The following is a 57,256-nucleotide window of genomic DNA, read 5'->3' as shown; positions in this document are numbered from 1 at the left end:
CAGATAGCGGTCGCGGACCTCCGGCCCGGCCACCACCGTGAAGTGCAGCCACACGTCACCGACCTTGGTGGCGATGATCAGCAGCGATCCCAGCGCCGCCGCGTGCAGGGCGTTGCGTTTGGGCACACCCTCCCAGCCGAGCCAGGCGATCAGCACCACCGCGGTGAGGGCGATGACCGCACCGTTGCCGATGGTCAGCGGGCCGCCGAGAGACACCCGGATCGACGCACAGACGGCATCGACGATCACCGCCACGCCCACGGTGATGAACCGCCACCGCCACGACAACCCGACCAGCGCCAGCGCCAGCCCCGCCCACGGCACGGAGACCGATTTGGGTGTCCCGGCGAAATCCTCCCAGAGGCTGTGCAGCGGGCCCTCGAAGTTGTTGCGCACGGCCACAATCTGCAACACGACCAGCAGCGCCGGCACCGCGGTGACCAGCACCCAGGCCGCGTGGTGCGGCGACAGGTTCCGGAACCGTCCACGGCGAGCGTCACCGAAGCCGGAACGCGGATCATCGAGCAGCACCCGATCATCGTAAACAGGCGATGAACGCCGCCCCTCGCACAGCGGAAACGTCGGCGACGGATGTGATCTTCGCCATTGTCGCGACGGGCCCGGCCGCGACAACCTTTCCGTAAGCGATCACCAGGGGCGCGCTGCCAGAGTTCGAGCCATGTTCACTTGGTATGTCGCACTGCTCGCGATCAGTGGGATCGTCATGATCGCCATGGCGTCGGTGAAGCAGGGGCAGAGCAGCGCGTCACGATCCTTCAACGGCATCTTCGGCGGCATCTTCCTCGGCTACGCCTTCTACCTCGCCTTTCTCTTCGACGGCGGCTCGTACCTGATCTTCTTTCACGCCTTCATCGTTCCGGTGACGATGGTGGTGAACTTCTTCCGCAACCGCACGCCCCGCCCGAAGCTCACCGACACCCAGAAGGCCTGGCGCGAATTCCACCGCTGACCGAAATCGGGCCAGACTGCACGCATGGGTGAATACATCGACGCGGGCGGGTTGCGGACCTACTACGAGGTGCACGGGGACGGTGAGCCGGTGGTGTTGTTGCACGGTGGGCTCGGGACGGCCGAATCGTGGGGACAGCAGGTGGACGAGCTGGCTCGGCACTATCGGGTGTACGTGCCGGAGCGGCGCGGACACGGCAGGACCGCCGATGTGCCCGGGCCGATCACCTATGCGGCGATGGCCGAGGATACGGCCGCCTGGCTGGACGCCATGGCGCTACGCGGTGCCCATCTGATCGGGTGGAGCGACGGGGGCGCGGTGGCGGCGCTGGTTGCCATCGCGCGGCCGGAGCTGGTCGGCAAATTGGTGGTGATCGGCCAGTATTTGTCGCTGGACGGCGAGTGGCCGTCGTCGCGGGCGGCACTGGACGATCTTGCCGAGGATGCCGGCACCCGTGCCATGTTCGAAGGATTGCACGCACCGCTGTCGCCGGACGGCCCGGACCACTTCCCCGTCGTCTACGACAAGATCATGCGAATGTGGCGCGAGGAGCCGGAGATTCCCCTCGGCGACATCGCCCGCATCACCGCACCGACACTCTTCCTGCAGGGTGACGGCGATTGGGTGCGAGTCGAGCACAGCGCACTGCTCGCCCGCACCGTCGCCGATGCGCAGCTGGCCGTCGTTCCCGGCACGTCGCACGCGCTACCGCTGGAAAAGCCCGAGCTGGTGAACCGGTTGCTGCTCGACTTTCTCGCCGACGAGCAGGTCGCCCGCTTCCTGCCGGTCGGACACGAATAGCTGCTGTCCCGAAAGGTGCTGTCGAGGAAGCGATTCGAGGCCACTGGTTGGTCAGCGTCGGGCGGATACCAGGTCGGGAGCGAACGAATTCAGCCCCATCCCTTTGTATTTCGAGACCAGCTTGCGATAGCGGCGCCGGTTGCGCGCCAAGGCGGTATCGGTCACCGCGGCCGGCAGCGCGTGGTAGGCCAGGCGCAGTACCGTTGCGAGGGCGCGGAATTCGCGCTCCTGCCGCGGAGTCCACGGGTACGGCATGAGCTCGCGCACCTGGGGATGCATGATCCCGCAACCCAGCACGATGATCACGTGCCGGATGAACGGCGCGACCATCCGCCACAGCGGCTCGGCGAGCGGCGGCAGGAAGTCCGGCCGCGGCGCCGCGTCGATCGCGCCGGTGGCCGCGGTCAGCGTGGGAGTGCGCCGCAATTGCTCGGCGACCACGCGGTTGTAGTGCTCGACCATCTCGCGGTAGTCGGCGATCGGCACGGACCGGCCGGGAAGGTGCAGCGGCGCGGTGCTCGCCCGGAAAGCGTCCCAGATCGCCTGGTCGTCGGCGGCCGTCGGCCGATCGCCGGTGACCGTCCGATACGCGTGGTACTGAACGAAGAAGGCGGAGTAGAGGATCCAGTTCCACGATTCCGGCGCCAGCGCCGAATACCGCACGCCGTCGGCGCCGACTCCCTTCACATCGCGATGCAGTCGCAAGAGCCGGTCGGCCTCGGCCAGCCGGTCGGCCTCCTCCGCCTGGTACAGGATCTGATCGGCCGCCGCGGTACGCCGCGCCCGCCCCCACGGCTCGTCGCGAACCCGGCCGGTGACCTCCAGCGCGGCCGAGACGGCGGGCAGCATGGTCTGGTCGTACAGGCCGACACCGAAGAGTCCGAGGAAAACCGACCCGGCCACCCGCTCGAACCGCCGCACCGCGGCCGCCGACGCATCGGCGTGTGCGCGAGTCGTCGCGGCATCACCGGCCGAGCGCGCCGGCTCCCGCGTCGGCGCCTCATGAGACACGGGGCAGGACATCACAGAACTCCCTTGTTCCGATTAGTGTGGTGCCACGCGGCACCACAAATGGTTCTGGTGTCAGAGTGCACCAAAAGAGGGCGGTGGTCAAGATCATGAATGCGGATGCGGAGTCCCGAGGTCGCGCCGTGCGCGCCTACGGCGGGATCAGCGCGGCCGAACGCCGGGAACGGCGGCGCACCGCCCTGCTCGACGCGGCATTGGACCTGCTCGCAGAGGGCGGCGCGAATGCGGTGACCAAGCGCGCGGTCTGCGCCCGTGCCCGCCTGAACGACCGGTACTTCTACGAACATTTCGCCGATCGCGACGTCCTGGTCCAGGCCCTGGCCGGGCAGCTCACCGCCGACGGCATCGCGGCCGTGATCTCGGCCACGCTGGCCGCGGGACCGGATCTGCACGAACAGGTCCGTGCCGCCGCCGACGCCGCGCTCGGATTCCTCGCCGCGGACCCGCGACGCCAAGCGCTGGTGCTGGCATCCCATTCCGATGCCGCATTGCAGAGCGGCCGGCTCAGCACTCAGCGCGATATCGCGGCCGCCATGGCCGCGGTGGTGCGGGAACTACGCCCGCCCGACCCGGCCGCCGCCCCGCTCGACCTGGATATGACCGCCTATGCCGTCGTCAGCGGCACGCTGGAACTGGTAGCGGCGTGGATTCGTGGCGAATTCCGCGCCACCCGTACCCATCTCACCGAATTGATCGCCGCCCTGCTGCTGGCCGGCACCGCCATCACCCCGGCCGCGCCGGAGGACCGCTGACTCAGCTGTTCAATTCCTTGACCAGCGCGTCCACCACCGCGACCAGATCGCCCTGCGCGGCCGCCGCCACTCGTCGCTGCCGCTGATACGACGCCCCGCGTTCGACGATATCGGGCACCCGCGCGAGCTCGTTCTCGCACTGCAGCAGTTTCGCGGTGGGCTGCAACCGATCCAGCAGATCCATCAGATCGTCGGTGACCAGCCGCTCGTTGCTGTCGGAGTCGGTGATGATGATCGCGTCCAGGCCGTACCGCGCTGCGCGCCACTTGTTCTCCTGCACATGCCACGGCGGCAGGGTGGGCATGGTCTCCCCCGCCTCCACCCTGCGATCCAGATCCACGATCAGGCAGTGGATCAGGGCGACGAGCGCGGAAAGTTCGAAGCGACTGGGGATGCCGTCGCAGACGCGGACCTCGATGGTCCCCCATTTCGGCGCGGGGCGGATATCCCAGTGCATCCCGCCGAGTTGTTCGAACACACCGGTTTTCATCTGGTCGTGCACGAAAGACTCGAACTGCGACCAGTTCTCGAACTGGAACGGCAAGCCGGCGGTCGGCAGCTGCTGGAACATCAGCGCGCGATTGCTCGCGTACCCGGTATCGATGCCGGCCCACATCGGTGAGGACGCCGACAGCGCCAGCAGATGCGGATACGAGAGCAGCAGCGTGTTGAGAATCGGAAAGACCTTCTCCGGGTGCGAGACTCCCACGTGCACGTGCACGCCCCAGATCAGCATCTGGCGGCCCCACCACTGGGTGCGGCTGATCAGCTCGTCGTAATGCTCGGAGCGAGTCAGCTGTTGCGTCGACCACTGGGCGAACGGATGGGTGCCCGCGCAGAACAGGTCCACACCGACGCGGTCGGCGGCCGCGCGCACGGTGTCCATCGTGGCGTGCATCTCGTCGACCACCTCGCCGACGGTGTCGTGGACACCGCTGACGAGTTCGACCGTATTCTTCAGCAGTTCCTTGGTGACATGCGGCGGGCCGTTGGGCGCCCGCAGATCACCGACCTGATCGAAGACCGCGGCGGCCGTATTGGAGAGATTGCGCGTCTGCTTGTCGACGAGCGCGATCTCCCATTCGACGCCCAGCGTCGGGCGGGGCGAGCCGTTCCAGGGAACCGTTCGAGAGCCAGCCCCACCCATGACGAATCCGCTCTTACCCGATGACGCCGCAGGCGACCCGGCCGCCCGCGTCGCCGGTTGCCAGAGTCTCGGCATCGGGTCCGGGCGCGCCACCGTTGGCCTGCAGGTAGCGGTTCGGGATGTTGCCGAAGTTGTCGGCGCCGGCGTGGATCATCAGCGCCTTGCCCTTGACCTGGTCCAGCGTCACGGAGTCGGTGGTGGTCACCAGCTTCGCGGTGCCGTCCTTACCGACCTCGAGCGAGGTCAGATCGCCGCTGGAGGGACGGGCGTTCGACTCGCCCACCTGGAGGTGGCCACCGGCGGAGAGGAAGTTGCCCGGCGCGCCGCCGGACGGGGCGGTGGAGTTCGGCTCGCACTTGCCGTTCTGGTGGATGTGCAGGCCGTGGAAGCCCGGCTGCAGGCCGTGCGCGTCGACGGTGATCTGCAGCTTGTCGCCGGACTTGGCGATGGTGGCGGTGCCGACCTGCGCGCCGGAGGGGTCCTTCAACTGCACCGAGACCGAATCGCCGGAGGGCGGGTTCTGCTCGGCGCCGGTGCCGGAGTTCTCCGCCGGACCGGCGCTACCGGTCCATACCGGCGGGGTGGTCCCCTTGACGTCGCTCGACTCCTGGCTGTTGCTGCACGCGACCAGGCCGAAAGCCGCGATCGCCAGCATCGGGGTCACAGTCCGCCAGGAGGGGCGACGGGTTGCGGAGGGGGCCATCGGAGAACTCCTTTACGAGTACCGAGTTTACGAGTAGTGCTGGTTGAACAGATTCCTTACCGGACAAGATCTTGCCAGAGCCGTTATGCACCGCACTGGTGGGGCTCGGTTGGGTTCTAGTTACCGGTGACGATGACGATGACGCCCGGCGGCGAGTCCGCGATTCCGGCGAAACGCGGCTCGGCCGATACTCCCAGTTCATTCGCGATCGCCTGGGCGGTTTCCCGCTCGTGCGGGGAATTTCCGTAATAGACAGTTGTTTTCGCGATCACACCGCCGGGATAGTTGCCGGTCTCGGTGACGTCGAAGCCCGCCGCGGTGAGCTGGCTCCCAGTGCGGGAGGCCAGGCCGGCGACGGTGCTGTTGTTCAGCACCCGGACCGGGACGGTCTTGTCCACACCGGCCGTCGTGCTGGTCGCCGCCGCGGTGGTCGTGGTGAGCGTGCTCGTCGGCGCCGCGGTGGTCGTGGCCGCCGTCGTGGTGGCGGCGGCGCGGGTGGTGGTGACCGGCGCGGCCGTCGTTTCGGTGTCCGACGAGGTCTCCGCGGCAGCGGAATCGGAACTCGAGTTCGACAGCGCCATCGCGCCGAGGCCCGCGAAGACGATGGCCAGCGCGATCAGCACCATCGCGAGTGCTCGCAGCGGCGGTCCACCGGAGGGCGGATTCGGGTTGCTCACGGTGTCGACCCTAGTCGCAGGGATGAGCGTGCGCGCGCATCGGACATCGGCCGATCAGACCTGAAAGCCCAGCCGCCGCGCCGCCCGCGATTTCTGCCGGCTGGCCCGCAACCGGCGCAGCCGTTTCACCAGCATGGGATCGGCGGCCAGCGCCTCGGGCTTGTCGACGACGGCGTTGAGGACCTGGTAGTAACGGGTGGCGGACATGGCGAACAGCTCCCGGATGGCTTCTTCCTTGGCACCGGCGTACTTCCACCACTTGCGCTCGAAATCGAGGATGTCGAGTTCGCGACGGGTGAGACCGTCGACCGCCGCCCCCTCGGGGGCGCCCTCGACCGCCGCGCCGGAGGCGCCTTCGACCACTGCCACGATCTCTTCGCTCGCGGAGCTGTCCTCGCTTGCGGATAGATTCCGGGCCGCTGCGCTGTCCATATCGCTCCCTCGCCGAATCAACAACGGACGACAGTCGTCGTCATTCAACCACGCGGCACACCCGTTCACCGAGGCGTCGTACGGCGTGTCGGGCCGTACACGCGGCGCCGCGTAAAGTGTGCCACCATGGCGATTCTCCCGATCCGCATCGTCGGCGATCCGGTGCTGCACAACCCGACCCGGCAGGTGTCGCAGTCGCCGGACGAGCTCGCCGGCCTGATCGCGGACATGTACGAAACCCTCGATGCCGCCAACGGAGTCGGGCTGGCCGCCAATCAGGTCGGTGAATCGCTGCGCCTGTTCGTCTACGACTGCCCCGACGTGCAGCCCGACGGTTCGGTGCAGCGGCGGCGCGGCGCGGTGATCAACCCGGTGCTGGAAACCTCCGAGATCCCCGAAACCATGCCCGATCCCGACGACGACGAGGAGGGCTGCCTCTCCGTTCCGGGTGAGCAGTTCCCCACCGGCCGCGCCGACTGGGCGCGGGTCACCGGCACCGACGAACACGGCGAGCCGGTCACCATCGAGGGCAAGGGTTTCTTCGCCCGCATGCTCCAGCACGAGGTCGGCCACCTCGACGGCTTCCTCTATGTGGATGTGCTGATCGGCCGCAACGCCCGCGCCGCGAAGAAGGCGATCAAGCGCAACGGCTGGGGCACACCGGGTCTGAGCTGGGTGCCGGGCGAGGTGCCGGATCCGTTCGGGCATGACGACTGACCGTCCCGATATCCCGCTCGGGCGCCGCGTGGTGGTGCGGTACCGCCTGCCCGAGGGTTATCCGCAGCAGTTCACGGATGTGATCGGCGAACTCGTCGCACCGGATCCGGTGCAGGTCCGCACCGCCGACGGCACCACGGTAACCATCGCACCCGATCGGGTGGTGGCGATGAAAGCATTGGGGCCGCGCCCGATCCGGATCGGTGAGATCCGCGCGCTGGAAGCGGCGGCGATCGACGGGTGGCCCGGACTCGAGCGGGCCTGGTTCGACGGCTGGTTGTGCAGTGCCGGCAACGGATACAGCCATCGCGCGAATTCCGCTGTGCCACTGGGCGAATCCGGTCGCAACGCCGCCCTCGACATGCGCACGCTGCAACGCATCGGCGAGTGGTACACCGAACACGGTCTGCCGCTGCAGCTTCGGCTCCCCGACCGCCTGGCGCCGGTGCCGCCGGGCTGGCGCACCTGGGGCGAGACGAGGGTGCTCGGCATCGATATCGCCACTTTCGTACTGCCGCAGGGTCCGTCGATGGTCCGCATCGACGAGCGGCCGCACCCGGCCTGGCTGGAACTGCACCGGCACCGCGGGGAGGACACCGTCGACGTGGCCGCGCCGCTGCCCGATACCGACGTGCTCACCGCGGTTTGCGACGGTGAACTCGGTTTCGCCGCGCTGGGCCTGCCGACTCCGCTGGCGATCGGCCGCGGCGCCCTGACCACCGCCCCCGACGGCCGACACTGGATCGGCCTGAGTTGTCTCGCGGTCGCCGCACCCCACCGCCGCCACGGCCTGGGCACCCTCGTCTGCGCCGAACTGATCAACTGGGGCTACAAACGCGGCGCCACCCACGCCTACGTCCAGGTGGAGGTGAACAACGACGCCGCCCTCGCGATGTACCGGGAGATGGGCTTCGTCGACCATCACACCTACCGCTACGCCGCTCCGGACCCCGAGGCGGGCCGCCACCGCCGCGAGTGAACCCGCCGACTAACCTCGTTTCATGCGGTTGGCCACCTGGAATGTGAATTCGATTCGATCCCGAGTGGATCGGGTCGTGTCGTGGCTGGACCGCGCCGATATCGATGTGCTGGCCATCCAGGAAACCAAATGCCGCGACGACCAGTTCCCGGCCGAGCGGTTCGAAGAGGCCGGCTACGAGGTCGTGCACACCGGCTTCAGTCAGTGGAACGGGGTGGCGATCGCCTCCCGGGTGGGCATCGACGAGGTCGAGGTCACCTTCCCCGGCCAGCCCGGATTCGACAAGGACGCCGGGGCCTCGCTGATCAGCGCGCCGGTGGTGGAGGCACGGGCGATCGGCGCCACCTGCGGTGGCGTCCGGGTGTGGAGTTTGTACGTACCCAACGGGCGCACACTGACCGATCCGCACTACACCTACAAGCTGGAATGGCTTGCGGCCCTGCGTGATTCCGGCGCGGCCTGGTTGGGGGCCGACCCGTCGGCGCAGATCGCGCTGTGCGGCGACTGGAATATCGCACCCACCGACGACGACGTGTGGTCGCCGGAATTCTTCGCGCACAAGACGCACACCTCGGCGCCGGAGCGAGCCGCGTTCGACGCCGTCGTGGCGGCGGGATTCACCGATGTGATGCGCCCGTTCGCCCCCGGTCCGGGTGTCTACACCTACTGGGACTACACCCAGCTGCGCTTTCCGCGCAAGGAGGGCATGCGCATCGATTTCGTCCTCGCCTCACCCGCGCTGAGCGCCCGCGCCGTCGATGCCGGGGTCGATCGCGAGGAACGAAAGGGTAAGGGCGCCAGCGATCATGCGCCCGTGGTGGTCGAATTCTCGGACTCTCCGGCGCTTTCGGAGCGGCCGGGACCGGAGGTCAGCTCTGCCGGGTCTTGATGGCGTCGTGGGAGATGTAGACGTCGTAACTGCCGGGCATCGCGATCACCGCGTTGCCGTAGGCCGAGCGGATGAACGGTTCGGTGTACCAGCTGTGCTCGCGCATATCGGTGAAGAAGTCTCCGTCGCCGCCATTGAGCATGGTCTGGTGCTGACTCACCGCGGCACCGTCGAGCCGCTGACCGTAGAGCCGGGTCACCTTGTAGCCGGAATGGAATCCGAGCGCGTTGACCCACGGCTCCAATTCCACGATATCGGCCTGTAGCACCCACAGATCACCCTCGATCCGATAGGTCTGATGCGTCTCGTCGTGATGGCCGTCGCCGTAGAGGGTGAGCTCGATATCGAGGGTATGCTCTTTGCCCGCAACGCTTTTCGCGACGACGTGCGCGGCCTTCACCTCACCGGTCAGCCCGAGGTAGGTCTGCAGCAGGGTCACCGCCCACAGCAGGACGACCGCCACCAGCAGCACCACCAGCCCACTCGCGCCGCGCCCGATATGGCTGCGCCAGCCCGCCTTCCGGGCGCGCAGGACGGCCGTGACCAGCATCGCGATCGCGACGACGAAGAGCACCGCCAGCAATGCCTGGATCCAGCCGAAGGCCATCGGGAACACCATGCCGACAGTTGTACCCGCATTCGGGTACCGCACGCGGGCGAGTCGGACACGAATACGCCACGGCCGGCCGGGAAATCCCGGCCGGCCGTGTGCGCGGTGTGGGCTTCGAGCCTAGAAGGCGCCCTCCTCCAGCTGCATGATGTCGGTATCGAGGTTTTCCACCACGGCCCGCACACCACTCAGCAGCGGCAGCTGGTTCTTGGCGAACCACGATGCGACGCCGACCTTTCCGGCGTAGAACAGCCGATCCTTCTCCGCCGGCTGTCCCGCCAGCGCGGCCTGCGCGACCTGCGCCTGGGCCAGCAGCCGCCAGCCGATGACGAGATCGCCCACGGCGTGCAGGAAGCGCACGGAACCGAGTCCGACCTTGTAGATCTCCTCCGGCGTCTGCGCCGCGGCCACCAGATAGCCGGTGAGCGCGGTCGCCATCGCCTGCACATCCGCGAGCGCGGCGCCCAGCAGCGTCTTCTCCGCCTTCAGGGTGTCGGGCTCGCTCTCGACGAACTGCTGCACCAGTCCGGCGACATGGGCGAGCGCCACGCCCTTGTCGCGAACGATCTTGCGGAAGAAGAAGTCCTGCGCCTGGATCGCGGTCGTACCCTCGTACAGCGAGTCGATCTTCACGTCGCGGATGTACTGCTCGATCGGGTAGTCCTGCAGATATCCCGAGCCACCGAAGGTCTGCAGCGACTCGGTGAGGGTTTCGTACGCCCGTTCCGAGGCGACGCCCTTGACGATCGGCAGCAGCAGGTCGTTGACCCGCGCCGCGGTATCGGGGTCGGCGCCGAAATTCGCCTGTGCCACATCGTCGTTCTGATACGACGCGCAATACAGATACAGCGCCCGCAGGCCCTCGGCATAGGACTTCTGCAGCGCCAGGCTGCGCCGGACGTCCGGGTGGTGGGTGATGGTGACGCGCGGAGCGGTCTTGTCGGCCATCTGGGTCAGATCGGCGCCCTGCACGCGAGACTTCGCGTACTCCAGCGCGTTCAGGTATCCGGTGGACAGGGTTCCCGCCGACAGCACGCCGACCATCATGCGAGCGTTCTCGATGACCTTGAACATCTGGGCGATGCCGTTGTGCACGTCGCCGACCAGGTAACCGATCGCGGGCTTGTCGCCACCGTAGGTCAGCTCACAGGTCGGCGAGGACTTGATGCCCATCTTGTGTTCGAGGTTGGTCACCAGCACGCCGTTGCGCTCGCCCAATTCCATTGTCTGCGAATCGAACAGGTACTTCGGCACCACGAACAGCGACAGGCCCTTGGTACCCGGGCCGGCGCCCTCGGGCCGCGCCAGGGTGAGGTGGAAGATGTTGTCGGCGGTGTCGCCGACGTCACCACCGGAGATGAAGCGCTTCACCCCTTCGATGTGCCAGGTCCCGTCGGGCTGCGAAACGGCCTTGGTGCGGCCCATGCCGACATCGGATCCGGCGTCGGGTTCGGTGAGGACCATCGTTCCGCCCCAGCGGTTTTCCCAGGCGTGCTCGGCCCACCGCCGCTGTTCCTCGGTGCCCTCGCGGTACAGCACCTGGTGCATGAGCGGGCCCATATTGAAGAAGCTGGCCGAATTGTTCGCCGCCACAAGCATTTCCTGGATGGCCCAGATCAGCGGCGACGGGGCGTCGACACCGCCCATGTCCTCGGGCATACCCAGTCCGGACCAGCCGGCCTCGTTGACCGCCGCGACCGTCTTGCGCAGCGGGTCCGGCACTATGACCTCGTGCTCGGCCGCGTCGAACGAGATCGGATTGCGATCGGCGTCGACGAACGACTCGGCTACCGGCCCCTCCGCCAACCGCTGCACCTCGGTGAGCATTCCGCGTGCGGTTTCGGTATCCAGATCGCCGTACGCGCCGGCCTCCAGCAGCGCACCGATTCCCAACACCTCGAACAAGTTGAACTCGATATCCCGAAGGTTCGCCTTGTAGTGCGACACGCTCAGGGCCTCCTCGCCATCGTCGATTGTTCTCCGTCGGAGGTTGCCGTACCCGCGTTCACTTACGCAACCGTAACCGGCCGAGACTAGAGAATTCGGGGTAACTTATGCGGGCGGACCAGTCCATCCGCGATTCACTTTTCCCAATCGCGCCCCGCCTCGCGGCAATTTGCTCGGAATGTGCTCGCATTCGATATCTCGATCGGCATCCCCGATCGGCGGAGACCCGCCCGCGCGGCTGCCCTCCGCCGGTGCGATGCGACCGGCATAACCGCCCTCTACCACTGCTATCTTGTTCGCCATGGCTTCGGAATCCGCGGTACGACCGCGTCAACGGGCCCAGCATCTCGGCCCCGAACGCCGCCGCCCGCAGGTTCTGGATGCGGCGCTGCGCATCGCGGCGGACGAGGGGATCGCGGCCGTCACCATCGCCGCCGTGGCCGAACGCCTGACCGTGACCCGGCCGGTGGTCTACGCCTGCTTCGCCGATCGCGTCGAACTCATCAACGCCCTCATCCAGCGTGAGGAGGGGCTGCTGCTGGCCGGCATCATGGACGCCCTGCCGCCGCGCCGGGTGGAGGCCGACGAAGAGGTCTTCGTCGAGGGGTTCCGCGCCCTGCTGGAGACGGTCTCCAAACGCCCCGACACCTGGAAACTGCTGCACGGCAATCCCGATCCGGCGGTGGCGAGTTCGTTCGGACGTGGGCGCAGCTTCGCGGTCGAGCGCTGCGCCCGCCGGTTGCGGCCCACGCTGGAGGCGTGGGGAACCGTCGACGCGGAACGCAAACTGCCCGCACTGGTCGAGTTGTGGGTTTCGGCCGGTGAGGGCGCGGTGCGAACGCTGGTGACCGAGGGCGACAAGTGGACCCCGCAGGATCTGGGCGCCTTCGTGGGCGCGGCGGTCTACCGGGCGCTGCGCTCGGCCTGAGAGCTGTCGCGAAACCGCCGCTCGACTGGTATTTCTGCCGGCCGAAGTTCGCACTCTCCGGCAATCGGTCTAGCTAAAATGGAAATCGGCGTCCATTCGACCAGCGACCCGGCGGGAGAGCGGTATGGCGTTCTATCGGCAACTGGGATTCCTACCGGCGAAGCGGCACACCCAGCATCGTGACGAACGGGGGCAGCTGCTCTACGAGGAGCTGATGGGCGAGGAAGGCTTCTCCGGCGACTCGTCGCTGCTGTATCACCGCGGCCTGCCGCCGGCGATCGTCGACTCCTCGGTCTGGCGGCCGCCGAATCCCCGGACCGTGCCGAACCATCCGCTGCGGCACCGGCACCTGCGGCTGCACGAACTGTTCCCCGAGTCCGTACTCGCGCAGACCGACGTCGTGACGGGCCGCCGCCTGATCCTCGGCAACGACGACGTGCGCATCTCCTATGTGGCGGCGCTGCGCGAATCCCCCTTGTACCGCAACGCGATCGGTGACGAGCTGGTCTACGTCGAATCCGGATCGGGCGTGGTGGATACCGTTTTCGGGCGGCTGCCGGTGCACGCCGGCGATCACGTGCTGCTGCCGCGGGCGACCACGCATCGCTGGCGGCCGCAGGGCCCGGAACCGCTGCGCGGCTACATCATCGAGGCGACCGGACATATCACCGCACCGAAGCGGTATCTGTCCGCAAGCGGCCAGTTCCTGGAGAATTCGCCGTACTGCGAGCGGGATCTGCACGGTCCCGCCGAGCCGCTCCAGGAGTCCGGCACCGAGGTCGAGGTGCTGGTGAAACATCGGCCCGGCGCCGAAATACTCGGCACCCGAATGGTGTACGCCCATCATCCGTTCGACGTGGTGGGGTGGGACGGCTGCCTGTACCCGTACACCTTCGATATCGCCGATTTCGAGCCGATCACCGGCCGGATTCATCAGCCGCCACCGGTGCACCAGGCCTTCGCGGGGACGAACTTCGTGATCTGCGATTTCGTACCCCGCAAGGTCGACTACCACCCGCTGTCGATTCCGGTGCCCTACTACCACTCCAACGTCGACTCCGACGAGATCCTGTTCTACTGCGGCGGAAACTACGAGGCGCGGCGCGGTTCCGGTATCGGACCGGGATCGGTCTCGGTGCATCCGGGCGGATATGCGCACGGTCCGCAGCCGGGCGCCTACGAGCGCAGTATCGGCGTGGACTATTTCGACGAGCTGGCGGTGATGGTCGACACCTTCCGCCCGCTGGGGCTCGGCGAGGGCGCCCTGGCCTGCGAGGACCCGGATTACGCGTGGACCTGGTCGGGCCGCGGGCCGAGTTCGGAGCGGGCGTGAACGCCACGGTCCGGCTGGAGGTGTCCGACGATGCCCCGTTCGGGCCGGACAACCTGCCCTACGGGGTGTTCGCGCCGCCCGGCGGCGATTTCCGAGTCGGCGCCCGGATCGGCTCGGATGTCGTGGATCTTTCTGTGTTGCTGGATGATTCGACGTTCGCGCGACCCGATCTGAACGCTTTCCTGGCCCAGGGGCCACGGCGTTGGCACACGGTGCGCGAACGGCTGCGGGAGGCGGTGCGCGGGCCACTGCCCGCGGCGGTGATCCATCCGCTCGCGTCGGTGCGATCGAAGCTCCCGATCGCGATCGGCGACTATGTGGACTTCTACGCGAGTATCGACCACGCCACCCGGCTCGGGCGGTTCCTGCGTCCCGGCGGCGAACCGCTGCTGCCGAATTGGCGACACCTGCCGGTGGGTTATCACGGGCGCGCGGGCAGCGTGGTGGTCTCGGGCACCCCGGTGGTCCGGCCCTGCGGACAGGGCCGGACCAGCTCGGGCGCAACGGAATTCGCGCCGTCCGCACGGCTGGACATCGAGGCGGAACTCGGCTTCGTCGTCGGCGCCGGTTCCGAGCTCGGGACATCGATCGCGGTGGACGCGTTCCCCGATCATGTTTTCGGCGTGGCGCTGGTCAACGACTGGTCGGCCCGCGACATACAGGCCTGGGAGGGACAGCCGCTCGGCCCGTTCCTCGGCAAATCGTTCGCCACCTCGCTGGCGGCGTGGATCACGCCGCTCGCCGCGCTGGAATCCGCCCGGATCGCGCTGCCGGAACAAACCCCGGAACCCCTTCCCTACCTACGGGGACAACAGGATTGGGGGTTCGACATCGACGTGCGCGTGCACTGGAACGGCGTCCCGGTGAGTGCGCCGCCGTATCGGGCGATGTACTGGTCGGGGGCGCAGATGCTGGCCCATCTGACGGCCAACGGCGCCGGCACCCGGCCCGGCGACCTGTTCGCCTCCGGCACCATCTCGGGTCCCCGCCGGGATCAGAGCGGATCGTTCATCGAACTCTCCGGCAACGGCGCCGAACCCGTCGACGTCGGCGGCTCCGAGCGGACCTTCCTCGCCGACGGGGATACGGTCCTGCTGACCGCGACGGCCCCTGGCCCCGGCGGCTCACCTATGGCGTTGGGTGAGGTCAGCGGCCGGATCCTGCCCTCTCGCCGCTGATCGGCGGGGTGTCACCCTCCTGGCAGACACAACCGATAATTGTGCAGCGCGACTACAATGTGAGAGACGTCACAGCACGGAGCGCGTCTTCCCCAACCGTTCGGTGCGGTGAACACCATCGGCAGCGTGGCTTACGAGGAGCAGCTATGCGCGAATACAGCCTGCCGGCCCTACAGGAAGTTCCCCCCGGCGCCACCCTCGGCGACCTTGTTCACCGCAACGCCGAAAAGTATCCCGACGTCGCGGTCATCGCTCGAAAACGCGACTCCCGATGGGAGGATCTGACCGCGGTCGAATTCCTCGCCGAGGTGCGAGCGGCGGCCAAGGGCCTGATCGCCAGTGGTATCGAGCCGGGCGATCGGGTGGCGATCATGTCCCGCACCCGGTACGAGTGGACACTGCTCGATTTCGCCCTCTGGTGCGCCGCGGCCGTCACCGTTCCGGTATACGAGACGTCCTCCGCCGAACAGGTGCAATGGATACTCTCCGATTCCGGAGCCGTCGCGGTGATCACGGAAACCGCCGCGCATACGGCCGTCGTGGGCAAGGTGCAGGAACAGGTGCCCGATCTCGCGCACATCTGGGAGATCGAGGCGGACGCGGTCGCCACCCTCGTGCGAACCGGCGCCGATGTCACCGACGCCGCGCTGGACGAACGGCGCTCCGCGATCGCCGGGGACTCTCTCGCGACCATCGTCTACACCTCCGGCACCACCGGCCGGCCCAAGGGATGCCGGATCACCCACGGCAACTTCCTGGGCGAACTGAGCAACGCGACCGCCCGCCTGCCGCAGTTGTTCCGCACGGGCGAGTCGTCGGTCCTGCTGTTTCTGCCGCTGGCCCATGTGTTCGGGCGGATCGTCGAGGTGGCCGCCGCGCTCGTGCCGATCAAGATCGGTCATGTCGGCGACGTCAAGAACGTCACCGACGAGCTGGGCACCTTCCGGCCGACGCTGATTCTCGGCGTACCGCGGGTGTTCGAGAAGGTCTTCAACACGGCGCGCACGCAGGCGCAGTTGACGCATCGGGGCCGGATCTTCGACATCGCCGCGGATACGGCGATCGCCTACAGCCGCGCCTTGGATGCCGACCACGTCCCGCTGGGGCTGCGATTACGCCATCAGCTGTTCGACCGTTTGGTGTATCGCAAGCTGCGAGCCGCGCTCGGTGGCCGGGCCACGCACGCCCTCTCCGGCGGTGCTCCACTCGGCGAACGCCTGGGGCACTTCTTCCGCGGCGTCGGCTTCACGGTGCTGGAGGGTTACGGGCTCACCGAAACCTCCGGAATCGCCACCTTCAACCCGGACGACCGGCCGAAGATCGGAACCGTCGGCCAGCCGGTGCCGGGCACGACGGTTCGCATCGATGAAGACGGCGAGATCCTGCTGCGAGGTCCCCAGATGTTCCCCGGCTACTGGAACAACCCCGTGGCCACCGCGAACACCTTCCGCGACGACTGGTTCGCCACCGGCGACATCGGCTCACTCGACGACGAGGGCTACCTGGCCATCACCGGCCGCAAGAAAGAACTCATCGTGACGGCCGGCGGCAAGAACGTCGCCCCGGCGGTGATCGAAGACCGCATTCGAGCCCACGCCATCGTCGGCGAAGTCGTGGTCGTCGGCGACGCCAAACCTTTCGTCACCTGTCTGGTCACCGTCGACAGCGAGCACTTCCCGATCTGGAAGCAGCTGCACGGCAAACCCTCCGAGGCCACCCTCGAAGACCTCGATTCCGACCCGGAGCTGCTGAGCGCGATCCAGGCCGCCGTCGACGACGGCAACGCGGCCGTATCCCGAGCCGAGGCGGTCCGGAAGTTCAGGCTGCTGCGCACCGAATTCACCGAGGCCAACGGCTATCTCACCCCGTCCCTCAAACTCAAGCGCAACGTGGTCCTGCGCGACTTCGCCGAGGAAATCGAGGCACTGTATTCGACGTAGCAGGGCCGGTTCGACTACCGAGTCCGATTCAGGGGCCGATCGCGGGGGCAGTGACGCGCCCCACGGTCGCGCGGTACCCTCGGCCGGGTACCACATCGTGCCAACGGGGGCTCGCACCAGCGGGCTGAGAGGACGGCTAGCCCATTCGGGCGGATCGAGGGCCGTCGACCGTACGAACCTGACCGGGTAATGCCGGCGTAGGGAGGATTGAGCTCACATGTCGTCGAACCATGTCACCACCGGCCCCATTGCGGGCAGCGCAAAGCACTACGAGCAGATCGACGCCGACGGGACGACGTTGCGCATCCCGGTCCGCCGGATCAATTTGACCAACGGCGAACACTTCGACGTCTACGACACCTCCGGGCCGTACACCGACGATTCGGCGACGATCGACCTGGAGGCCGGACTTCCGAAGCTCCGCGCCGGCTGGACCGAACCGGAGGTGCCGGGCCCGCGCACCCAGCTGGCCTGGGCCAGAGCCGGCGCGATCACCGCCGAGATGCGGTATATCGCTGCGCGCGAAGGTGTTTCGCCGGAATTGGTTCGCGACGAGGTGGCCGCCGGCCGGGCCGTGATCCCCGCCAACCACAACCATCCCGAATGCGAGCCGATGATCATCGGCAAGAAGTTCGCGGTGAAGATCAACGCCAACATCGGCAACTCCGCGGTCACCTCCTCGATCGCCGAAGAGGTGGAGAAGATGGTGTGGGCCACCCGCTGGGGCGCCGACACCATCATGGACCTGTCCACCGGTAAGAACATCCACGAGACCCGCGAGTGGATCCTGCGGAATTCGCCGGTACCGGTCGGCACCGTGCCGATCTACCAGGCTCTGGAGAAGGTGAACGGCGATCCGACCGAGCTGACCTGGGAAATCTATCGCGACACCGTGATCGAGCAGGCCGAGCAGGGCGTGGACTACATGACCGTGCACGCCGGGGTGCTGCTGCGGTACGTACCGCTGACCGCCAAGCGCGTCACCGGCATCGTCTCGCGCGGCGGTTCGATCATGGCGGCGTGGTGTCTGGCCCACCACCAGGAATCGTTCCTGTACACGAACTTCGCGGAGCTGTGCGAGATCCTCGCGAAATACGACATCACCTTCTCGCTCGGCGACGGACTGCGGCCCGGTTCCATCGCGGATGCCAACGACGAGGCGCAGTTCGCCGAACTGCGCACCCTCGGCGAGCTGACCAAGATCGCGAAATCCCATGGCGTGCAGGTGATGATCGAGGGCCCGGGCCACGTCCCGATGCACAAGATCGTGGAGAACGTGCGGCTCGAGGAGGAGCTGTGCGAGGAGGCGCCGTTCTACACCCTGGGCCCGCTCGCCACCGACATCGCACCGGCCTACGACCACATCACCTCGGCGATCGGCGCGGCGATCATCGCCCAGGCCGGCACCGCGATGCTCTGCTACGTCACCCCGAAGGAACATCTGGGGCTGCCCAACCGCGACGATGTGAAGACCGGCGTGATCACCTACAAGATCGCCGCGCATTCCGCCGATCTCGCCAAGGGGCATCCGCGGGCGCAGGAACGCGACGACGCATTGTCCAAGGCGCGCTTCGAATTCCGCTGGCACGACCAGTTCGCGCTCTCGCTGGACCCCGACACCGCGCGGGAGTACCACGACGAAACGCTGCCCGCCGAACCCGCCAAGACCGCTCACTTCTGCTCGATGTGCGGCCCGAAGTTCTGCTCGATGCGGATCTCCGCCGATGTGCGCGAGTACGCGGAGAAGCAGGGACTCACCGACGTGGAGGCGATCGAGGCCGGTATGGCCGAGAAGTCGGCCGAATTCGCCGAGGCCGGTGGAAAGGTCTATCTGCCGGTCGTGTCCTGACAGCGAAAGCTGTTGTGCCGTAACGGTCCGGCCGTTACGCTGCGCGCGCCGACGCCCGCTCGCCGCCAGGGCGTGCGTCGGCGCCGCAGATGTGCCGCACGCCCGCGACTCATCACTCGATGTTCGCGAGCGTCCGGATTCCGGTGAGGATCACGCGGACGCCGTGGTCGAATTCGTCGTTCGGATCGATCGAGGACAGCGTGGTGACCAGGTGGGCCGTACGCGGATAGCGATCGGGGTCCACCGCCCGGTCGAGGTGGGCGTAGGGATTGTCGGCACCGTAGTCCGCGCCCGTACGCGCCTGCTCCTCGATCACGAAGCCGACCGTGTAATGCAGGACGATCGGGAAGACCCACCCGGCCTGATCGGCGGAGAAGCCCGCGTCCTCCAGTGTGCGTAGCGTCAATTCCATTGTGCGCCACATCGATTCGTCGCTGACGTAGGTACCGGCGAGCAGTCTGCCGCCATCGCGGTGGCGCAGCATCGAACGCCGCAGCCGCCCGGCCAGTTCGGCGATCCAGTCCTGCCAGCTCTCGCCCCGGCGCGGCCCCTCCACGCGGTCGACCGCGGCGGTGAAGACCGCGCGCGCCATCACATCGAGCAGTTCCTGCTTGTTCTTGACATGCCAGTACAGCGCCGGCGCCTGCACGTTCAGCGCCGACGCCACCTTGCGCATGGTCAGCCCGTCGAGCCCGGTCTCGTCCAGCAGCTCCAGCGCGGCCGCGCCGATGACGTTGGCGTCGAGTTTCATCGCACCTCCCAGTCGATTGCTTGACAGCTTAACAACGTTCTGGTCTCCTTAACGACGTTAAGGCTTTAACAACGTTAAGGAGCGGGTCGTGCACACAACCGAGGTGGTCGTCGCAGGTGGCGGGCCTACCGGCCTGATGCTGGCGTACGAATTGCGGCTGGCCGGGGTCGAAGTGGAACTGCTGGACGCGCTGCCGGCCCGCACCGGCGAATCCCGGGCCGGAGGTATTCACGCGCGCACCATGGAGATCCTCGATCAGCGCGGCCTGCTCGACGAGCTGCTGCGTCAGGGACGCACTCTGCCGCGGGGGCATTTCGGCGGACTTCCGCTCGACTTCAGCGACTTCCACACCCGCTTCCCGTACACGCTCGCGGTGTTGCAGTCGGTGATCGAGCGCGAGTTGGACCGTCACGCGACGGCGGCCGGCGCGCCCGTTCAGTGGGATTCGCCGGTCACGGGATTTCGTCAGGACGATTCCGAGGTGGAGGTCGAGGTCGGCGGGACCCACCCCCGCCGTATCCGCGCCGCTTACCTGGTCGGCTGCGACGGCGGGCGCAGTGCGGTGCGCAAGCTCGCGGGCATCGGCTTCGACGGTACCGACGCGACGGTGACGGGAATGATCGCCGATGTCGAACTCGCCGCTCCCCCTGCCGAGTTGTTCTTCGGCGCCCGGGGCGCTACCGGCGACTATTCCGTGATCCAGTTCGAGCCAGGGTGGTACCGGCTGATCGCCCAGTGCCACGACCGGGTGCGCGAGCGGGGCAGCGAGTTGATCTTCGACGAATTTCTCGGCGCATTCACCGAACTCGCCGGCACCGATTTCGGTATGCACAGCCCGCGGTGGGTCACCCACTACGGCGATGCCGCCCGGCAGGCCGATCGCTACCGCGTCGGCCGGGTGTTCCTGGCCGGCGATGCCGCGCACATCCATTTCCCGGCCGGTGGCCAAGGCCAGAATCTGGGTCTGCAGGATGCGGCCAACCTGGGCTGGAAGCTGGCCGCCGTCCTGCGCGGCAATGCCTCCGACGCGCTGCTGGACACCTACGAGTCCGAACGCCGGCCGATCGCCGCACGGGTACTGCAGAACACACGCGCCCAGACGGCGCTGTCACGACCTGGCGCACACGTGGACGCGTTGCGCGACAGCATGTCCGACCTCCTCGCGATCGACGAGGTCCGTCATCGCCTCGGACTCATGATCACCGCGCTCGACATCCGCTACGACTGCGATGACCACCATCCGCTGTGCGGCCGGCGTGTTCCGGATTCCGACATCGTGACTGCCGACGGCCCCGCCCGCGTCCATGAACTGCTGCGCCCGGGGCGGCCGATCGTGTTGGTGCGCAACGCAGCCGAGGTGCCCGATATCAGCGACTGGAAGGATCGGGTGGACATCGTGTGCGCACAGGATCGGGGCGCCGAATGGACCGTTCCGGGCCTCGGGCCCGTTCCGGCACCCACGCATACCCTCATCCGCCCGGACGGCTATATCGCCTGGGCCGCAGTCGATTCCAGCACCGAGGGGTTGGACGCGGCGCTCACCACCTGGGTCGGCGCGAATACCGCAGTGCGGTGAATTCGACGGCTACTTCCGGGGCTGCCAGCGCGCGGTGAAATCCTCGGGTTGCGGTGCGGGGCCGGGGAGTTCGCCCGGGGTGCGCAGACCGTCGAGCAGCAGGGCGAGCATGCGATGACGCAGTTGCGTGGTCCGGGTGGGATCGGGGAGGACGATCGCCGCGCACGCCTCCAGCACCAGGCTCAGGTCGGCGACCGTCACCCCGTCGCGCACGGCGCCGGAAACCGTTGCCCGGCGCAGTATCTCCTCGTTCAATGCTGCCGAGCGCCGCACCTGAGGGGCGAAGGATTCGTCCGGCGTGAAGGTCCCGGCCAGTCGCACGGTCAGCGAATGCACATCGGCGTCGACCACCCGGCGCAGGAATTCCGCCAGCACGTCCGCATCCGCCGGCAACTCCAGCGCGGCCGCACCCTCGGCGTTGTAACGGCACAGCCCCTGGTAGCAGAGCGTGCGCAGCAGCGCCTCCTTACTCGGATAGCGGCGATACAGCGCGCTGATCCCCACCCCGGCCCGTTCGGCGACGGCCGAGATCGGCGCGGTCGCATCGGCGAGGAAGACCGCGCGGGCGGCGTCGAGGATGATCCCGTCGTTGCGCGCGGCCTGCGCCTTGCGGCCGGGAAGCGCCTGGTGAGCTGGGGCGTCGGCTGATTTCGGCATGATCGCAGCGTAGCACTTGAAACGGAATGATCCGTTCTGATACGGTCTGAACAGAACGAAACATTCCGTTCCAGAGGGAGACGATCATGACCATCCGCCCGTTCCACATCGACATCCCGCAGGACCGCCTCGACGACCTCGCCGATCGGCTGCGCCGGGCGCTGTGGCCGAACGAACTGCCCGGTGTCGGTGACGCCTACGGTGTGCCGGGCTATCGGGTGCGCGCGCTCGCCGAGTACTGGCTGAACGAATTCGACTGGCGCGCAACGGAAGCCCGGCTGAACGCCTATCCCCAGTTCCGCGCGGAGATCGACGGCGCGGACATCCACTTCCTGCATGTCCGCTCGTCGCGGCCGGATGCCCTGCCGGTGATCCTCACCCACGGCTGGCCCGGTTCGGTACTGGAGTACCTGGACGTGATCGAGGCGCTCACCGAACCGGAATCGCCCGACCATCCGGCCTTCCACGTGGTCGTGCCGTCGCTGCCGGGTTTCGGCTTCTCCGGCCCGACCCGCAGCACCGGCTGGGACACCCAGCGCACCGCCCGGGCCTGGGTGGAGCTGATGGATCGGCTCGGCTACCAGCGCTTCGGCGCGATCGGCAACGACGGCGGGTCGATGATCTCCCCGGAGATCGGCCGGCTGGCCGGTGATCGCGTGGTGGGGGTGCACGTGACGCAGTTGTTCTCCTTCCCCTCCGGCGATCCGGCGGAATTCGAGGGCTTGTCCGAAGAGGACCTGGGGGCGCTGGCGCACCTGCAGTGGTTCCATGACAACAAGATGGCGTTCAACATCCTGTGCAGCCAGCAACCGCAGACACTGGCCTACGCGCTCAGCGACTCCCCGCTGGGGCTCTTGGGCTGGAACGCACAGCTTTTCGGTGAAAGCCTCGATCCGGAATTCGTGATCGGCAATATCGCGCTGTACTGGCTCACCGGCACCGCGGCCTCCTCGATCCGGTTCTACTACGAGAACGCCCACGCCACCGCGCATCCGGACGGGCCGACCACCACCCCGACCGCGCTGGCCATGTTCGCCGGCGATTTCCGCTCGATCCGCCGCTTCGCCGAGCGCGACCACAAGAACATCGTGAGCTGGAATTCCTACGACGTGGGATCGGTGACCGGCGGACCCAACGACGCGGCCGGACACTACGCCGCGCACGAGGCACCGGAGGTGCTGGTCGGCGACATCCGGACGTTCTTCGCCCGGGTCCGGTGAATCCCCGCGGCTGAGCAGTCGGTACGACTGCTCAGCCGGGGCGCCCTACCGCTGCTTCTTCCCCGCGACCGTCGTCTCGACACCCGATGAGGTGACGCCCTTGGCCTTCTTCTCCGCTCGCTTCTCCTTCAGCGACTTGCCGGACTTCTTGGACATGGTGCTGCGCGGAGATTTATCGGACATGAGGGTCCTTTGTTTGGCAGGATTCGAATGATCCTGTTGGCTCGACCGTACGCGCCGGACTCCCGCATCGGCGTAATGCGCCATCAGCACGGCCGCGTGGATGACCACGCTGCGGTCGCGTGCCGGCGCGTCGTAGGGTCTGTCTCGTGAAACTGCTGCCGTTGCCGGAACCGGGTGCTACGCCGGTCCGGGTGCTGACGATCGCCGGAACCGACTCCGGGGGCGGGGCCGGAATTCAGGCCGATTCGCGGACCATGGCGCTGCTGGGGGTGCACGCCTGCGTGGCGGTGGCCGCGGTGACGGTGCAGAACTCGGTGGGGGTCAGTGGCTTCCACGAGATCCCGCCGCAGACCGTCGCCGATCAGGTGCGGGTGGTGACGGGCGATATCGGGGTCGCGGCCGCCAAGACCGGCATGCTGGCCTCGACCGCCATCATCGAGGCGGTGGCGCAGGTCTGCGACGAGGTCGGTATCGGACGCGACGGCACGGTGCCGCTGGTGGTCGATCCGGTGGCGGCCTCGATGCACGGCGACCCACTGCTGCATGCGGAAGCCCTGGACGCACTGCGCTTGGTTCTCATTCCGCGCGCCACGCTGGTGACCCCGAATCTGGACGAGGTGCGGCTGCTCACCGGCATCGCCGTCACCGACGACCGCACCGCCCGCAAGGCCGCCGAGGCGCTGATCGCACTCGGCCCGCGCTGGGCCGTCGTCAAGGGCGGCCACCTGCGCTCCTCCGAATTCAGCACCGATCTGCTGTTCGACGGCGAGCGCTTCCACGAGCTCACCGCGCCCCGCATCACGACCGGTAACGATCACGGCGGCGGCGACACCCTGGCCGCCGCCTCCGCCTGCGCCCTGGCACACGGCTACCGGGTGCCGGAGGCGGTGGCCTTCGCCAAGGAGTGGACCACGCGCTGCCTGAAGGACGCCTACGACCTCGGCGCCGGCCACGGTCCGGTGTCGCCGCTGTGGCGGCTGCGCGAGAACTGAATTCGCCTCACGACCAGGCCGGACGAACCGGCGCGCTCCCAGGAAGCTCACAGGTCGGACGCAGCGCTGCCCAAGGCTGATCGCCGAGATTGGGATCATGACCGAGACAGCGATGGCGTTCCAGGCGGCCACCACCCCCGACTCGACGCGCACACCGGTGCTCGAGGTCGTGATCCCGGTGTACAACGAAGAGCGCGATCTCGCCGGTTGTGTCCGCCGGCTGCACGCTTTCCTGCGTGACGGATTTCCGTTCTCGACCCGAATCACGGTGGCAGACAATGCCTCCACCGATTCCACGCTCGCCGTGGCGCGCGCACTCGCCGAGGAGCTGCCCGAGGTCGAGGTCGTCCACCTCGACCGCAAGGGCCGCGGGCGCGCGCTGCGTGCGGTGTGGGAGGCCTCGAAGGCACAGGTCGTCGCATATATGGACGTCGACCTGTCCACCGACCTCAACGCCCTGCTGCCGCTGGTGGCCCCGCTGGTCTCCGGACATTCCGATCTGGCGATCGGCACCCGGCTGGCGAAATCCTCGCGGGTGGTGCGCGGCCCCAAACGTGAGATCATCTCCCGCTGCTACAACCTGATTCTGCGAGCCTCGCTGCAGGCCCGGTTCTCCGACGCCCAGTGCGGATTCAAGGCGATGCGCACCGATGTGGCGCGCCGGATCCTGCCGCTGGTCGAGGACGGGGAATGGTTCTTCGACACCGAACTGCTGGTGATCGCCGAACGCGCCGGGCTGCGCATCCACGAGGTGCCGGTGGACTGGATCGACGATCCGGACAGCCGCGTGGACATCGTCGACACCGCCCGCAAGGATCTGCTCGGCGTGTGGCGGGTGGGCCGCGGCCTGGCCACCGGCGCGCTGCCGATCAACGAGCTGCGCGCCGCCATCGGGCGGGAACCGCTGGTGGACGGGGTGCCGCTGGGCATGGTCGGGCAGCTGGTGCGCTTCGGCATCATCGGTGTGCTCTCCACCCTGGCCTACATGCTCCTGTACGTGATGTTGCAGGCCGTGGTGGGCGCCCAGCCCGCGAACTTCGCCGCCCTGCTGATCACCGCGGTCGCCAACACCGCGGCGAACCGCGCCTTCACCTTCGGCGTGCGCGGCTCGGGCAATGCGGTCTCCCATCACTTCCAGGGCCTGCTGATCTTCACCTTCGCCTGGGTGCTGACCAGTGGTTCGCTGTTCGCCCTGCACCGGTGGGCGCCGGACGCGTCCGTGCACGTGGAACTGCTGGTACTGGTGGTCGCGAACCTGGTGGCGACGCTGACCCGATTCGTGGGACTGCGCTGGGTTTTCCGCAACGCGGTCGCCGGCAGCGCCGTCGAGGACATCGCGGTCGAGGACATCGCGGTCGAGGACATCGCGGTCGAGGACGTCGCGACGGCACAGGCCTCGACGGAACCGCGGTGACCACCACCCTCATCCGGCCGATGTCCCCGGACGCGTCGGCCGCCCCGCCGTCGCCGGCTACGGACCGGCCACGGTGGGAGCGGCCGGCGCTGACCGCGCTCCTGCTCACGACAGCCGTCGCCTACCTGTGCAACCTGAGTGCCAACGGGTGGGCGAATTCCTTCTATGCGGCTGCGGCACAAGCGGGTTCGGTGTCGTGGAAGGCGTTCCTCTTCGGTTCCTCGGATGCCGCGAACGCGATCACCGTGGACAAGACCCCGGCCGCCCTGTGGCCGATGGATCTGGCGGTGCGGGCGTTCGGGCTGTCCAGTTGGAGCCTGCTGGCGCCGCAGGTGCTGATGGGCGTGGGCGCGGTCGCGATGCTGTGGGCGACGGTGCGCCGGCCGTTCGGGCCGGTGGCCGGTCTGCTCGCGGGCGCGGTGCTCGCCGTGACACCGGTGGCGGCGCTGATGTTCCGGTTCGACAATCCGGATGCGCTGCTGGTCCTGCTGATGGTGGCGGCATGCTGGGCCATGACACGCGGGCTCGAGGACGGGCGGCTGCGGTGGCTGGTGCTGTGCGGCGCCTTCATCGGATTCGGCTTCCTGGCAAAGCAATTGCAGGTGTTGCTGGTGGTCCCCGCCCTCGCGATCACCTACCTGATCGCCGGCCCGCCACGTCTGGGCAAGCGGATCGCGCATCTGGGCGCCGCGGCGGCGGCCATGGTCGCCGCCGCCGGCTGGTGGATTCTGCTCGCCGAGCTGTGGCCGGCCGATTCCCGGCCGTATTTCGGTGGTTCCCAACACAATTCGGTGCTGGAGCTGACCTTCGGATACAACGGCCTGGGCCGGCTCGACGGCGACGAGGTCGGCAGCCTCGGCTCGCACGGCGGCGGATTCTGGGGCGAGAGCGGGCTGACCCGGCTGTTCCAGCCCGCCCAGGGCGGTCAGATCGCCTGGCTGCTTCCGGCCGCGCTGATCCTGCTCGTCGCGGCGATCGTTCTGCGCGGCAGAGCATCCCGCACCGACCATCAGCGCGCCGCGCTCGTGATGTGGGGCGGCTGGCTGCTCGTGACCGCCCTGGTGTTCAGCTTCATGCGGGGCATCTTCCACCAGTACTACACGGTGGCGCTGGCCCCGGCGATCGCGGCACTCGTCGGTGCGGGGACGACGCTGCTGTGGCGGCGCCGGGAACGGCCGTGGGTCCGAGCGGTCGCCGCGGCGACGATGGCGACGACGACCGCCACCGCGTGGATGTTGTTGTCGCGCAACATCGAATTCGTACCGTGGCTGCGATGGCTGGTGCTGGTCGGCGGGATCGCGGTCACCGTCGCGCTGCTGTCGCCTGCGCCGCGGCGGATCGCTGCCGCGCTGGCGATCGCCGCGGGCCTGGTCGGCGCCGCAGGTCCGCTCGCCTATACCGTCGACACCCTCGCGACCGCGCGTACCGGGCCGATTCCCAGTGCCGGGCCCCGGATGCCGATGCACGTTCGTGCGGGTACGCGGATGCCGTGGGGGCAGAACTCCGGCGCCGAGGGTTTCGGACCGGGTACGCACGGTGGCCGGGCGGGCGGGCCCGCCGCGGGCCCCTGGGGACGCGACAACCCGGGCGGCAACGCGATGCAGGTCAGCACACCGAGCGAGAAGTTGACCGCCCTGCTGGACCGCGACGGCGAGGCCTACGAATGGGTCGCGGCCACGGTGAGCTCGAACCGGGCGGCCGGATACCAGCTCGCCACCGAACTGCCGGTCATGGCGATCGGCGGATTCAACGGCAGCGATCCCGCCCCGACCCTGGACCAGTTCCGCGACCACGTGGCGGCGCTGGATATCCACTACTTCGTCGCCGGTGCGGATCGCGGGCCGGGCGACGGTGCGGCGGATTCGACGGCGGCGCGGATCACCGCCTGGGTGCGGCACCATTTCACCGCACAGAACGTGGACGGGGTGACGATCTACGACCTGACCGTGCCGCGATGAGCGAGCCGACCCGCGAACGAAATGTGCTCCCGGAAACGACATGTGCTCCCGGAAACGACAATGCCCGCCCTCGAAAGAGGGCGGGCATCGCGTTGTTGTAGCCCCGACGGGATTTGAACCCGCGCTACCGCCTTGAGAGGGCGGCGTCCTAGGCCGCTAGACGACGGGGCCGAGAACTTCGCTCCGGGAACCGGAGCCCGGTCAGCTTATCGGTCCCGGGCGGCGGCACCAAATCCGGTGTTCACATACCGTCGATCTCAGAACGGCTTGCCCTGGATGAGCCCGAAGATTCCGGCGATGAAGAACAACGGGATGAACAGCGCGGTCGCCACCGGGTCGCCGTTGAGATATCCCTGCCGAATACCTTCCAGAGCTGCCGCAGAACCCGAATCCATGATCGATTCCCCTCGCTCGATATCCGATGAATTTGTCCGGCTACGGTAGCGTGGCGCGGCGCTGTTCCCACCGGCGGGCATGGGTCAGTGCGGGGTGTGCAACCCCATGTGCAGGGTCGCCGCCCATTGATGCACGATCTGTTTGCGCCGGACCGAGTCATCGGTCAGAACGTCGGCCAGGCCGAGGCCGCGCGCCATGTCGAGGGTGGCCTGCACGAGGTGGTGGGCGACCGGGTCGGAATCGTCGACGCCGAGGGCCTCGACGGCCAGGCGATGCGAGATGCGGCCGAAGTGGGCCTCCAGCGGCACGATGCGTTCGCGCAACACCGGATCCGCCGCGGCGTGGGTCCACACCTGCAGCGCCGCCTTGAACAGCGGAGTCGTATAGGACTCGACCAGCTGCGCCACCACCGCCTCGGTGCGGCCGACGCCCTGCGCCACCTCGGTCACGGCCGCCGCCTCGGCCTTGGACTGCGCCATCCGGGTGTCGAACATGTACTCGAGGGCAGCGGTGATCAAATCCTCCCGGGTGGGGAAATGATGTTGGGCCGCCCCGCGCGAGACCCCGGCCCGTTCGGCGACCACCGCGACAGTGGCCGCCGCCCAGCCCATTTCGGCCAGACAGTCGATGGTCGCCTCGAGCAATCGCTGACGGGTGGCCCGGCTGCGGTCCTGCTTGGGTTCGTGCGATGCGGTCATGATCGGTTCATTCTGCCCAGCTGGGTGGGCGACGCTGGAAGAAGGCCGTCATCCCCTCGATCACCTCGGGTGTGCCGAAGAAACTGCCGGAACGTTTGGCCAGCTCATCGGCGGTGCGATCGAATTCCGCGACGATGGACGCATTCACCAGCCGCTTACTTTCGGCCAACCCCTGCGGGGACCCCTTGCGCAGTTCGCCGCACAGGCGGGCCACCTCGGCAGCGGCATCGGCGGCCGCGACGGTGATCAATCCGATCCGCTCGGCCTCGGCCGCGTCGAAGGTCTCTCCCGTCTGGTAGTAGCGGGCGGCGGCCCGGGAGGTCAGCCGCGGCAGCAGTGTGAGCGAGATCATGAACGGCGCCAGGCCCAGCCGCGCCTCGGTGAGCGCGAAACTGCTCGACGGTCCGGCGACGGCGATATCGCAGGCGCCGACGATGCCCATCCCACCCGCACGCACATTGCCGTCGACCTGCGCGACCACCGGTTTGTGCAGTTCGACGATGCCGCGCAGCACGTCGATCATCCATCCGGTGCGGATATCGGCGGCCGCGGCCGGATCGGCGTCGAGCGCCTCCTTGAGATCCGCGCCGGCGCAGAACGTATTACCGGTGTGGGTGAGGATCACCCCGCGGGCCCGCTCGTCGGCGCCGGCCTTGCGCAGTCCGTCGAGCAGCTCCCGAACCAGCTTCGAGGACAACGCATTCCGATTGTGCGGTGAATCCAGCGTGACCACCGCGAAGCCGTCGCGCACCTCGTATCGCACGAAAGGCGTTTCGGTGCCGCCGGTTTCGGTGATCTCGGTGCCGGTTTCGGTGCCGGGGGTTTCGCTCACGTGCATTCCTCCTCGTCCGGTTCGGGTGGGTGTGCTCGGCCGGGCCGCGCAGGGGCGGCCCGGCCGGGTCACCGCTCAGTACGACTTCGGCAGACCCAGCGAATGCTGGGAGACGAAGTTCAGGATCATTTCCCGGCTCACCGGTGCCACCCGCGCGATCCGGGCCGCGCCGAGCATGCCCGCGAGACCGATATCCGCGGTCAGGCCCGAACCACCGTGCGTCTGGATGGACTGATCCAGGGCCTTGATACTCGCCTCCGCCGCAGCGTATTTCGCCATGTTGGCAGCCTCCGCGGCACCGAAGTCGTCGCCGGAATCGTAGAGGACCGCGGCCTTCTGCATCATCAGCTTGGCCAGTTCGAGTTCGATCTTCACTTGGGCCAGCGGATGCGAAATGCCCTGGTGCGCCGCGATCGGCGTCTTCCAGACCTGCCGCTCCCGGGCGTATTCGACGGCTCGGTCGATGGCGTAGCGGCCCATGCCGACCGCCATCGCCGCACCCATGATGCGCTCGGGATTCAGACCGGCGAACAGCTGCGCGATGGCGGCGTCCTCCTGGCCCACCAGCGCGCTGCCGGGCAGCCGCACATCGTCGAGGAACAATGTGAACTGGTTGTCCGGCTCGATGATGTCCATCTCCTGGCGGTTCTTCTGGAAGCCGGGAGTATCGGTCGGGACGATGAACAGGGCCGGCTTCAACTTGCCGGTCTTGGAATCCTCGGTGCGCGAGACGATCAGCACCGCCTCGGCCTGATCCACACCGGAGATGAAGATCTTGCGGCCGTTCAGGATCCAGTCGCCGCCGTCGCGCCGCGCGGTGGTGGTGATGTTGTGCGAGTTGGAGCCGGCATCGGGTTCGGTGATGCCGAACACCATCTTCGACGAGCCGTCGGCCAGCTTGGTCAGCCAGTACTGCTTCTGCTCCTCGGTGCCGTACTTGGTGATGATGGTGCCGCAGATCGCGGGCGAGACCACCATCAGCAGCAGGCCGGCGCCCTGGGCGGCCAGTTCCTCCATCACCAGCGCCAGCTCGTAGATTCCGGCGCCACCGCCGCCGTACTCCTCCGGCAGGTTCACGCCGAGGAAGCCGAGTTTGCCGGCCTCGTCCCACAATTCGTCCAGCGGTTCGTTGCGGCGCGCCTTCGCGGAGACGTAGTCGCGGTAGTTGTACTTCGCGGCGAGCTTGGCGACGGCCGCCCGCAACTGCTTCTGTTCGTCGGTTTCGATGAAACTCATGGAAATTCTCCTGTTGTGGGCGGCTATCCGGCGGTGACTTCGGCCGGTGCGGAGGTGGTTTCGGCGTGGACGACCGCCAGCACGGCGCCGACGTCGACCTGTTGTCCGGCAACTACATTCAGTTCGGTGAGCACACCGGCCGCCGGGGCGGCGATGGTGTGTTCCATCTTCATGGCCTCGAGCCAGAGAATCGGCTGTCCCTTCTCGACGGCGGCGCCGACCTCGGCACCCAGCCGGATCACCGAACCCGGCATCGGCGCCAGCAACGACCCCTCGGCGACCTGGTCGGCCGGGTCCGAGAAGCGCGGGAGCCGGCGCACCGCGACCGGGCCGAGCGGCGAATCGACGGCCACCAGGTCGCCGTAGCGAGCGACCTCGAACCGCCGCCGCACCGAGCCACGCTCGCCGGGCACACCCAGGACCACGACATCCGGTGTGGCCTCGATCAGTTCGAGTCCCGCATGGCCCTCGACCTCGAGCCCGGAGCGGGCCAAGCGGTACCGCACCTCGTGTGTCCCCGACACCCGGCTCTCGTAGGACTTGCTCTGCGCCTGCGAGGGCAGATTGCGCCATCCGCTCGGCAGCGCCGCGCCGACGCGCGCTCGCGCCCGGTTGGCGGCCGCGTCCGCCAGCGCCGCCGCGACGATGGACAGCGCCTCGTCGTCCGCCGAAACCAGCGGCGCGGCGAGATTTTCCAGTCCGTGCGTGGCGAAGAACGCGGTATCGGTATCACCGGCGAGGAAGGCCGGATGCCGCAGTACCCGGACCAGCAGGTCGCGGTTGGTGACCAGACCGTGAATGCGGGCCCGCTGCAACGCGGCCGCCAGCAGATGCGCCGCTTCCTCGCGGGTGTCGGCATAGGAGATGACCTTGGCCAGCATCGGGTCGTAGAACACCCCGACCGCCGAACCGTCCACCACACCGGAGTCCAGCCGCAGACCCGGCTCGGTCAGGACGGCGAATTCGGCTGTGCCCGGCGCGAATTCGATGCGATGCACCGCACCGCTCTGCGGCTGCCAATCGTGCGCCGGATCCTCCGCGTACAGCCGCACCTCGATGGAGTGGCCGCGCAGGGGCGGCGGGTCCTGCGGCAGCCGGTAGCCCTGCGCCACCTGCAGCTGCAGCCGGACCAGATCCAGGCCGGTGGTGCATTCGGTGACCGGATGTTCCACCTGCAGGCGGGTGTTCATCTCCAGGAAGAAGAAATCGCCCTGCTCGTCGGCGAGGAATTCGACCGTGCCCGCACCCTCGTAGCCGATCGCCTCGGCGGCGAGGCGAGCCGCCTCGAACAACCGCTCCCGCATCCCCTCGACCCGCTCCACCAGCGGCGACGGCGCTTCCTCGACGACCTTCTGATGCCGCCGCTGAATGGAACATTCGCGCTCGCCCACCGCCCAGACCCGGCCGTGGGTGTCGGCCATCACCTGCACCTCGATATGGCGGCCGGTTTCCAGGTAGCGCTCGCAGAACACCGTCGGATCGCCGAAGGCCGATTCGGCCTCGCGCCGGGCGGCCTCGAGCTGTTCCGGCAGGTCGGTCAGCGAGCGGACCACACGCATACCGCGCCCGCCACCTCCGGCCGACGCCTTGATCAGCACGGGCAGCATGTCCGCGGTGACCTCGGCCGGATCGAGTTCGGCCAGTACAGGAACGCCCGCGGCGTCCATCATCTTCTTGGATTCGACCTTCGAACCCATCTGCTCGATGGCCGCGACCGGCGGCCCCACCCATGCCAGGCCGGCATCGATCACCTGCCGCGCGAATTCCGCGTTCTCGGAGAGGAAGCCGTAGCCGGGATGGATCGCGTCGGCGCCCGCGGCACGGGCGGCCTCGATGATCAGATCGCCGCGCAGATAGGTCTCGGCGGGGGTGTTGCCGGTCAGCCGGATCGCCGCATCGGCCTCGGCCACATGCGGTGCGTTCGCATCCGCGTCGGAATACACCGCGGTCGTGGCGACGCCCATACGCCGGCAGGTCGCGAACACCCGACGGGCGATCTCCCCGCGGTTGGCGACCAGGACGTTCGTGATCGGCCCTACTGTCATCTCAGACCTCACATCCGGAAGACGCCGAAGCCCTCGGCGCCCTTGATCGGGGCATTGTGGATGGCCGACAACGCCATTCCCAATACCGTGCGGGTGTCGCGGGGGTCGATGACACCGTCGTCGTAGAGCCGGCCCGACATGAACATCGGCAGCGATTCGGCCTCGATCTGGGCCTCGATCATCGCGCGCATGCCCTTGTCGGCCTCCTCGTCGAATGCCTGGCCGCGTGCTTCGGCGGCGGCCCGGCCCACGATGGAGATCACGCCCGCCAGCTGCGCACCGCCCATGACGGCGGATTTCGCACTGGGCCAGGCGAAGACGAAGCGCGGATCGTAGGCGCGCCCGCACATGCCGTAGTGCCCGGCACCGTAGGAGGCGCCCATCAGCAGCGAGATATGCGGCACCTTCGAATTGGAGACGGCGTTGATCATCATCGCGCCGTGTTTGATGATGCCCCTCTGCTCGTATTCCTTACCCACCATGTAGCCGGTGGTGTTGTGCAGGAACAGCAGTGGGGTGTTCGACTGATTCGCCAGCTGGATGAACTGCGCGGCCTTCTGCGCCTCCTCGGAGAACAGCACGCCGCGGGCGTTGGCGAGAATGCCGACCGGATAGCCGTGCAGCTCCGCCCAGCCGGTCACCAGGCTGGAACCGTAGAGCGGTTTGAATTCGTCGAAATCGGATCCGTCCACCACCCGGGCGATGACCTCGCGCGGGTCGAACGGAATCTTCAGGTCGGTGGGCACGATGCCGAGCAGTTCCTCGGAATCGTAGAGCGGTTCGATCACCTCGGCGCGCGGGCGCGGGGCGGGTCCGGTCTTGCGCCAGTTCAGCCGTCGCACGATGGAACGGCCGATCCGGATGGCGTCCTGTTCGTCGGCGGCGAGATAGTCGGCCAGACCCGAGGTGCGGGCGTGCATCTCGGCTCCGCCGAGCGATTCGTCGTCGGACTCCTCACCGGTCGCCATCTTGACCAGCGGTGGACCGCCGAGGAACACCTTGGAGCGTTCCTTGATCATGACGGTGTAGTCGGACATGCCGGGAATGTAGGCGCCACCGGCGGTGGAGTTGCCGAAAACCAGTGCGATGGTGGGGATTCCGGCCGCGGAGAGCCGGGTGAGGTCGCGGAACATGCGACCGCCCGGAACGAAAACCTCTTTCTGCGTCGGCAGATCGGCGCCGCCGGATTCCACCAGGCCGATCACCGGAAGCCGGTTCTCCAGCGCGATGTCGTTCATGCGCAGGTTCTTCCGCAGCGTCCACGGATTCGACGTGCCGCCGCGCACGGTCGGATCCGGGGCCACGATCATGCATTCGACGCCCTCCACGATGCCGATTCCGGCGATCACCGAGGCGCCCACGTGGAATTCGCTGCCCCAGGCGGCCAGCGGCGCCAGTTCCAGGAACGGCGAATCCTCGTCGATGAGCAGTTCGATGCGCTCGCGCGCGGTGAGCTTGCCGCGCTTGCGGTGGCGCGCCATCTTGTCCGGGCCACCGCCCGCGATGTTCTTGGCGTATTCGGCTTCGACCTCGGCCAATTTCTCGGTCATGGCGTCGGCGGCGGCGCGGTAGTCCGCCGAATTCGGGTCGATGGCTGTACGGAGAGTGCTCAAGATTGGTACCCCAATCGCTTGGCCGCGAGGCTGGTCAGGATTTCGTTGGTGCCGCCGCCGATGCCGAGGATGCGCACATCGCGGTAGTGGCGCTCCACCTCGGATTCGCGCATGTATCCCAGGCCGCCGAACAACTGAACCGCTTGGTGGGCAACCCATTCCGCGGTCTCCACCGCGGTGTTCTTGGCGAAGCACACCTCGGCGATCAGATCGGTTTCCCCGTCCGCCGCGCGTTCGGCCACATGCCGGGTGTAGACGCGGGCGACGTCGATGCGGCGCGCCATCTCCGACAGCGTGTTCTGCACGGCCTGCCGGCTGATGAGCGGGCGGCCGAAGGTCTCGCGGTCGCGGCACCACTGCAGGGTCAGATCCAGGCAGCGCTGCGCATGCCCGTAGGCCTGCACCGCCAGCCCCACCCGCTCGCTGACGAAAGCCTGTGCGATCTGGGCGAATCCGGAGTTCTCCGCGCCCACCAGATTCGACACCGGCACGCGCACGTCGACATAGGACAGTTCGGCGGTATCGGAGGCCAGCCAGCCCATCTTCTCCAGTTTGCGGCTGACGGTGAAGCCGGGCCGGTCCTTCTCCACCAGCAGCAGCGAGACACCGGAGGCGCCGGGCCCGCCCGTGCGCACGGCCGTCACGACGTAGTCGGCGCGCACGCCGGAGGTGATGAAGGTCTTCGACCCGTTGACCACGTACTCGTCGCCGTCGCGCACCGCGCTGGTGGTGAGGTGGCCGACGTCGGAACCGCCACCGGGTTCGGTGATGGCCAGTGAGCCGATCTTCTCCCCCGCCAGGGTGGGCTTCACCCAGCGTCCGATCAGTTCGGCGTTGCCGGACGCGGCCATGTGCGGCACCGCGATACCGCAGGTGAACAGGGATGCGAACAGTCCGCCCGAGCAGCCGGCGTAGTGCATCTCCTCGGCCACGATCGCGGCGTCGATGCCGTCGCCGCCCGCGCCGCCGACCGCCTCCGGAAACTGGATCCCGAGCAGTCCGAGCGCGCCCGCCTTCTTGTGCAGTTCGCGGGGGATCTCGCCGGCCCGCTCCCACTCGTCCAGGAAGGGCAGCACCTCGCGCTCGGCGAAACCTCGTACGGTAGCGCGTAATTCACGCCGCTCGGGCGTCTCCCAGACACTGGTCACGGTAGTAACTCCACAGGTATGTCGAGGTGGCGGGACCGCAGCCATTCGCCGAGGCCCTTGGCTTGTGGATCGAATCGGGCCTGGTAGGCGACGCCGAGGCCGAGCAGGTCCTCGACGATGAAGTTCACCGCTCGCAGATTCGGCAGGACGTGCCGGGTGACGGTGAGCTTCGCGGTCTCCGGCAGCAGCGACCGCAGTGTGTCGACGGTGAGGGTGTGCACCAGCCAGCGCCACTGGTCGTCGGTGCGTACCCAGACCCCGATATTGGCGTTTCCGCCCTTGTCACCGCTGCGGGCGAGAGCGATGGAACCCAGTGGGACCCGGCGGGTTTCACCGGGCGGCAGGGGCTGCGGCAGCTCGGGTTCGGCCACCTCGTCCAGTTCCCGGGTCTGCGCGGGCGGGGCGATCGCCACGCGCGAGCCGTCGGGAAGGACCGCGGTGTGCGCGACCTCGCCCGCGTCGACATAGCCCGCGGTGTAGACGCCGTAGGGCGCACCGTCTCCGGGCGGTGTGGTCATCGTGAAGCCGGGATAGCTGGCCAGTGCCAATTCGACTGCGACGCTGGAGAACGCGCGTCCCACCTTGTGCGGGTCGGGATCGCGGACCACGCAGCGCAGCAGCGCGCTGGCCTGTTCCTCGGTCTCGGCGTCGGGACGGTCCAGCCGCGCCAGCGACCAGTCGAGTTCGGCCGGACGCACCGGCAGCCAGCTTTCCAACTGCCGTTGCGCCAGTGCGGCTTTGGCCTCGATGTCGAGTCCGGTCAGCACGAAGGTCATCTCGTTGCGGAAGCCGCCCAGGGTGTTCAGCGAGACCTTCAGCCGGGGTGGCGGCGCCTCACCGCTCACGCCGCCGATCAGCACGCGGTCGTCACCGTCGGCGGCGAGCCGGATGCTGTCGAGGCGGGCGGTGACGTCGGGTCCGGCGTAGCGCGCGCTCTGGATCTCGTACATCAGCTGCGCTTCGACGGTGTCGACGGTGACCGCGCCACCGGTGTTCGCGTGTTTGGTGATGACGCTACTGCCGTCGCGGCGTACCTCGGCGATCGGGAAGCCGGGCCGGTCGAGATTCTCGATCTCGGTGAAGAACGCGAAGTTGCCGCCGGTGGCCTGGGTGCCGCATTCGATGACGTGTCCGGCGACCACCGCACCGGCGAGGGCGTCGAAATCGTCTCGGGCCCAGCCGAAGTGGGCGGCCGCCGGTCCGACGACCACGGAGGCGTCGGTGACCCGGCCGGTGACGACGATATCGGCCCCGGCGTTCAGCGCCTCGGCGATACCCCACGCGCCGAGGTAGGCGTTGGCGGTGAGCGGTGCGCCCAAGCCCAGTTCCTGGGCGCGCGGCAACAGGTCGTCACCTTCGACGTAGGCGATCTTCGGGGTGAGGCCGAGCTTGCCGGCCACCTCGGCGACCCGCTGCGCCGATCCGGCCGGATTGAGTCCGCCCGCGTTCGCGACGATGCGCACGCCGCGTTCGAGAGCCAGGCCCATGCAGTCCTCGAGTTGCCGCACGAAGGTCTTGGCATAGCCGAGTGCCGGATCCTTCATCCGGTCGCGGCCGAGGATCAGCATGGTCAGTTCGGCGAGATAGTCACCGGTGAGCACGTCGAGTTGCCCACCCTCGAGCATCTCGCGCATCGCGCTCAACCGGTCGCCGTAGAAGCCGGAACAGTTGCCGATCCGGAGGACCTCCGGGTCGGCGCCGAGACTCGTCATCTGCGCGGCGCCTCCTCATGCGACGTGCCTGCCGCAGCGCCTTCGCTGCGTCGGGTTCAAGGGTCACATCGGGTATGGAAAAAATCAAGCCTGCGTGCTTGTTAATTGTGGAAACCGCAGGTAGACACGGTGCGGCGCCACGCGACCGGTCCGAACGTGGCCCGATCGGGTACACCGCGAACCGGACCGCCGGCTCGCCCGGCGGCTACCGCGAACCGGCGGAACCGGCCGGTGTCCGAGGTCCGCGAGCCGCCGGGCAAGATGGCAGGGTGTCCAATTCCGTGATCGTCGTACTCCTGCTGGCCGTGGCCGGATTCCTGGTCGGCGGCGCCTTCACCATGTGGAAGAACTCTCGGGTGCTGTCGGTGATGCTGGGCGTCTGCGCGGTCCTCGCGGTCGTCGGCGTGGTCACCTGGTGGTAGACCGCCCGGCGTCTAGTCTCCGGCGAGCCGGAAGATGCGCATCCCCTCCGGAACGCCGTTGAGCGGTGCGGCGAACATGCTGCGCCGATAGGGCTTGGCCGCGACCTCGAGTTCCTCGAGTGTGCTCGGCTCCAGCGCTTCGAGCGTGGTCTCCGAGATCATCGTGTTTCCGTTGCCGCCGGCTTCCATCACTCGCGCGGCGATGGTGACGTCCACGCCCAGCCAGTCGCCGCCGATCTCGCGCGGCGTCCCGGTGTGCAGGCCCGCCCGCATGCGCGGCCGATATCCCGCCACCTCGACCCGATCCAGATTCTTCTTCGCGGTCAGCACCGCCCGCACGGCACTGTCGGGGGAGGCGAAGACCGCCATCACCCCGTCGCCCATGCGCTTGACGACCTGACCGCCCCGATCGACGATCGGCGGTTCGATGGCCCTCGCCACCCGCCGCAACAGCTCCAGCGTCGCCTCGTCACCGGCCGACAGCGACCAACGGGAGAACGCCACGAGGTCGGTGAAGACCACCGTGATCTCCGCATTGCCCTTACCGCGGCCGACACGCTCCAGCATCGCCTGCCAGACCTGCAGCGCGCCCAGACCCAGCTCCTTGGCCGCGCTGGGATTGTCACCCACGATCTTGTCGGCCGCGCGAGCCACCGCCCGCGCGCCGCCGGGGCCGGACAGCGACAGCGGGTCGCCGAATGCGGGATCGCCGGGCAGGCTCTCACGCGCCTTGCGAATCACGCCGATGACGTCGGCCCGCTGATTGGCCGCGGCCATCAACGAGGACAGCTGACCGGTTCGACGCCGGCCGAACGACCGCAGCCGAGATTCCGCCTCGTCGGCCGGTGTGAGCGGAATCACGATCTCGACATCCGAGTCGTCGTCGAATTCGACACCGGCCTCGGGCGCGTCGACCGGCAGCACAGTGTCGCCATCGGAACCCAGCCCCCTTTTGCCCCGCCGACCGGCGGTGCCGTTGCGACGCGAACCATCCGTGCGGTTTCGCGCATCTCCGGGACGGACTGCGCGGGACGCGTTTTCGCCGTCGCCGGAAGGTCTTTCGCTCACATCCCGAGCGTAGCCAATGATCGCCACCTGCCACCTCTCTATCGGACGGAGCGGGCACAGCGCTGGGTCCGCCGATGGATAACGTGCTGGTTGCCCGGCCGATGTTACCCATCGGCTCTTCCACACGGAAGGTCCGGCGGCGCTGTTTAACGAAGGCTTTGCACACAGCACACCGGCCCGATGCACAGCGCGAAACGGCTGCACATCGGGCCGGTGATCGTCACATTCGCCGGGCAGTGGCGGCTGTGACCGGGATAGCAGTCCCCCGACAGGACCGCCCTCCCGTTCCCGGGCTTCGCGAGGGTGAACGCCCGGGAGCGGGCAGGTATGAGGTTGTGGATCAGGCGTCGCGACGATCGACCACGATCAGCGCGGCACCGAAGACGACCAGCACGAAGACGACGAAGTAGACCAGTCCGCCCCACGGCCCCCAGTGCCAGTGCGCCGCGGAGGAGGTGTCCTCGCCGAGGAACCGGTTGATGTTGGCGAAGGGCAGGAACGGCTGCACGGTGCGGCCGAAGCTGCCGAAACTACCCAGCAGCGTCTCGATCAGCAAGGGCCACAACACGATCAGCGAGATCGCCGCGGCCGACTGCCGCACCAGCGCGCCGATGCCGACCGACAGGACCACCGCCAGGAAGGCATAGATCGCCAGTCCGTAGAGCGCGCGCCAATCGGCGTCCGAGCTCAGACTCATCCGCCGCCCCGCATCGCCGGCCAGCGGTTTCGCGATGAGATAGGCCAGCAGGCCCAGCACGAAGGTCAGCACCGCCGCGTAGGCGCCGGTCAGCAGGGCCTTGGTCGTGAGGACCAGCGATCGGTTCGGGGTCGCCTGGAACGTGGTCCGGATGATGCCGAAACGGTATTCACTGGTCACGGTGAGGGCGGCCATGATCATCAGGACCATGACGCCGAATCCGGAGACACCGACCGTAGCGCCGGCGGTGGTCAGCGTGGTTTCGTTCTCGTGGCCCATACTCGCCCGCGATACGGCCGCGAACAGAGCGGCCATGCCCAGGCCCAGCGCCACGACGATCGCCGAACACCACCACGGCGACCGGGTCGAGGTGAGTTTGATCCGCTCCGCGGTGACGACACCCATCAGAGCGCACCTCCCATCGCCTGCTCGATGCCCTCACCGTGGTACTGCACCGCACCTCCGGTCATTCGCATGAACGCCTCCTCGAGCGAAGCCTGTTGCGGCGCAAGCTCATACAGGGTGATGCTGTTCGCGCCCGCCAATTTGCCGATGGCGTCGCTGGTTTCCCCGACCACCACCAGGGCGGGGGCGGTGTCGATCACCCCTTCCCGGTCGGCCGCACTGCCGTCCTCGCGCACGGTCATCCCGTTCGAGGTGAGCAGGCTGCGCAGCTCGTCCAGCTGCGGACTGCGCACCCGCACGGTCGATTCCGACGACTTCGCGATGAAATCCTTGGTGTCGGTGTCGGCGATCAGCCTGCCGCGCCCGATAACGACCAGATGGTCGGCGGTCTGTGCCATTTCCGACAGCAGATGGCTCGACACCAGCACGGTGCGCCCCTCGGCGGCCAGCCGCTGCATGAACCGCCGAATCCACAGAATGCCCTCGGGGTCCAAGCCGTTGACCGGTTCGTCGAACAGCAGTACCGGCGGATCGCCGAGCAGCGCCCCGGCCAGGCCGAGCCGCTGCGACATGCCGAGCGAGAAGCCACCGGCCTTCTTGTTGGCGACCTCGGTCAGGCCCACCAGCCGCAGCACCTCTTCGACCCGGCCGGCCGGAATGTCGTTGGTGGCGGCCATCCAGCGCAGATGCGAGCGAGCCGACCGGTTCGGATGGACCCACTTGGCATCCAGCAGGGCACCGACCGTGCGCAACGGATGATCCAGCTCGCGGTAGCGCTTGCCCTGGATGAACGCCGTCCCGGCGGTGGGCTGATCCAGGCCGAGGATCATCCGCATGGTGGTCGACTTACCGGCGCCGTTCGGGCCGAGGAACCCGGTCACCTTGCCGGGGGTGACGGTGAACGACAGGTTCTCGACGGCAACGGTCGCACCGAAGCGCTTGGTAAGACCTCTGCATTCGATCATGGGCACAGTCTTCCCGAGAAAACGGCACGCGACCATCGCTCACAGGTCGCGAGTCCGGTCATCCTCGAGGATGAGGGGTACCCCTAGGGTCCCGGTGGGCTCACCCAGCCGCGACCTGGGGACATCCCCGTGGTCACACCGCGGGTGAGGACGCCTGGGCCCAGAACCGCTTGGGGATACGCCCGGCGTGGCGCGCCAGATGACCGGCCTGCACCGCGGCGGCCATCGCCCTCGCCATCCGAGCCGGATGCCGGGCCCGGGTGACGGCGGTCGCGAGCAACACCGCCGAACAGCCGAGTTCCATCGCCAGCGCCGCGTCACTCGCCGTGCCGATTCCCGCGTCCAGCACGACCGGAACCCCGGCGGCCTCGACGATCATCTCGATATTGTGCGGATTGCCGATACCGAGGCCGGTGCCGATCGGCGAACCGAGCGGCATGACCGCGGCGCAGCCGGCATCCTCCAGGCGTCGCGCGAGCACCGGATCGTCGGTGGTGTAGGGCAGCACCACGAAGCCGTCGTCGACCAATTGCTCTGCGGCCGAGACCAATTCGATGGCGTCGGGCAGCAGCGTGCGTTCGTCGGCGATGACCTCGAGTTTCACCCAGTGGGTCTCCAGCGCCTCGCGCGCCAGCTGTGCGGTGAGCACCGCCTCGGCCGCGGTACGGCAGCCGGCGGTATTGGGCAGCGGGGCGATGTCGAGGCGTTTGAGCAGGTCGAGCACGCCCGTTCCGCCCGCGGCGTCGATGCGGCGCATGGCGACCGTGGTCAATTCGGTGCCGGAGGCAACCAGCGCCTCCTCGAGCACCGCCAGATTCTCCGCACCGCCGGTTCCCATGATCAGCCGGGAGCCGAATTCCCGATCCGCGATCCGCAGTGGCTCGGCCGGTAGCGGTTCGGTACCCGACATGTCAGCCACCCTGCACCGCCGTCAGGACCTCGATCTCCCAGCCGCGGCCGACCGGCTCGTCCCACCGCGACTTCGGGAACAGCGCACCGTCGACCGCCAGGGCGACGCCGCGGCACGGCAGTTCGAGCCGCTCGAGCAGTTCCCGGACGGTGAGCGGCTCCGCGAAGGCGTGTTCGGTGCCGTTCACCGTGACGCCGATGGGGATCGATGTGGACGCGGAACTCGGTTGCGCGGTCACTGGTTACCTCCTGATGATGATGCGGGAGTAGCGGTTTCGGCGGCAGCGAAGCGGTGCGGATCGGCGGCCTTCGCCTCGGCGAGGACGTCTCCGGCCAGCAGCGCCGCCACCGCGTCGACGGTGATCGGTACGCCGAGGATGCCGTTGCGGCCGTGGCCGGTGGCGGCGATCACCCGATCCGAGAGCCATCCGATCAGCGGCAGGTTGTCGGGCGTACCGGGACGTCCGCCCGCGGCGGCCTCCGCCAGTTCGTATTCGCCGAGGGCCGGCCACACGGACTCCGCGTCGGCGATCAGATCGCGGACCCCCGCGACGGTCACGGTGGTGTCGAATCCGGCCTCGTACTGGGTGGCGCCGACCACCAGGCCGTCGGCGCGCGGGACCAGATAGACCGGCCGGCCGTGCACCCGCGCGCGGATCACCGAGGACGGCGGCGGCGGGGTGCCCGGACGCCGGCGCAGCCGCAGGATCTCGCCCTTGACCGGCCGCACCGGCAGATCCCACAGCCGGGCGCTGGCCGAACCCGCGGCCAGCACGATCCGGTCGTGGTCGAGTTCGTCCACCGCCGCCACCGACACGGGCTCGATGTGCACACCGGCCTGTGCGCAACCCCGGCGGAGGGCGTCGAGGAGCAGGCGGTTGTCCACCGCCGGTTCGTCCACCGCGAGCAGGCCGGCCCGGACGGTGCGCGACAGACCGGCCTCGGTCGCGCGGACCCCGGCCCGGTCGAGCACGCGCATCGGATATCCGTGGGTGCCGCAGAAGTCGGCGATCGTGCGCAGGTCGGCGGCATCGGCCGCGTCCAGCGCGAGGGTGAGGGTCTGTCCGGCCACGAAGACGTCGACCCCGGTGGCCTCGCGCAGCCGCGCGCCGAATTCCGGCCACCGCCGCAGCGAGGCCGCACCGAATTCGAGCAGATCGTCCTCGCCGGGCCAGCCCTCCGAGAGCGGGGCAAGCATGCCGCCCGCGACCCAGGACGCGCCGGACCCCACGCCGGGATCGAGAATCGTCACCGACCAGCCCTGTTCGGCGGCCCGCCAGGCCACCGCCAGACCGATCACACCCCCACCGACGACGGCCAGACTTCGCATCACTCCACCTCGCTCGGGTCCCGGACTCGCACGCACCGCGCCGTGCACGGCCGACACCGGGAAATCGGCGTTCCCGCGCGGCCGCCATCGCTGCGGGAATGCCCTCTTGTTTCGCCTCTCCACGGTAGCGCGGCTACGGTCGAAGCCGTGCAACCGTCCCAACCGCAACGCCCGATGGCACCGCGCGAACGCCTGGCCTCGGCCCGGCTCTACCTGTGCACCGACGCCCGGCGCGATACCGGTGATCTGGCCGCGTTCGCCGAGGCGGCGCTCTCCGGCGGCGTCGACATCATCCAGCTGCGTGACAAGGGTTCGGCCGGCGAGGCGAAGTTCGGGCCGCTCGAGGCCGGTGCCGAACTCGGTGCGCTGGCCGAACTGAAGGCCGCCGCCCGCCGCCACGGCGCGCTGGTCGCCGTCAACGATCGCGCCGATATCGCGCTGGCCGCCGGCGCCGACGTGCTGCATCTGGGCCAGGGCGACCTGCCGCCCTGGTACGCCCGCCGGATCGTCGGGCCCGATGTGGTGATCGGCCGGTCCACCCACAATCGCAATCAGGCCGGACTCGCGGTCGTCGACGAGCACATCGACTACTTCTGCACCGGGCCGGTGTGGAACACACCGACCAAACCGGGCCGCACCGCGGCGGGTATCGAGCTGGTGCGGTCGACCGCGGAGTCGCATCCGACCCGGCCGTGGTTCGCGATCGGCGGTATCGATCGCGATCGCCTGCCGGAGGTGCTCGCGGCCGGCGCCGACCGGGTGGTCGTGGTGCGTGCCATCACCGCGGCGCGCGATCCTCAGGCCGCCGCCCGCGAACTCAAACAGCGGCTGCTGGAGAACGCGGCGAACTGATCCACAGCCGTACACATGGGGAGGACACGGCTATTCACACACGGCGTTCAGCCCAGCACCTGGTCCAGGGTCAGGACCAGCGTTTCCTCGTACCGCACGAATCCGCCGGATCCGTTCTCGCGCTGCGCGATCCGGGCGGTCGGCGCGGCGGAGTCGTGGGCGTCCAGCCACAGGAATCCGCGATCGGCGAGGTCGACCGTGCGCGGCAGCGCCGCCGCGATGGCGGCCGCCTCGGCGAGGCCGTCGAGTTCGAGCCGGGCAGCGGCCGCCCGCAATCCGGGCCATGCGGCGGCGAATCCGGGATGCAGCGGCCGGGCGTCGACCTCCTCCTCGGGAACCCACGCCAGCTCCGCACTTTCGCGATTTGCCGTGGTAGCCAAGGTTTCCGACACATCGGCCACCACGGTGGTGTAGGTCCAGCCGGAGTCCGCGGTACTCGTCACCCGGCTGCCGCGCACCCGCACCGCATCCGGATCGATTCCGGCTTCTTCCTGCGCCTCGCGCACCGCAGCGTGCACGCTGGTCTCATGACTGTCGCGTGCACCACCGGGCAGCGCCCACGTTCCGCCCTGATGGCTCCACGGCGCCCGATGTTGCAGCAGCACCAGTGCGCCGCCGCCCTGCCGGGGTGCCCGCAGCAGCAGTCCGGCGGCCCCGAACAGGCCCCACTGCCGCGTCCCATCGGGGCTTTCCAGGAAGCCGTCTCCGTCACCGCGCATGCTCCGCCTCGTCCCGATCCGCGCCGGCGTCCTGATCGCCGGCCTCCGGGTACCGCCGTCGTGACCGACACATATCGGGCGGTACCGGTACGACCACAATAAGCTCAGTCCGCACAATGCAACCCGCTGAACGAACGGAGGTGGGCATGGCTCGAATCGGGCATTCGCAGCTCGACGAGCTGTCCCCGCGGGCCGCGGCGGCCGCCGTGCGCAGCCGGCTCGACGCGACCGATGTCCGGGCGTTCGCGCGCTCGTCCCCCGCCCGGCTGATCGCGCTGGGCCTGCTGCTGCTCGGGCTGTGCCTGGTCGCGGGCGCCGTGACCTCGGGCGAGGTGGGCAACCGCCAGCACGCCCTGGACTATCTGCTCGACGAGGCCGAACCCGACGCCAATTCCGCCCAGCATCTCTACACCTCGCTGTCGGTGGCCGACGCGGCCGCCGGCACCGCCTTCATCTCGGGCGGGCTGGAGCCGAAACCGGTGCGCGATCGCTACGACCAGGCGGTCGGTGAGGCCGCGGCCGAACTGGTGGCCCAGTCCGACAACGCCGGGACGCCCGGCTCGGCCACGCCCGACGCCGACACCCGCCTGCGCACCGGTGTGGCCACCGAACTGCCGGTCTACACCGGGCTGATCGAGACCGCACGCGCCAACAATCGCGAAGGCCATCCCGTCGGCGCCGCCTATCTGAGTGAGGCGTCGAATCTCATGCAGACGACCATGCTTCCGACCGCACAGGAGTTGCAGGAGCACCGGTCCGCGGCGATCGCGGCGACCCAGCGCCGGCACGTGCGGCCGCCGTGGGCGGCGATCGTACTGCCGATCCTGACCCTCGCCGCACTGGTGGCGGCGCAGTTCTATCTGGCCCGGCGCTGGCATCGGGTGCTCAATCCGGGGCTGCTGGTGGCCTCGGGCATTCTGCTGATCCTGCTGGCCTGGACGGTGATCGCCGGATCGTTCTCGGCGGTGGCGACCAGCTCGGGACGCGACGACGGCGCGGTCCCGGGCGCACAGCTGACCGAGAGCCGAATCCTCGCCCAGCAGGCGCGCGCGGCGGAGACGCTGAAACTGGTGCGCCGCGATGCCAGCGGCGACTACGACCACACCTACGACACGGCCACCGCGCGGCTCGACGATCTGCTCACCCACTATCCCGGCGACGCACCGGGGGCCGACGATGTGCGCAATGCGCATGCGGCACTGGGCCGTTGGCGCTCGGCACATCAGCGGATGAACGACGCGCTGGGCCGCGGCGATTTCCCGGCGGCCACCGTGGTGGCGATCGGCGCGGACCCGGCGCAGGCCAGCGCCGCCGTCGACACCCTCGACACCGCGCTCGCCGCCGGCATGGGGGAAACCCGAAATACGTTGCGCGGGGAGATATCCGATGCCGCGCGTGCGCTGGATTTCCTGGCGCCGGGCGCACTCACGCTGGCCGCGCTGGCGGCGGTGTTCGTGGTGGCCGGGTTGTGGCCGCGTTTGAGGGAGTACCGATGAGGGCGAGGCGGGTCGCGGCAGCGGCATTGGCGGCATCGGCTCTGCTGGCCGGGGGCTGCGGCGGTGCGCCGGCCACCCCGCGCACCGGCGGCAGCGGCAATTACACCGAACCGCCACTGCCCGCCAATGCCGTTGTGACACAACCGCAGTCGGCCCCCGCATCCGATCTCGAACCACAATGCGGCAATCCCACCGCCAGCCTGCGTCCCGGCGCCGACCACGGACCGGCCCTCGACGCCGTCCGCGCGCGCGGGCGCCTGCTGGTCGGCCTGGACCCGGGCAGCAATCTGTTCAGCTTCCGCGATCCGATCAGCGGCACCCTGGCCGGATTCGACGTCGACGTCGCCGCCGAGATCGCGCGCGATCTGTTCGGCGATCCGCGCCGCATCGAATACCGGATCCTCGGCTCGGCGGATCGCGAACGGGCACTGCAGGATCACAGCGTCGACGTCGTGGTGAAGACCATGACCATCACCTGCGATCGACGTCAGCGCGTGGACTTCTCCACCGCGTATCTGATGTCGCATCAGCGCGTGCTGGCCGTGAAGGGCTCCGGCATCGGCTCGATGGCGGATCTGGCCGGCAAACGCGTATGCGCGGTGGGCGGCACCACCTCCCTCGACCGGATTCGGCACATCCAGCCGACGGCCGCGATCATGACGGTCCCGACCTGGGCGGACTGCCTGGTGGTGTTGCAGCAGCGCCAGGTCGACGCGGTCAGCACCGACGACGCGCTGCTCGCCGGGCTGGCGGCGCAGGATCCCTACGCCGAGGTGGTCGGTCCCGCCCTCAGCGACGAACCCTACGGCGTCGGCGTGCCGAAGGGGAACGACGATATGGTCCGATTCGTGAATGCCACCCTGCAGCGGTTGCGCACCGACGGAACCTGGGATCGGCTCTATCAGCATTGGCTGGCGCCCGCGCTGGGTCCCGCGGCCGGACCGCCGGAACCGACCTATCGGGACTGATCGATGTCCGAACACCACGCATTCTCCGAATCCGATCCCCCGCCGACGTCGCTCACCTCCACCCCGGATACCGGCGACAATCCGACGACACCGCAGCCCCGCCGTGCCCAGGAACCGCCGCCGACCCAGCGAACTCCGGGGACACGGCACCACCCCCGGACCCGGCACATTCCCGAGCCCCAGCGCACCCCGGCAACTCAGCACCCCCCAGGGCCGCGGAACACCCCCGGCACGCAACGCACCCCAGGGCCCGAACGCACCCCGGAAGTCCAGCGCACCACCGGGACAGAAAACATCCCCGGCACGCAGCGCGCCGACGCGTCCACGGCCGCAACGCCTTTCACCGGCCCCGACACCGCTGCCGCCGCGACCGGCACCGGAGGTCCCGACACCTCGTCGTATGCGAGCGAGCCGAGTCGCCCCACCGGGCGCAGCGGGCGCACGGTCCGCTCCCGCCCGACCGTGCGCCGCCTGGGCGCCGGCCTGGTGCCGATTCCCACTGTGCCGCAGATGGATCCGATGGTGGCCGTCCTCGCCGATCCGGTGGTGGCCGAGGGGCGGCGGTACTGCTGGCGCTGCGGCCGGCCGGTCGGGCGCACGACGCCTGCCCACGCCGCCACTGCCGTCGGAATCTGCGACAACTGCGGCGCCCCTTACGATTTCCGCCCCTATCTGCGTGCCGGCGATCGCGTCGCCGGACAGTACGAGATCCAGGGCTGTATCGCGCACGGCGGACTCGGCTGGATCTATCTCGCGATCGATCGCAATGTCAGCGACCGCTGGGTGGTGTTGAAGGGCCTGCTGCACGGCGGCGATGCCGAGGCCCAGGCGGTCGCCGTCGCCGAACGGCAATATCTGGCCGAACTGGCCCATCCGAGCATCGTCAAGATTCACAACTTCGTCGAACATCCGGGGCCCGGCGGCTCGCCGATCGGCTACATCGTCATGGAGTACGTGGGCGGACGTTCGCTGCGCGATCTGCTCGACACACATCCGCGGCCGGAGCGGATGCCGGTGCCCGAGGCGATCGCCTACATCCTGGAGATCCTGCCCGCGTTGGAATATCTGCACGCGCTCGAGCTGGCCTACAACGACCTCAAGCCCGACAACATCATGGTCACCGAGGACCAGGTGAAACTGATCGACCTGGGCGCGACGGCTCCCTTCGACTCGTACGGAAATCTCTACGGCACCAAGGGTTTCCAGGCGCCCGAGATCGCCACCACCGGCCCCACGGCGGCCACCGACATCTACACGGTCGGCCGGACCCTGGCGGTGCTGACCGTGAACATCCCGATGGTCGCCGGCCGCTACACCGACGGCATCCCGCATCCGGACATCGAACCGGTGCTGGCTCGGTACGAATTCCTGCATCGGCTGTTGCTGACCGCGACCGATCCCGATCCGGACCGCCGTTTCCCCTCGGCCCGGGTGATGACCACACAGCTCGCGGGTGTGCTGCGCGAAATCCTGGCCACCGACACCGGAACCGAACATCCGCAGCTCTCGACGCTGTTCAGCCCGCCGCGTACCAGTTTCGGCACCGACGAGCTGATCGGGCAGACCGACGTCTACGCCGACGGCGTGGTCCGCGACAAGAGTCTCGCGGCCCGCGATATCGCCGCCGCCCTGCCGGTGCCGCTGATCGATCCGGCCGATCCCTCGGCCGCGCTGCTGGCCGGGACCGTGCATTCCGAACCGGAGCATGCCCTCGACGCGGTGCGGGCCGCGCGGCGCCGAGCCGAGACCGCGCCGGGTGGCGCGCCGGACAGTTTCGCCACCGAGGCCACCCTGGCCGAGGTGCGCATCCACCTCGATCTCGACCAGCCAGCCGCGGCCCGTGAGCTGCTCGGTCGCCTGGGCGTACAGGATTGGCGCACCGACTGGTTCCAGGGCCTGATCGCGTTGCGCGAGCAGGATTACGAACGCGCCTACGACTGTTTCGACGCGGTGCTGTGCGCGCTGCCCGGCGAGATCGCACCCAAACTGGCCATCGCCGCGACCGCGGAACTGGTTCTGCAACAGTGGGATTCGCCGGACCCCGCGCAGTGGCGGCACTGCGCCGAGAAGTTCTACGCGACGGTGTGGCGGACCGACCGCGGCGTGGTCAGCGCGGCCTTCGGGCTCGCCCGGCAATTGGCCGCCGACGGCCGGGTCACCGCGGCGGTGGCGGCCCTGGACGAGGTCCCCTCCGCCTCCCGCCACTACACCGAGGCGCGGCTGACCGCGGTCCTGTTACTCCTCACCGGACACCCCACCGAGCCCGGCGGCACGGAGTCCGAAGGCGGCGGCGATCGTCGACAGGCGCACGTCGGCACCGATCGGCCGGCGGAGTCGACCCTGCACGTCGCCGCGGCGCGGTTGCAGGCGCTGCCCGCCGCGGAACGCCGGGTCGCGCAGCTGCGGGTCCTGGTGCTCGGCACCGCTCTGGCGTGGTTGCAGGCCGGGAACCGCCCTCAGGCGTCCGACCGCACCCTGCTCGGACAACCGTTCACCGAACGCGGGCTGCGGCGGGGGATCGAATCGGGCCTGCGCGCACTGGCCCGCACCGCCCCCGGCCGGACGCACCGGTACGCGCTGGTGGATCTGGCGAACGCGATTCGCGCCAAGAGCTGGTTCTGAGCCCCGTTCAGCCCACCAGCGCGGCCGCCGCGCGGGCGATGGCCAGTTCCTCGTCGGTCGGCACCACCAGCACGGCCACCTCCGCGTCCGGCGGCGAAATACGGCGCGCCGCACGATCTTTCGCGGTGTTGCGCACCGGATCCACCGCGATGCCGAAGCGTTCCAGCCCGGCCAGCGCGTCGGCGCGCACCTGCGCGTTGTTCTCCCCGACTCCGGCGGTGAAGGTGATCGCGTCGACCCGGCCCAGATCCACCAGATAGGCGCCGATGTAATGGCGCAACCGATGCACGTAGACGTCATACGCCAAACGCGCCGCCGCATCGCCGGATTCGATCAGCCCGAACAACTGCCGGAAGTCGTTGACCCCGGACAACCCCTTGATGCCGGAGCGGCGGTTGAGCAGTTCGTCGATGCCGTCGATGTCCAGCCCCGCGGTCCGCGCCAAGTGCAGCGGAATACCCGGATCGATATCGCCGGACCGGGTGCCCATCACCAGTCCCTCCAGCGGCGTCAGTCCCATGCTGGTGTCCACGGCCCGGCCGCCGCGAATCGCCGAGGCCGAGGCGCCGTTGCCCAGATGCAGGACGATCTGGTTGTGCTCGGACGGGTCGCCGCCGAGCAGTTCGGACACCCGCCCGGACACGTACTCGTGCGAGGTGCCGTGAAACCCGTAGCGCCGGACACCGTGCGCGGCGGCGACACCGGCGTCGATGGCATAGGTCTTCGCGGCGTCGGGCAGTCCGTGGAAGAAGGCGGTGTCGAAGACCGCGACCTGCGGGAGATCGGGCAGCACGGCACGCGCGGAACGGATACCGGTGACGTTGGCCGGATTGTGCAGTGGCGCCAGGGTGGAGAGTTTGTCGATGGATTCCACCACGGCATCGGTGATCAGGGTCGGTTCGTAGAAGACCTCGCCACCGTGCACGACCCGATGTCCGACCGCCGAGAGCCCCTCGCCACTCAGATCGTGACCGCTGCGGGCGAACAGGTCGAACACCACCCGCAGCCCGGCGGCGTGATCGGAGATCTGGCCGGTGTGCTCGAAATTCTTTCCGTCACTGTGATGTTCGACGGTGACCTCGTCCTCGGATACCGGCTCCCCGATGCGCGACACCAGCCCGGACGCCGCCACATGCGCCGAAACCGGGTCCAGCAGTTGATATTTGATCGACGACGACCCCGAATTGATCACCAATACCTGCATCAGCCCCGCGCCTCCTGTGTCCTGCGGGCCACCCGCACCCGGTCGGCACAGCGAGCCGCTGCGCGATGGTCGCTCACCGTGCCTCCTGCTGCTGCGCCTGAATCGCCGTAATAGCCACAGTGTTCACGATGTCGGCCACCAGGGCGCCGCGCGACAGGTCGTTGACCGGTTTGCGTAATCCCTGGAGCACCGGTCCGATCGCCACCGCGCCCGCGCTGCGCTGCACGGCCTTGTAGGTGTTGTTACCGGTATTGAGGTCCGGGAAGATGAACACCGTCGCGCGCCCGGCGACATCGGAATGCGGGAGTTTGGCGCTGGCGACCGTCGGTTCGATCGCGGCGTCGTACTGGATCGGCCCCTCCACCGGCAGCTGCGGCGCGCGCCGGTGCACGAGTTCGGTTGCGGCCCTGACCTTGTCGACATCGGCACCCGAACCGGACTCGCCCGTCGAATACGACAGCATCGCCACCCGGGGCTCGATCCCGAACTGCTGCGCGGTGCGGGCGGAGGAAATCGCGATATCGGAGAGCTGTTCGGAGGTCGGATCCGGCACCACCGCGCAGTCGCCGTAGGCCAGCACCCGATCGGCCAGGCACATCAGGAACACACTGGACACCGTCGAGACGCCGGGTTCGGTCTTGATGATCTCGAATGAGGGCCGAATCGTATGCGCGGTGGTGTGCGCGGCGCCGGAGACCATGCCGTCGGCGATGCCCCGGTGCACCATCATGGTGCCGAAATACGAGATGTCGGCCATGTATTCGCGGGCCCGCTCGACCGTCATTCCCTTGTGCGCGCGCAGCCGCGCGAACTCTTCGGCGAACTCCGCGCGCAACTCGCTGGTCCGCGGATCGAGTACCTGGGCGGCCTCGATATCGACGCCGAGTTCGGCCGCACGGGCACGCACGGTGGCCTCGTCACCGAGGATGGTCAGCTCCGCGATCTTGCGTTGCAGCACGCGGCCGGCCGCCCGCAGGATGCGGTCGTCGTCGCCCTCCGGCAACACGATCCGGCGCGGATCGGCACGAGCTCGTTCCACCAGCTGATATTCGAACATCTGCGGTGTGACCACCGACGGCACCGGAACTTCGATGAGATCCAGCAGCTTCCGGCTGTCCACCCGCTGCTCCATCAGCGCCAGCGCGGTGTCGACCTTGCGCATACTGCTGAGCGAGACCCGCCCGCGGGTGTGGGCGGCGGCACTGGCCGTGTCGAATGTGCCCAGCTGCGTGGTGAGGATGGGCAGTTTCGGCTTGAGGCCCTCCATCAGGCGCGCGATCGCCGGATCCGGCAACATGCCACCGTTCATGATGATGCCCGACAGCGACGGAAATCCCTCCGCCTCGTGCGCGTTCACCAGCGACAGCAGGACGTCGGAGCGGTCGCCCGGCACGATCACCGCGACGCCGTCGCTGAGCCGCTCGAGAATGTGCTCGGCGGTCATCCCGCCGACCATCACCTTCAGCGCCTCGCGCTGCAGCAGTTCCGGATCGCCCGAGTAGACGGTGCCGTCGATGGCCTCGCAGAGTTCGTTCATGGTCGGCGCGGTCAGCAGCGGCACCTCCGGCATCGTCCACGACGGACAGGGCAGCACCCCCATCGCCTTCCGCACGTCCTCGAGCCGCTCGGGATCGCAGCGGTTGACGATGATCGCCATGAGCTGCGCGTGCTCGTGTTCGAGTTCGGCCTCGCAGACCCGGGCGACCTGCACGACCTCCTCGGGGCTGCGTCCGGCCCCGCGCAGCACCAGCAGGACCGGCGCGCCGAGGTTGACCGCGATCCGGGCGTTGTAGCGCAGTTCGCTGGGCCCGGCGACATCGGTGTAGTCGCTGCCGACCACCACCACGGCGTCGCAGACCTTGGCGACCTCGTGGAAGCGCATCACGATCTCACTGATCGCGGCGTCGGGATCGGCGTGCACCTGCTCGTAGGTCACCCCGACCGCCTGGTCGTAGTCGATATCGGCGGTGCAGTGTTCGAGCAGCAGCTCGAGAATGTAGTCGCGGCCGCGGTTGGACCGGGTGATCGGCCGGAAGACGCCCACCCGCGGCGTCGTCGCCGAGAGCATCTGCAACATGCCCAGCGCCACGGTGGATTTGCCGGTGTCACCTTCCAGTGACGCGATGAACACGATGGAGGGTGCGGGTTCGGCCATGGTCCCGAGCTTAGTGAGGGGATCCGCGCCCGCGGTCGTCCGCACGGGCGGTGCCGGTGAAATCACATTCGGCTGACTGTGGACCGGTTCTGCAAGCGGGCTCGATGAGTGTTACGGACATACTCGTGCGCTTCTCGACCATTCAACGGCTCACGATCAGCCCATAGTCTCGTCTCATGCAACTCGGAACCTTCCTCCCCACCTCCACTCCCGATCCCCAGCAGCCGATCCTCGGCGATGTCGGCGCCGCGGCGCGGTTCGCCGAGGAGGCCGGGCTCGATTCGGTGTGGTCGACCGACCAGCTCGTGGCCAGCGCGCCGATTCTGGAGAGTTCGGTCACGCTGGCGACCGCGGCGGCGGTGACCGAACGGATTCGGATCGGCTACGGCGTGCTGCTGCTCGCACTGCGCCCGGCCGCGTGGGCGGCCAAGCAGATCGGCGCGCTGCAGTACGTGTCCTCGGATCGGCTCCTGCTGGGTGTCGGCACCGGCAATCCCGCCCACGGCGATATCGGCTGGCGAGCGGCCGGGCTGTCGTTCGCCGACCGGGGCCGGCGCACCGACGAGAATCTGCGCGTACTGCCCGACCTGATCGCGGGCCGGCCCGCCGTCCTGCCGGACGGCACCGAGGTCACGCTCGCACCCGGTGCGAAAGTTCCGCCGATTCTGGTGGCCGGCGACGGTCCGCGTGCCCGGCGCCGGGCGGCCGAATTCGCCGACGGCTGGCTCGCGATCGGCCTCGCGCCGCAGGAAGTAGCCACTGCCACAAAGGAAGTGACCGAATTCGCCGCGGAATTCGGCCGGAACACACCGACTGTCTCAGTCGTCACGCCGCTACCCGCCGAACTCGGCGAAGCCCGGGCACTGTTCGACGCCTATGCCGAGGCGGGTGTGGAACACCTGCTCACCGCGCCGCGCGACGGCGACTGGCGCCGGGGCTATGAATTCGCGGCCGCGATCCGGCGGTAAACGCTCTCACCCGCCCTCGCGACTGCGGCCGGAGCCTTAGGATCACTGTCCATGACGGCACAGTTTCCGGATCGGCAGTGGGGTTCGCGGACCGGTCTGCTCGGACGCACCGCGAGCGCGTTCGCCGCGACGAAGTTCGGTTCGCGGGTGGTCCGCACCCTCACCCCGCTGGACCGGAAGGTGTTGCAGCGCACCGGCGCTCGCTACACCGTGCTCGGACCGATCGGCGCGCCGATCGTCCTGCTCACCACCACCGGCCGCAAGTCCGGGCAGCCCCGCACCTCCCCGCTGTTGTACGTCCACGACGGCGACACGCTGTACGTGATCGGCAGCAACTTCGGTCAGTCCAGCCATCCGGCGTGGACCGCCAACCTGCTGGCAGACCCCGAGGCGACCGTAACCCTTGCGGGACAGAGCATTCCGGTGCGCGCACAGCTGATCGAGGATCCGGAGCGTAAGCAGCGGATCTTCGACCGGTTCGTGGAGACGACCGAAGCCTATGCCGCCTACCGCAGCCGCACGACGCGCGATCTGCGCCTGTTCGCCCTGACCCGGGCGTGAGTGTTCACACGATCCGGCTGTGGGACAGATAGGCCCGCCCTGCGAAGGTCCGGATCGGGCTGCTGCCGAAGTCGAGTGACCACACCGGTTGCCGATTCGTTCCGGCCGCGACGACGGTGATGCCGCCCTGACCGCCACGCGCGACGGTGACCACCCTTGATCCATCGGTGGCCCAGGGGACCTGGTTGTCCGGCAGTACACCGCCCTCGGCCGTGTACGCGTCGAACCAGGCGTAGGCGAGCTTGTATCTGTTCTCGAGGTAGTCGGAGCCGGATTTCGTGGTGGTGTCCCAGCGAATCAGAATTTTGCTGCCGATTCCGGCGACGGACACACCGTGGCCGTAACTCGCTTCCTTCGGCAGTTGCCTGGACCAGAGCATGGACCCGGTCGCGGGATCGAAGGCGGCGAGCATGCCGCGGTTCGTCATCACCGGCAGCGCCGGGGCCGTGTCCGGTTCGGCGTAGCGCTTGTCGTTGCCGTTCGGCGCCGGATCGTCACCCTGGGTGGCATACGGCTGGCTCGCCACGACCCGCCAGCCGGGACCGGCACCGGCGCGCTTCGTTCCGTCGAGAGCGAAGAAGTCCGCACCGATCGCGAATCCGCCGGAGTACGCCAGCCAACCCGGAGCCCACACCGTATTCGGCTGAACGTGGTCCGGAGCCACCTGATACACGACCTTCCCGGTTTCGATATTCCGCAATTCGAAACCGGCCTTCGAGAACGGATCACCGGACACGGGATTCTTCTGCAGCGACAGCACACCGGAACCGTGGACCAGGCCCGGCTGAATGTCGTCGGCCTGCCAGAGCACCTTGCCGCTGACGTCCGCGGCGATGACCGAACCCGTCCCGGCCCCTTCGCGCTCGGGTTCGAACGTGGCGAAGGTTTCGCCTGCGGAGACGATTTCGGTGGCGGCCGGCAGGCGGCCGGAGATCACGCCCGCCTGCGTATCGATGAGCAGCGTCGCGTACGAATCCGAATTCACGTCCCGGGTTCCGGCGGCGCTGTCCGCGGCCTCCGTACGGCAGCCGGCGTAGCGGCCCGAGGCCGTGAACACGCACTCGGCGTAGGAGATGTAACCCACACCGACGCTGTGCAACAGCGCACCCGACTCCACATCGATGATGTCGAGTTTCTCGGTGCCGTTGTAGAGCACCACCTTGTCCGTGCCGCCGATCGGGAGCTCCGAGCCGTCGGCCGACCACCGCTTCCCGGTGGGTTCGGCACTCAGATCCGGGCTCTGCGGAGTGACCGAGATCCGGGTTAGCGCCCGGGCGGCATCGGTCGGACCGACCTCATCGGAGCCGGCCGACCGCACCACGAAAACCGTCACGATCACGATCACGATCAGGACCGCGATACCTGCGCCCCACCGGATTCCACTCGACGGTGCACCGGTTCGCGGTAGCACCGTCGGTGATTCGGTCTGTGCTTCCGACCGGCCCCGCGACGGTTCGGGCTGTCCCGCGAGCACGGTCGCGATCGCCGCCTGCGGATCGCCCGGCGGCGGGCCGGCAGTGTCGGCCCGCAAGGCCGCACCCAGCGCCGCCGCGAACTCCGACGACGAGGCGAACCGTGCCTCCGGTCGCTTCGCCATCGCCCGCGCGAGGACCGCGTCCACGTCCGGATGCAGGTGCGGACGCGCCGTCCGCACGCTCGGTGGCGTGGCCGTGGCATGCCGCGTGACGACCACGACGGGATTGGCGTCCGCGAACGGCGCGTCGCCTGTGAGCACGTGAAAGACGGTGCAGGCCAAGGAATACTGATCGCTGCGTCCGTCCAGCGGTTGCGCGCTCAGTTGCTCCGGCGACGCATAGTTCAGGGTGCCGATCATGACCCCGGTTCCGGTCAGATCGGAGGCACCCGCGGCGGCCTGCCGGGCGATGCCGAAATCGGTGAGCAGCACGTCACCGTCCCGGCTCAGCAGGATGTTCGCCGGTTTCACGTCCCGGTGCACCAAACCCTGCGCATTCGCGCGATCCAGTGCTCCCGCAACGGTTTCCGCGATCCGGATCACCTCATCGATCCCGAACGGCCCGGTGGCGGCCAGTCGCTGGGCGACATCGACGCCGTCGACCAATTCCATCGCGATCCACAGCCGGCCCTCGTGCTCGCCGCGGTCGTACACCTTCACGATCGCCGGATGTGACAGACTCGCCGCCAGATCGGCCTCCCGCTCGAACCGCGCCCGGTACTCCGGGTCGGCCGCGTACTGGGCCGGTAGTACCTTCACCGCGTCCGATCGCGGTAACCGCGGGTGCCGGGCGACGTAGACCTCACCCATTCCACCGGCGCCGAGCACCCGTTCGATCCGGTAGCCCGCGAACAACTCCCCCGAATACAGCATTACTCCTCCTCGCCGTGAGCACCCTACCGAGTCCGACCGGCCTGCGAGGGACGGACGGACCAGGCGGAACGGACACACAGCGGGCGGCTCCGCACCGTACCGGCCCGGAACGTACGGATGTCACGCTCGGGCGGCCGAGCGTGACATCCGAGGGAGCGGACGCGCGGGAAGGCTCAGAGTGCGCGCAGGCGCGGGGCGAGGTCGCGTGCGAACAGATCCAGGAAACGACGCTGATCGTGGCCCGGGGCGTGGAAGA

52 protein-coding genes, 1 tRNA gene, 1 pseudogene and 1 riboswitch (1 of these 55 cut by a window edge) are annotated in these 57,256 nt (G+C 68.5%); of the genes and pseudogenes, 23 read left to right on the top strand and 31 right to left on the bottom strand.

The genetic code is table 11. The features are described from left to right. A protein-coding gene (locus A5780_RS34880; protein WP_231983196.1) for a phosphatase PAP2 family protein crosses the window boundary here: on the bottom strand, positions 1–471 show its 5' end (the start). 816 nt of this gene lie to the left of the window's left edge; the window shows 471 of its 1,287 coding nt (coding positions 1–471); its start codon is at positions 469–471; the stop codon falls past the left edge of the window. Between the two features lie 208 nt (positions 472–679). Here A5780_RS34880 and A5780_RS34875 point away from each other — a divergent pair, with 208 nt between their 5' ends. Both A5780_RS34875 and A5780_RS34870 read left to right on the top strand, forming a co-directional pair. Then, on the top strand, positions 680–970 hold the full coding sequence (locus tag A5780_RS34875) for a hypothetical protein (protein ID WP_030516580.1): 291 nt from the start codon (positions 680–682) through the stop codon (positions 968–970). Positions 971–994: 24 nt separating this feature from the next. Beyond that, positions 995–1,771 carry an alpha/beta fold hydrolase gene (locus tag A5780_RS34870; RefSeq protein ID WP_063015227.1) on the top strand — a complete coding sequence of 259 codons (777 nt, stop codon included), beginning with the start codon at positions 995–997 and terminating at the stop codon, positions 1,769–1,771. A gap of 51 nt (positions 1,772–1,822) precedes the next feature. On the opposite strand, the gene A5780_RS34865 is transcribed toward A5780_RS34870, so the two are convergent. Next, positions 1,823–2,794: an oxygenase MpaB family protein gene (locus A5780_RS34865; RefSeq protein ID WP_082857078.1), complete on the bottom strand. Its 972-nt coding sequence runs from the start codon at positions 2,792–2,794 to the stop codon at positions 1,823–1,825. 65 nt (positions 2,795–2,859) lie between these two features. Here A5780_RS34865 and A5780_RS34860 point away from each other — a divergent pair, with 65 nt between their 5' ends. Beyond that, positions 2,860–3,552, top strand: coding sequence for a TetR/AcrR family transcriptional regulator (locus A5780_RS34860; protein WP_146101055.1), 693 nt, complete (start codon positions 2,860–2,862; stop codon positions 3,550–3,552). Between the two features lies 1 nt (position 3,553). Here A5780_RS34860 and A5780_RS34855 read toward each other — a convergent pair whose 3' ends face one another. From A5780_RS34855 to A5780_RS34840, 4 genes are all read right to left on the bottom strand, one after another. Next, complete coding sequence (locus A5780_RS34855; RefSeq protein ID WP_030516584.1) at positions 3,554–4,699, bottom strand: glutamate--cysteine ligase; 1,146 nt, start codon at positions 4,697–4,699, stop codon at positions 3,554–3,556. Positions 4,700–4,712: 13 nt separating this feature from the next. Further along, positions 4,713–5,402 (bottom strand): superoxide dismutase family protein, encoded by a 690-nt coding sequence (locus tag A5780_RS34850; protein WP_064911178.1) that lies wholly within the window; start codon positions 5,400–5,402, stop codon positions 4,713–4,715. Positions 5,403–5,518: 116 nt separating this feature from the next. Then, complete coding sequence (locus A5780_RS34845; RefSeq protein WP_063015229.1) at positions 5,519–6,079, bottom strand: LytR C-terminal domain-containing protein; 561 nt, start codon at positions 6,077–6,079, stop codon at positions 5,519–5,521. A 54-nt stretch (positions 6,080–6,133) separates the two neighbouring features. Beyond that, on the bottom strand, positions 6,134–6,511 hold the full coding sequence (locus tag A5780_RS34840; RefSeq protein ID WP_063015230.1) for a DUF3263 domain-containing protein: 378 nt from the start codon (positions 6,509–6,511) through the stop codon (positions 6,134–6,136). Positions 6,512–6,637: 126 nt separating this feature from the next. Between A5780_RS34840 and A5780_RS34835 the strand changes: the two genes are divergently transcribed. From A5780_RS34835 to A5780_RS34825, 3 genes are read left to right on the top strand one after another with little or no spacing between them, the layout of a single operon-like run. Next, a complete protein-coding gene (locus A5780_RS34835) occupies positions 6,638–7,228 on the top strand; it encodes a peptide deformylase (protein WP_063015231.1) in 591 nt (196 codons plus the stop codon). After that, on the top strand, positions 7,218–8,207 hold the full coding sequence (locus tag A5780_RS34830) for a GNAT family N-acetyltransferase (RefSeq protein ID WP_063015232.1): 990 nt from the start codon (positions 7,218–7,220) through the stop codon (positions 8,205–8,207). Before A5780_RS34835 ends, A5780_RS34830 begins: the two co-directional genes overlap by 11 nt. A 22-nt stretch (positions 8,208–8,229) precedes the next feature. Further along, entirely contained in the window at positions 8,230–9,096 is an 867-nt protein-coding gene (locus A5780_RS34825; protein WP_063015233.1) for an exodeoxyribonuclease III, read from the top strand. Here the strand turns inward: A5780_RS34825 and A5780_RS34820 are convergent. Further along, positions 9,077–9,715 carry a hypothetical protein gene (locus A5780_RS34820; RefSeq protein WP_064911177.1) on the bottom strand — a complete coding sequence of 213 codons (639 nt, stop codon included), beginning with the start codon at positions 9,713–9,715 and terminating at the stop codon, positions 9,077–9,079. The two genes, A5780_RS34825 and A5780_RS34820, sit on opposite strands and share 20 nt — an antisense overlap. Before the next feature lie 111 nt (positions 9,716–9,826). Continuing rightward, positions 9,827–11,653 (bottom strand): acyl-CoA dehydrogenase, encoded by a 1,827-nt coding sequence (locus A5780_RS34815; protein ID WP_064902973.1) that lies wholly within the window; start codon positions 11,651–11,653, stop codon positions 9,827–9,829. A gap of 301 nt (positions 11,654–11,954) precedes the next feature. Here A5780_RS34815 and A5780_RS34810 point away from each other — a divergent pair, with 301 nt between their 5' ends. The 5 genes from A5780_RS34810 to thiC all read left to right on the top strand — a co-directional run bounded on the left by A5780_RS34810 (position 11,955) and on the right by thiC (position 18,881). Then, the gene (locus tag A5780_RS34810; RefSeq protein WP_064911176.1) at positions 11,955–12,581 is read left to right on the top strand and encodes a TetR/AcrR family transcriptional regulator; all 627 of its coding nucleotides are present in this window, start codon (positions 11,955–11,957) and stop codon (positions 12,579–12,581) included. Positions 12,582–12,705: 124 nt separating this feature from the next. Then, entirely contained in the window at positions 12,706–13,914 is a 1,209-nt protein-coding gene (locus A5780_RS34805) for a homogentisate 1,2-dioxygenase (RefSeq protein ID WP_063015236.1), read from the top strand. Continuing rightward, positions 13,911–15,092 carry a fumarylacetoacetate hydrolase family protein gene (locus A5780_RS34800; RefSeq protein WP_231983194.1) on the top strand — a complete coding sequence of 394 codons (1,182 nt, stop codon included), beginning with the start codon at positions 13,911–13,913 and terminating at the stop codon, positions 15,090–15,092. The genes A5780_RS34805 and A5780_RS34800 overlap by 4 nt, the downstream gene beginning before the upstream one ends. Positions 15,093–15,238: 146 nt before the next feature. Continuing rightward, a complete protein-coding gene (locus A5780_RS34795; protein WP_064911175.1) occupies positions 15,239–17,032 on the top strand; it encodes a long-chain fatty acid--CoA ligase in 1,794 nt (597 codons plus the stop codon). Positions 17,033–17,125: 93 nt separating this feature from the next. Further along, positions 17,126–17,253, top strand: a riboswitch (TPP riboswitch). Further along, entirely contained in the window at positions 17,250–18,881 is a 1,632-nt protein-coding gene (gene thiC / locus A5780_RS34790; protein WP_064911174.1) for a phosphomethylpyrimidine synthase ThiC, read from the top strand. It overlaps the preceding riboswitch by 4 nt. A gap of 112 nt (positions 18,882–18,993) precedes the next feature. Here the strand turns inward: thiC and A5780_RS34785 are convergent, their stop codons facing one another. Next, the gene (locus A5780_RS34785; RefSeq protein ID WP_064902977.1) at positions 18,994–19,632 is read right to left on the bottom strand and encodes a TetR/AcrR family transcriptional regulator C-terminal domain-containing protein; all 639 of its coding nucleotides are present in this window, start codon (positions 19,630–19,632) and stop codon (positions 18,994–18,996) included. Between the two features lie 88 nt (positions 19,633–19,720). On the opposite strand from A5780_RS34785, the gene A5780_RS34780 reads away from it, so the two are divergent. Then, positions 19,721–21,208 (top strand): FAD-dependent monooxygenase, encoded by a 1,488-nt coding sequence (locus tag A5780_RS34780; RefSeq protein ID WP_082976901.1) that lies wholly within the window; start codon positions 19,721–19,723, stop codon positions 21,206–21,208. A 9-nt stretch (positions 21,209–21,217) separates the two neighbouring features. Here the strand turns inward: A5780_RS34780 and A5780_RS34775 are convergent, their stop codons facing one another. Then, entirely contained in the window at positions 21,218–21,865 is a 648-nt protein-coding gene (locus A5780_RS34775; RefSeq protein WP_063015240.1) for a TetR/AcrR family transcriptional regulator, read from the bottom strand. A gap of 86 nt (positions 21,866–21,951) precedes the next feature. Here A5780_RS34775 and A5780_RS34770 point away from each other — a divergent pair, with 86 nt between their 5' ends. Continuing rightward, on the top strand, positions 21,952–23,085 hold the full coding sequence (locus tag A5780_RS34770) for an epoxide hydrolase family protein (RefSeq protein ID WP_064911172.1): 1,134 nt from the start codon (positions 21,952–21,954) through the stop codon (positions 23,083–23,085). Positions 23,086–23,130: 45 nt separating this feature from the next. Here the strand turns inward: A5780_RS34770 and A5780_RS41545 are convergent, their stop codons facing one another. Then, positions 23,131–23,268: a hypothetical protein gene (locus tag A5780_RS41545; RefSeq protein WP_169812419.1), complete on the bottom strand. Its 138-nt coding sequence runs from the start codon at positions 23,266–23,268 to the stop codon at positions 23,131–23,133. Positions 23,269–23,414: 146 nt separating this feature from the next. On the opposite strand from A5780_RS41545, the gene thiD reads away from it, so the two are divergent. The 3 genes from thiD to A5780_RS34755 all read left to right on the top strand — a co-directional run bounded on the left by thiD (position 23,415) and on the right by A5780_RS34755 (position 27,632). Continuing rightward, a complete protein-coding gene (gene thiD / locus A5780_RS34765) occupies positions 23,415–24,260 on the top strand; it encodes a bifunctional hydroxymethylpyrimidine kinase/phosphomethylpyrimidine kinase (RefSeq protein ID WP_064911171.1) in 846 nt (281 codons plus the stop codon). A gap of 112 nt (positions 24,261–24,372) precedes the next feature. Beyond that, on the top strand, positions 24,373–25,674 hold the full coding sequence (locus tag A5780_RS34760; protein WP_231983195.1) for a bifunctional glycosyltransferase family 2/GtrA family protein: 1,302 nt from the start codon (positions 24,373–24,375) through the stop codon (positions 25,672–25,674). Between the two features lie 20 nt (positions 25,675–25,694). Next, positions 25,695–27,632 carry a glycosyltransferase family 39 protein gene (locus tag A5780_RS34755; protein WP_181068656.1) on the top strand — a complete coding sequence of 646 codons (1,938 nt, stop codon included), beginning with the start codon at positions 25,695–25,697 and terminating at the stop codon, positions 27,630–27,632. A gap of 98 nt (positions 27,633–27,730) precedes the next feature. Here A5780_RS34755 and A5780_RS34750 read toward each other — a convergent pair. The 9 genes from A5780_RS34750 to A5780_RS34715 form a co-directional block, all read right to left on the bottom strand. Then, positions 27,731–27,803 (bottom strand) — tRNA-Glu (locus A5780_RS34750). 86 nt (positions 27,804–27,889) lie between these two features. After that, entirely contained in the window at positions 27,890–28,027 is a 138-nt protein-coding gene (locus A5780_RS41540; protein ID WP_167355071.1) for a hypothetical protein, read from the bottom strand. Positions 28,028–28,111: 84 nt separating this feature from the next. Beyond that, the gene (locus A5780_RS34745) at positions 28,112–28,726 is read right to left on the bottom strand and encodes a TetR/AcrR family transcriptional regulator (RefSeq protein WP_063030014.1); all 615 of its coding nucleotides are present in this window, start codon (positions 28,724–28,726) and stop codon (positions 28,112–28,114) included. A 7-nt stretch (positions 28,727–28,733) separates the two neighbouring features. Further along, complete coding sequence (locus A5780_RS34740) at positions 28,734–29,522, bottom strand: enoyl-CoA hydratase family protein (protein WP_064911183.1); 789 nt, start codon at positions 29,520–29,522, stop codon at positions 28,734–28,736. Positions 29,523–29,633: 111 nt separating this feature from the next. After that, the gene (locus A5780_RS34735; RefSeq protein WP_030516607.1) at positions 29,634–30,794 is read right to left on the bottom strand and encodes an acyl-CoA dehydrogenase family protein; all 1,161 of its coding nucleotides are present in this window, start codon (positions 30,792–30,794) and stop codon (positions 29,634–29,636) included. 23 nt (positions 30,795–30,817) lie between these two features. Next, positions 30,818–32,839 (bottom strand): biotin carboxylase N-terminal domain-containing protein, encoded by a 2,022-nt coding sequence (locus A5780_RS34730; RefSeq protein ID WP_064911169.1) that lies wholly within the window; start codon positions 32,837–32,839, stop codon positions 30,818–30,820. Between the two features lie 8 nt (positions 32,840–32,847). Then, entirely contained in the window at positions 32,848–34,389 is a 1,542-nt protein-coding gene (locus A5780_RS34725) for a carboxyl transferase domain-containing protein (protein WP_193615617.1), read from the bottom strand. 59 nt (positions 34,390–34,448) lie between these two features. Next, on the bottom strand, positions 34,449–35,645 hold the full coding sequence (locus tag A5780_RS34720; protein ID WP_064911168.1) for an acyl-CoA dehydrogenase family protein: 1,197 nt from the start codon (positions 35,643–35,645) through the stop codon (positions 34,449–34,451). After that, complete coding sequence (locus A5780_RS34715) at positions 35,597–37,312, bottom strand: acyclic terpene utilization AtuA family protein (RefSeq protein WP_064911167.1); 1,716 nt, start codon at positions 37,310–37,312, stop codon at positions 35,597–35,599. Before A5780_RS34715 ends, A5780_RS34720 begins: the two co-directional genes overlap by 49 nt. A 269-nt stretch (positions 37,313–37,581) precedes the next feature. On the opposite strand from A5780_RS34715, the gene A5780_RS41535 reads away from it, so the two are divergent. Then, complete coding sequence (locus tag A5780_RS41535; protein WP_167332006.1) at positions 37,582–37,734, top strand: hypothetical protein; 153 nt, start codon at positions 37,582–37,584, stop codon at positions 37,732–37,734. 12 nt (positions 37,735–37,746) lie between these two features. On the opposite strand, the gene A5780_RS34705 is transcribed toward A5780_RS41535, so the two are convergent. From A5780_RS34705 to thiO, 6 genes are all read right to left on the bottom strand, one after another. Continuing rightward, positions 37,747–38,511: an adenylate/guanylate cyclase domain-containing protein gene (locus A5780_RS34705; protein ID WP_036525326.1), complete on the bottom strand. Its 765-nt coding sequence runs from the start codon at positions 38,509–38,511 to the stop codon at positions 37,747–37,749. 631 nt (positions 38,512–39,142) lie between these two features. Then, the gene (locus A5780_RS34700; RefSeq protein ID WP_063015249.1) at positions 39,143–39,904 is read right to left on the bottom strand and encodes an ABC transporter permease; all 762 of its coding nucleotides are present in this window, start codon (positions 39,902–39,904) and stop codon (positions 39,143–39,145) included. After that, complete coding sequence (locus A5780_RS34695) at positions 39,904–40,869, bottom strand: ABC transporter ATP-binding protein (RefSeq protein WP_064911182.1); 966 nt, start codon at positions 40,867–40,869, stop codon at positions 39,904–39,906. Before A5780_RS34695 ends, A5780_RS34700 begins: the two co-directional genes overlap by 1 nt. A 133-nt stretch (positions 40,870–41,002) precedes the next feature. Next, positions 41,003–41,779, bottom strand: a complete 777-nt coding sequence (locus A5780_RS34690) for a thiazole synthase (RefSeq protein WP_063015250.1) — start codon at positions 41,777–41,779, stop codon at positions 41,003–41,005. 1 nt (position 41,780) lies between these two features. Then, positions 41,781–42,017, bottom strand: coding sequence for a sulfur carrier protein ThiS (gene thiS, locus A5780_RS34685; protein WP_063015251.1), 237 nt, complete (start codon positions 42,015–42,017; stop codon positions 41,781–41,783). Next, a complete protein-coding gene (gene thiO, locus A5780_RS34680) occupies positions 42,014–43,108 on the bottom strand; it encodes a glycine oxidase ThiO (RefSeq protein ID WP_063015264.1) in 1,095 nt (364 codons plus the stop codon). The genes thiS and thiO overlap by 4 nt, the downstream gene beginning before the upstream one ends. A 147-nt stretch (positions 43,109–43,255) precedes the next feature. On the opposite strand from thiO, the gene thiE reads away from it, so the two are divergent. Then, positions 43,256–43,960: a thiamine phosphate synthase gene (thiE, locus tag A5780_RS34675; RefSeq protein WP_030516618.1), complete on the top strand. Its 705-nt coding sequence runs from the start codon at positions 43,256–43,258 to the stop codon at positions 43,958–43,960. Between the two features lie 47 nt (positions 43,961–44,007). On the opposite strand, the gene A5780_RS34670 is transcribed toward thiE, so the two are convergent. Further along, positions 44,008–44,679, bottom strand: coding sequence for an NUDIX hydrolase (locus A5780_RS34670; protein WP_082857083.1), 672 nt, complete (start codon positions 44,677–44,679; stop codon positions 44,008–44,010). 146 nt (positions 44,680–44,825) lie between these two features. Here A5780_RS34670 and A5780_RS34665 point away from each other — a divergent pair, with 146 nt between their 5' ends. Genes A5780_RS34665 through A5780_RS34655 form a run of 3 tightly spaced genes read left to right on the top strand, consistent with a single transcriptional unit; the run spans position 44,826 to position 49,765 of the window. Then, positions 44,826–46,175, top strand: a complete 1,350-nt coding sequence (locus tag A5780_RS34665; RefSeq protein WP_064903791.1) for a hypothetical protein — start codon at positions 44,826–44,828, stop codon at positions 46,173–46,175. Then, positions 46,172–47,143, top strand: a complete 972-nt coding sequence (locus tag A5780_RS34660) for a glutamate ABC transporter substrate-binding protein (RefSeq protein WP_063015254.1) — start codon at positions 46,172–46,174, stop codon at positions 47,141–47,143. The genes A5780_RS34665 and A5780_RS34660 overlap by 4 nt, the downstream gene beginning before the upstream one ends. Positions 47,144–47,146: 3 nt before the next feature. Further along, positions 47,147–49,765 (top strand): serine/threonine-protein kinase, encoded by a 2,619-nt coding sequence (locus tag A5780_RS34655; protein WP_082976898.1) that lies wholly within the window; start codon positions 47,147–47,149, stop codon positions 49,763–49,765. A 7-nt stretch (positions 49,766–49,772) separates the two neighbouring features. Here the strand turns inward: A5780_RS34655 and A5780_RS34650 are convergent, their stop codons facing one another. Continuing rightward, positions 49,773–50,969 carry an acetate kinase gene (locus A5780_RS34650; protein WP_064911166.1) on the bottom strand — a complete coding sequence of 399 codons (1,197 nt, stop codon included), beginning with the start codon at positions 50,967–50,969 and terminating at the stop codon, positions 49,773–49,775. Positions 50,970–51,042: 73 nt separating this feature from the next. Next, positions 51,043–53,124, bottom strand: coding sequence for a phosphate acetyltransferase (pta, locus tag A5780_RS34645; protein WP_063015266.1), 2,082 nt, complete (start codon positions 53,122–53,124; stop codon positions 51,043–51,045). 176 nt (positions 53,125–53,300) lie between these two features. Between pta and A5780_RS34640 the strand changes: the two genes are divergently transcribed. Together A5780_RS34640 and A5780_RS34635 are read left to right on the top strand one after the other, a co-directional pair. Beyond that, entirely contained in the window at positions 53,301–54,092 is a 792-nt protein-coding gene (locus A5780_RS34640) for an LLM class flavin-dependent oxidoreductase (protein ID WP_064911165.1), read from the top strand. Positions 54,093–54,143: 51 nt separating this feature from the next. Next, positions 54,144–54,653: a nitroreductase/quinone reductase family protein gene (locus A5780_RS34635; RefSeq protein ID WP_063015257.1), complete on the top strand. Its 510-nt coding sequence runs from the start codon at positions 54,144–54,146 to the stop codon at positions 54,651–54,653. Between the two features lie 4 nt (positions 54,654–54,657). Here the strand turns inward: A5780_RS34635 and A5780_RS34630 are convergent, their stop codons facing one another. Then, positions 54,658–57,000: a serine/threonine-protein kinase gene (locus A5780_RS34630; RefSeq protein ID WP_064911164.1), complete on the bottom strand. Its 2,343-nt coding sequence runs from the start codon at positions 56,998–57,000 to the stop codon at positions 54,658–54,660. A gap of 173 nt (positions 57,001–57,173) precedes the next feature. Further along, positions 57,174–57,256, bottom strand: a pseudogene (locus A5780_RS39615) (F420-dependent glucose-6-phosphate dehydrogenase); the annotation flags it as partial.

Source organism: Nocardia sp. 852002-20019_SCH5090214 (assembly GCF_001665865.1).
GTDB classification, from domain to species: Bacteria; Actinomycetota; Actinomycetes; order Mycobacteriales; family Mycobacteriaceae; genus Nocardia; species Nocardia nova.
The sequence above is the reverse complement of the archived record's forward strand: the minus strand, read 5'-3'. Positions and strand labels throughout refer to the sequence as shown.

Coding starts and splice junctions, on each gene's coding strand:
- A5780_RS34875 (WP_030516580.1), top strand. CDS start 680: ATGTTCACTTGGTATGTCGCACTGCTCGCGATCAGTGGGATCGTCATG.
- A5780_RS34870 (WP_063015227.1), top strand. CDS start 995: ATGGGTGAATACATCGACGCGGGCGGGTTGCGGACCTACTACGAGGTG.
- A5780_RS34865 (WP_082857078.1), bottom strand. CDS start 2,794: ATGTCCTGCCCCGTGTCTCATGAGGCGCCGACGCGGGAGCCGGCGCGC.
- A5780_RS34855 (WP_030516584.1), bottom strand. CDS start 4,699: ATGGGTGGGGCTGGCTCTCGAACGGTTCCCTGGAACGGCTCGCCCCGC.
- A5780_RS34850 (WP_064911178.1), bottom strand. CDS start 5,402: ATGGCCCCCTCCGCAACCCGTCGCCCCTCCTGGCGGACTGTGACCCCG.
- A5780_RS34840 (WP_063015230.1), bottom strand. CDS start 6,511: ATGGACAGCGCAGCGGCCCGGAATCTATCCGCAAGCGAGGACAGCTCC.
- A5780_RS34835 (WP_063015231.1), top strand. CDS start 6,638: ATGGCGATTCTCCCGATCCGCATCGTCGGCGATCCGGTGCTGCACAAC.
- A5780_RS34830 (WP_063015232.1), top strand. CDS start 7,218: ATGACGACTGACCGTCCCGATATCCCGCTCGGGCGCCGCGTGGTGGTG.
- A5780_RS34825 (WP_063015233.1), top strand. CDS start 8,230: ATGCGGTTGGCCACCTGGAATGTGAATTCGATTCGATCCCGAGTGGAT.
- A5780_RS34820 (WP_064911177.1), bottom strand. CDS start 9,715: ATGGTGTTCCCGATGGCCTTCGGCTGGATCCAGGCATTGCTGGCGGTG.
- A5780_RS34810 (WP_064911176.1), top strand. CDS start 11,955: ATGGCTTCGGAATCCGCGGTACGACCGCGTCAACGGGCCCAGCATCTC.
- A5780_RS34805 (WP_063015236.1), top strand. CDS start 12,706: ATGGCGTTCTATCGGCAACTGGGATTCCTACCGGCGAAGCGGCACACC.
- A5780_RS34795 (WP_064911175.1), top strand. CDS start 15,239: ATGCGCGAATACAGCCTGCCGGCCCTACAGGAAGTTCCCCCCGGCGCC.
- thiC (WP_064911174.1), top strand. CDS start 17,250: ATGTCGTCGAACCATGTCACCACCGGCCCCATTGCGGGCAGCGCAAAG.
- A5780_RS34785 (WP_064902977.1), bottom strand. CDS start 19,632: ATGAAACTCGACGCCAACGTCATCGGCGCGGCCGCGCTGGAGCTGCTG.
- A5780_RS34775 (WP_063015240.1), bottom strand. CDS start 21,865: ATGCCGAAATCAGCCGACGCCCCAGCTCACCAGGCGCTTCCCGGCCGC.
- A5780_RS34770 (WP_064911172.1), top strand. CDS start 21,952: ATGACCATCCGCCCGTTCCACATCGACATCCCGCAGGACCGCCTCGAC.
- A5780_RS41545 (WP_169812419.1), bottom strand. CDS start 23,268: ATGTCCGATAAATCTCCGCGCAGCACCATGTCCAAGAAGTCCGGCAAG.
- A5780_RS34760 (WP_231983195.1), top strand. CDS start 24,373: ATGGCGTTCCAGGCGGCCACCACCCCCGACTCGACGCGCACACCGGTG.
- A5780_RS34755 (WP_181068656.1), top strand. CDS start 25,695: ATGTCCCCGGACGCGTCGGCCGCCCCGCCGTCGCCGGCTACGGACCGG.
- A5780_RS41540 (WP_167355071.1), bottom strand. CDS start 28,027: ATGGATTCGGGTTCTGCGGCAGCTCTGGAAGGTATTCGGCAGGGATAT.
- A5780_RS34745 (WP_063030014.1), bottom strand. CDS start 28,726: ATGACCGCATCGCACGAACCCAAGCAGGACCGCAGCCGGGCCACCCGT.
- A5780_RS34735 (WP_030516607.1), bottom strand. CDS start 30,794: ATGAGTTTCATCGAAACCGACGAACAGAAGCAGTTGCGGGCGGCCGTC.
- A5780_RS34730 (WP_064911169.1), bottom strand. CDS start 32,839: ATGACAGTAGGGCCGATCACGAACGTCCTGGTCGCCAACCGCGGGGAG.
- A5780_RS34725 (WP_193615617.1), bottom strand. CDS start 34,389: ATGACCGAGAAATTGGCCGAGGTCGAAGCCGAATACGCCAAGAACATC.
- A5780_RS34720 (WP_064911168.1), bottom strand. CDS start 35,645: ATGGCTGCGGTCCCGCCACCTCGACATACCTGTGGAGTTACTACCGTG.
- A5780_RS34715 (WP_064911167.1), bottom strand. CDS start 37,312: ATGACGAGTCTCGGCGCCGACCCGGAGGTCCTCCGGATCGGCAACTGT.
- A5780_RS34705 (WP_036525326.1), bottom strand. CDS start 38,511: ATGGCCGCGGCCAATCAGCGGGCCGACGTCATCGGCGTGATTCGCAAG.
- A5780_RS34700 (WP_063015249.1), bottom strand. CDS start 39,904: ATGGGTGTCGTCACCGCGGAGCGGATCAAACTCACCTCGACCCGGTCG.
- A5780_RS34695 (WP_064911182.1), bottom strand. CDS start 40,869: ATGATCGAATGCAGAGGTCTTACCAAGCGCTTCGGTGCGACCGTTGCC.
- A5780_RS34690 (WP_063015250.1), bottom strand. CDS start 41,779: ATGTCGGGTACCGAACCGCTACCGGCCGAGCCACTGCGGATCGCGGAT.
- thiO (WP_063015264.1), bottom strand. CDS start 43,108: ATGCGAAGTCTGGCCGTCGTCGGTGGGGGTGTGATCGGTCTGGCGGTG.
- A5780_RS34670 (WP_082857083.1), bottom strand. CDS start 44,679: ATGCGCGGTGACGGAGACGGCTTCCTGGAAAGCCCCGATGGGACGCGG.
- A5780_RS34665 (WP_064903791.1), top strand. CDS start 44,826: ATGGCTCGAATCGGGCATTCGCAGCTCGACGAGCTGTCCCCGCGGGCC.
- A5780_RS34660 (WP_063015254.1), top strand. CDS start 46,172: ATGAGGGCGAGGCGGGTCGCGGCAGCGGCATTGGCGGCATCGGCTCTG.
- A5780_RS34655 (WP_082976898.1), top strand. CDS start 47,147: ATGTCCGAACACCACGCATTCTCCGAATCCGATCCCCCGCCGACGTCG.
- A5780_RS34650 (WP_064911166.1), bottom strand. CDS start 50,969: ATGCAGGTATTGGTGATCAATTCGGGGTCGTCGTCGATCAAATATCAA.
- pta (WP_063015266.1), bottom strand. CDS start 53,124: ATGGCCGAACCCGCACCCTCCATCGTGTTCATCGCGTCACTGGAAGGT.
- A5780_RS34640 (WP_064911165.1), top strand. CDS start 53,301: ATGCAACTCGGAACCTTCCTCCCCACCTCCACTCCCGATCCCCAGCAG.
- A5780_RS34635 (WP_063015257.1), top strand. CDS start 54,144: ATGACGGCACAGTTTCCGGATCGGCAGTGGGGTTCGCGGACCGGTCTG.
- A5780_RS34630 (WP_064911164.1), bottom strand. CDS start 57,000: ATGCTGTATTCGGGGGAGTTGTTCGCGGGCTACCGGATCGAACGGGTG.